Genomic DNA, 57,671 nt, shown 5'->3' on the forward strand with positions numbered 1-57,671 from the left:
GAGACCGGCCCAGACCGTGGCCCTGCCGCCCCGGACGTCGGCGATGGCGCAGTTGGGCTCGAGGGCCGCGCTGCTGCGGAACATGAACTCGAACCGCAAGTCCAGCGTCCTGGCGAGCAACGGCACCTTCGGCACGGCCATGGGCAGCTCGGCAGCCTTGAGCTTGCGCAGGATCGACTCGTCGGACTCGCCCTCGACCGTGCCGCCATTCCACGACACCTCGAGCGCGCGGACGGCGTCGATGCACTGGCCGAACGTCGCCGCGCGGACGGCGACCCCGGTCTCGACGACCACGACGTCGGTGACTCCCGGCATGGCCCGGACGGCGGCGAGGTTCTGCACGCTGCGAGGTGAGCCGTTGAGCGTCGGCGGGCGACAGACCATCGTCGGCAGGGCGTCCGGCACGTCGAGGTCCAGCGTGAACTTCTTGGCGCCGGTGACGGCGGCTCGGGCGTCCACGCGGTTCTGCGGGGTGCCGACGACGCGGAACGACGACCGCGACTTCAGGTTGACCTTCACCGGCACCGTCTCGGCGCTGGCCGCCAGGGTGGCGAGCTCGCCGTACGTGGCCCGACCACCCAGGGCGTCGGTGATGATGCCCTGCTTCGCGGTGAGCGAGGACACCTGCGCGCCGAGGAACGTCGCGGCCGCCGCCAGCAGCCGACCCTTGGCCACCGCGGCGGCGACGCGGATCGGGGTGTACATCGACTCCATCGTGTTCGACCCGCCGGTCAGCTGGTTGAAGACCAGCTCGGGACGGGCGGGTGCCAGCGTCACCTCGACCTTGTCGAGCGGGAGGTCGAGCTCCTCGGCGATGAGCATGGCTGCGGCCGTGGTGATGCCCTGGCCGACCTCCATGCGCGGGATCGCGAAGCGCGCGACGCCGTCCTCGTCGAGGGTGATGGTGATGAGCTGCGAGGTCGGCAGCGCCGACTTCGTCTGGAGGTCACCGAGGTCGAAGACCTCCGGGATCTGGGGCGCGCTCGGCACCGCGGCGGCGGCCGGCTGTGCCCCCGTGGTGAGGTCGGCGGCGACGACCAGCGTCGCCCCGGCCACGACGTACCCCATGAACCCGCGACGGGACAGTCCACGCCTCGCGTCGGGCGATGGGTCCGAGGGTGCTGCCGGTGGCTGCTGCTCCGGCTCCCACGGATCGGGCTGGTCGGGCTGGGCGGGCACGGTCGTCATCGACAGGGTCCTCTCACCGGGCTGTGCACATGACGTCGCGACGGTGCGACCTCCACGGGACCCGCGCAGCGGGCCCCCCGCGTGCTGGTTTCTCCCGATTCGGTCCCGGTCGGGCCCCGGATTGGTGGAGGTCCACATACCGGACATTCCACGTATGGCGCCCACGCGCCATACGGCGAAGGGCCCCCGACCGGCGTGGTCGGGGGCCCTTCGAACAGGGGTCGAGCGGGAGTCAGCGCGCTGTCATCAACCCCGTGCGGTCTTGACCGCGTCGGTGGCCTGCGGCAGGACCGAGAAGAGGTCGCCCACGACGCCGAAGTCGACGAGCTCGAAGATCGGCGCCTCCTCGTCCTTGTTGATGGCGACGATCGTCTTGGACGTCTGCATGCCGGCGCGGTGCTGGATGGCGCCGGAGATGCCGCACGCGACGTAGAGCTGCGGCGAGACCTGCTTGCCGGTCTGGCCGACCTGGGAGGTGTGCGGGTACCAGCCGGCGTCGACGGCGGCGCGCGAGGCACCGACGGCGGCACCGAGGCTGTCGGCGAAGTCCTCCACCTTGGAGAAGTCGCCGCCGGTGCCGCGACCACCGGAGACCACGATGGCGGCCTCGGTCAGCTCGGGGCGGCCGGTGGCCTCCTTGGGCTTGGACTCGGTGATCTTCGCGCCCTTCGCGGCCTCGGAGACCTCGATCGAGACGACCTCGTCGGCCGCCGCCCCGGCGTGCTCCTCGGGAGCAGCGGAGTTGGGCTTCACGGTGACGATCGGGGTGCCCTTGGTGACGGTCGAGGTGACCGAGTAGGAGCCGGCGAAGACGGACTGCGTCGTCGTCACGCCACCGCCCTCACCCGCCTGCACGTCGACGGCGTCGGTGATCAGACCGGACTCGGTCTTGATCGCGAGGCGGGCGGCGATCTCCTTGCCGGCGGAGTTGCTCGGGATGAGCACGGCGGCCGGCGAGGCCGAGGCGACGAGCTGCGCGAGCACCTCGGCCTGCGGGGCCACGAGGTGGTCGGTGACGTCGGCGGACTCCACGCGGTAGACCTTCTCCGCGCCGTACTTCGCGAGCGCCTCCTTGGCCGCGTCGAAGCCTTCGCCGACGAAGACGGCAGAGGGCTCGCCGAGGCGGCGGGCGATGGTCAGGAGCTCAGCGGTGGTCTTGCGGACGGTGCCGTTCGCGTGGTCGACCAGGACGAGTACTTCAGCCATGGGGTGTTCCTTTCCTTCTGCTTCTGGCCGGCTCAGACGAACTTCTGCGCGGACAGGAACTCGGCGAGCTTGGCGCCGCCGTCACCCTCGTCGGTGACGATCTGGCCCTGCTCGCGCGGGGGGCGCTTGGTGAACGACTCGACCTTGGTCCAGGCGGCCTCGAGGCCGACGAGCGAGGCGTCGACGCCGAGGTCGGCGAGCGACCACTGCTCCACGGGCTTCTTCTTCGCGGCCATGATCCCCTTGAACGAGGGGTAGCGCGGCTCGTTGATCTGGTCGGTCACGGAGACGAGGGCCGGCAGCGAGGCGACGATGGTCTCGGACGCGGCGTCGCCGTCGCGGCGGATCGTCACGGTGGACCCGTCGACGGTCAGCTCGGAGGCGAACGTCACCTGCGGCAGGCCGAGTCGCTCGGCCAGCATCGCCGGGACGACGCTCATCGTGCCGTCGGTCGAGGCCATGCCGGTGATGACGAGGTCGGGCGTCCCGATCTTCTTCACGGCCTCCGCGAGGACGAGCGAGGTGGCCACGGAGTCGGACCCGTGGATCGCGTCGTCATTGACGTGGACGGCCTTGTGGGCGCCCATCTGCAGGGCCTTCTTCAGGGCGTCGGCGGCCTGGTCGGGGCCGACCGTCAGGACGGTGACCTCTCCCTCGCCGGCCTCGACGATCTTGAGGGCCTCCTCGACGGCGTACTCGTCGAGCTCGGACAGCAGTCCGTCGACACCCACGCGGTCGGTGGTGTTGTCGGAGTCGTTGAAGGTGCGGTCGGACTGTGCGTCCGGAACGTATTTCACGCAGACGACGATGTTCATGCGCTGATCGTCCTCTTCCAGGTAGGGAATGAGATGAGGTCAGGTGCCATCCTTACAGTCCGCCCTCGTGGAGGGCACACCCGCGCCGCGTGACGCTCACCACGGGTGCGCCTCGCAGTCGTCAGGAGGTGACCGTGGACACACCAGCACCACTGGCCATCACCGGCGAACGCACCGTGCCCGGCGTGTGGCACGAGAACCACTGGTTCCGACGCCACGAGGCCGCGTATGCCGCCCTCCCGCGCTGGGTGCCCACCGCGCCCCGCGTCGTCCTCGACGCCGGTTGCGGCGAGGGGTACGGCGCGGCCCTGCTCCGCGGCGCGTGGCCGGACACGCGCGTGATCGGGGTCGACTACGACCCCGTGGCCACTGCCCACGCGGCGCGCACCTACGGGGGCGAGCAGGCTGCACACGTCCGGGCCGGCCTGACCGCGCTCCCCTTCGGCGACGCCGTCGCGGACCTGGTGGTGTCCCTGCAGGTCCTCGAGCACCTGTGGACCCCGTGGGAGTACGTCGCAGAGCTGGCGCGCGTCACCGGCGCGGGCGGGGTGGTCGTTCTGTCGACGCCGAACCGGCTGACCTTCTCCCCCGGGCTCGGTCGCCACGCGGCGCCGACGAACGCCTACCACTCCCGCGAGTACGACGCGGCGGAGCTCCAGGTCGAGCTGGAGGCCTGGCTGCCGGGCTGGCGCGTGCAGGTCGTCGGCCTGCACCTCGGGGAGCGGCTGCGCTCCTGGGAGGCGTCGCACGGGTCGCTGACGCACGCCCTGGCCTCCCCTCCCGGGGGCTGGGGCGAGGAGCTGCGCGAGGCGGTGGTCTCGACGACCGCCACGGACTTCGTGGTCGGCGAGCCGGACGACGACTGCCTCGACCTCGTCGCCGTGCTCACCGCGGCCTGAGACCGGTCCTCGCTGCGGTCCCCGTCAGGCACGGGCTGCAGTCAGGCGTCCCCGGTGGAGCGGCGGCCTGCCTTGAGCTGCCCGCGCCGCTTCTTGGAGTCGAGGCGTCGGCGCCTCGACCCCATCGTGGGTCGCGTGGCCCGGCGCGGCGGCGGGTCGGGCGCCGCCGCCTCGCGGATCAGCGTGACCAGTCGCTTGCGGGCGGCGACGCGGTTCTGGCGCTGCGCGCGGTGCTCCGAGGCGACCACCATCAGCCGACCGCCGACGAGGTGGGTCGAGAGCCGCTCCAGCAGCCGCTCGCGCACCCGCTCGGGCAGGGCGGCCACGGCCGTCGAGGTCGAGGGGTCGAACTCGAGCTCGACGCGGCTGTCGGTGGTGTTGACGCCCTGGCCCCCCGGCCCGGACGACCGGGAGAACCGTTCGACCAGCTCGCCGGCGTCGATGCGCAGGCCCTGCGGCAGGCCGGGGCCCGGCGGCACCGCCAGCGCGGCTCCGGGCTGGGGCCGGCTGGCGGAGGGCGTCGTCACGCACCCACTCCACCACAGCAGCGCGCAGGGGGTACGGCAGACTGCTCCCTCGTGACCTCACCGGTGCCGGGCACGTTCTGTCTCGTCCTGCACTCCCACCTGCCGTGGCTGCCGGGCCACGGGGTGTGGCCGCTGGGCGAGGAGTGGCTGTCGCAGGCGTGGGCCGAGTCCTACGTCCCGCTCGTGGCAGAGCTGGACTCCCTTGCCGCAGAGGGACATCGCGACGTCCTCACGCTCGGCGTCACCCCGGTGCTGGCGGCCCAGCTCGACCACCCGAGGATGCGGCGCGACGTCGGGACGTGGGTCGGGCTGTCCCAGCAGCGGGCCAGGGAGCTGGGCTTCGACGCCGACCCCGTGCGACGAGCCGCCGCGACGAGGGAGTATGCCGCCGCGGGCAGGGTCGAGCGCCTGCTCGCCATCCGGTGGAGCGGGGGCGGCTCACCGGTGCTGAGGTCGTTGCGCGACGCTGGTGTGGTCGAGCTGCTCGGTGGTCCCGCTGCGCACCCGTTCCTTCCCCTGCTGCTGCCCGAGGTGGCCGCCCTGGCCCTCGAGTCGGGGTTGTCCGACAGCACCTGGCGTCTCGGCGAGCGGCCCCGAGGCATCTGGTCCCCCGAGTGCGGTTGGGCACTGTCCCTGGCTCCCGCCTTCAGCGCTGCCGGGGTGGGCCACTTCGTGGTCGACGAGCAGCTCGTCCGCGACGCGGGGGGCCACCCCCATGCCGCCTGGCGGGTGAAGGGCACCGACGTGGTCGCGGTCCCCCGCGACCTCGACGTGACCAACCTCGTGTGGTCCTCCCGGACCGGGTACCCGGCGGCCGCGGCGTACCGCGACTTCCATGCCCGCGAGGAGTTCACCGGCATCCGCCTGTGGGCGGTGGGTCGCGGGCACGACGGCAGCCCCGCGCCGTACGACACGGACGCAGCCTCGGCCCAGGTGGACCGGGACGTCGCGCACTTCGTCGACGCGGTCCGTGCCAGGCTCGAGCAGGCCCACGCCGCGACGGGCGGACCAGCGCTGGTCGTGGCCGCCTACGACACCGAGCTCTTCGGTCACTGGTGGCACGAGGGCCCGACCTTTCTGGGTCGTGCGCTGCGGGCATTGCGGGCCAACGACATCCGCGTCGACACGCTCGAGAACGCCCTCGCTCGCGACGACGGCCGGCACGTCGCCGGCGAGCTGGAGCTCGGCGCCGGCTCGTGGGGCGCAGGAAAGGACTTCTCGGTCTGGGACGGACCAGCAGTCGCGCAGATCGCCGACGAGAACCTGTGGATGCAGCACCGCTGGCTCGCCCTCGTCGAGCGTGAGAGATCCGCGGGGCGCGTCGGGAACCGTCGCCCCGACCTCGACCAGCTGCTCATGACGTTGTGGAACGCGCTGTCCAGCGACTGGGCCTTCCTCGTCTCGCGCGGTCAGTCCGTCGACTACGCGCTGCGCCGCGCGCAGGAGCACCGCGCCGACTTCCACCGGCTCGCCCAGCTCGTCGAGGACCAGGACGCGGCCGGCGCGCTGGACGAGACGCGGCGGCAGGCCCGGCACGACTGGACCTTCCCCGCGCTCGACGCCCGGCTGCGTCCCCGCTGACCGATCCGGCGGCCCGGCCGGGTGGTCGAGCCGGACGGTTCAGGCCGGGTGGGTCCAGGCGGACTCGGGAGCGACTGCTCGCTCCTCGGGTTCGGCAGGCAGGCGCACCTCGAAGGTCGAACCTCGCTCGACGGCGAGGACGCGCACCGTGCCTGCGTGACGCTCGACGACCTCGCGGACCAGCGCGAGACCCAGACCGAAGCCGGGCGACGCCGCGTCCTTGGCGAAGCGGTCGAAGATCCGGCTCGCCGCCCCTGGGTCGATGCCGGGGCCGTCGTCAGCCACGGTGAGGACGACATCAGCACCCTCGTCGACCAACCGCACCGTCACCGCGGTCTCGGCGTGGTGCAGGGCGTTGTCGACGAGCGCGTCCACCACCCGACGCAGGGCTGCGTGCGCACCGCGCACCGGCGCGACCGCACGGAGATCGGCCGCCAGGCGCACCCCGCGCTGCGTGGACAGCTGGTGGTCGAGGTCGAGGACCTCCTCGACGAGCCCGAGGAGGTCGACCAGCTCTCCGGCCTCCGGTGAGGCGTCCACCTCGGCTGCGTGCAGCAGGTCCTCGACGATGTCGGCGAGCGCGGCCGCCTCCCTCCTCAGGAGATCGACCTCCGCAGCCAGCTCGGCGGAAGCCGGCTTCCCGCGCAGTGCGTCGTGGAGCAGGTCGGCGCGAAGGGCCAAGCGGGCCAACGGAGTTCGCAGCTCGTGGCTGGCGTCGGCGATGAACCGGCGCTGGCGCAGCAGCGCCTCGTCCCACACCGAGACGGCTCGGCGACCGAGCCGTCCGCCGGTGACGAGGGCGACGAGGGCGGCCACCGCGCCCGCTGCGGCCAGGGCGATCAGGAGACGGTGCCGCTCGGACTCGTACGGGGCGATGTCGACGCCGGCCTGCACCACCGAGCCGTCCACCGTCCGTGTGCGCGTCTGGTACTCGGCATCGCCGATGTACGCCTCGCGGTCGACCTCGGTGCCCCTCCTGGCCAGCTCGAGGTCGTCCGCGGTGGGCAGCGAGGACGGCGCCCCGGCGGACGCGGTGCGCACGCCGTCGGACCCGATGCGGACGACCCAGGTCCCCGACGGGACGGACCTGGCGTCCGGAACGGCCAGCAACGCGGTCAGCTGCGACTGCACCTCACGGTGCTGCCCCACCAGCACCAGGCCCACGGTCGCCGCTCCCGCGACGAGCACGCCGGCCACCACTCCGGCCAGGGCTTGCAGGGCGATGACGCGGCGGGCCCGTTCGAAGGCGTCGGTGCTCACGCCTCGCCCAGCTCACCTGCGCGGTAGCCCACGCCCCGGACCGTCCGGACGACCTCGCGCCCGAGCTTGCGCCGGATGCCGTAGACGTAGGTGTCGACCAGGGACAGGCTCCGCGTGCCCGGTGCCAGCGAGTCCCGCAGCTCGTCCCGCGAGAAGACGCGGGTGGGCCTGCGGGCCAGCTGGGCGAGGAACGCGGCCTCGGCCGGGGAGAGCTCGACCGGTGCCCGCCCGGGAACGGTCACGAGGTTCGTCGTCGTGTCCAGCCGGGCTGCACCGAGCGGCAGCACCACGGCACCGTCGTCGAGGTGGCGCCGCAGCAGCGACCGCACCCGGGCGAGCAGCTCGGCGGAGTCGAAGGGCTTCACGAGGTAGTCGTCCGCTCCCCCGTCGAGTCCCTCGACCCGGTCACGCACGGTGCCGTGGGCGGTGAGGACGAGCACGGGGGTGGTCACGCCCTGGCGACGGAGCCGGGAGACGAGGTCGACCCCGTCGCCGTCCGGCAGGCGCCGGTCGACGACCATGACCGCGTGCACGCCGGTCAGGGCCGCGTGCAGACCGGACTGGACGTCACGCACGGCCTGCACGGCATACCCCTGCCCCTCGAAGAGCCGCACGAGGAGGCCACTGAGCTCACGGTCGTCCTCGACGAGCAGCAGACCGGTGCCCGCGGCGTCTCCCATGTCGTCCAGCATGGCAGTGGCTCAGCGGGCCGGGGCGCCTTCGTCCGAACCGCCGCCGGAGGTCGCGGTCTGGCTCCACACCGACTTGGCTCCGCTGTGGCCGATCCGTCCGACCTGGACGAGGGTCCCGAGCGCGGCCACGACGGCGACGACCGCGACGATCCGCATCACCACGGGCGAGGCCCAGCGGGCGGCCTGGCCTCCGTCCCCACCGCGGGTGCCGCGCAGCTCGATCCACGCGAGCGCGAACGCGAGGACGGTCACCACGATCATGAACGGGAGCAGGGTGTCGCCGAGCTCGGTGTGCTCGCGCAGGAGGGCGGTCTCCTGCACGGTGTGCTCGAGGTTCTCACCGCTGCTCGTCGCCAGCGGCACCAGCACGAGTCCGACGAGCGCCGCGGCCGGGGTGGCGTACCGCGCCCAGCGGCGGAACCGTGGCGAGACCGCCGACGCCGCGAGCAGCAGCGCGGCCAGCGGGACGAGCACCACGACGGCGTGCACGATCAGGGGGTGGACGGGCAGGCCGAGGATGGTGCTGGGCATGGTTTCTCCTGGTCGTCAGGGCTGGAGGCCACAGCCTCCCCCGCGTTTCTCAACCGATTCTCAAGAGCGCGGGCGTGGGACGCGGGTCAGCTCCGAGACCTGACGACCCGGCCCGGCACGCCGGCGACGACGGAGAGCTCGGGGTACTCGCCGCGCGCGACGGCCGACGCCGCGACGACGCTGTGGGAGCCGATGCGGGTACCGCGCGTCACGACGACCTTGGTCCCGATCCAGACGTCGTCGCCGATGCGCACCGGGGACTTGACGATGCCCTGGTCCTTGATCGGGACGTCGAGCCGGTCGGTGACGTGGTCGAAGTCGCAGACGTAGACGTCGTCGCCGAGCAGGCAGGCGTCGCCGATGGAGATGTCGAGCCAGCAGTTGATGGTGTTGCGTATGCCGATCACGGACTTGGCGCCGATCCGCAGCGTCCCCTCGTGGGCACGGACCCGCGCATGGGCACCGAAGTGGGAGTAGGCGCCGACGACAAGGCGTCCGTACCCCTCGCGGACCTCGAAGCGCACGTCGGGGCCGATGAAGCACGGGCCCTCGAACCTCAGGGACGGGTAGCGCGCACTCGCTCGGGCCATCCGCACGTAGCTGAGCAGGTGGTGGCGCGTGAACGCCCGGTGGGACAGGGCCCAGCCCACCCACCGCACCCACAGCAGGGGCCGGGGCAGTCCCCACGGCCCGAGCGAGCCGCCCGCCCCGTGCTCGGCCGGCGTCATGTCGGCATCGGCCGCGGCGTCCACCTCAGCCGGGCTTCACGCCGGTGATCCCGACGTTGTAGAAGAACCTGGCCGGCACCGCCCGCGCCAGCACCCGGTCGACGACGGACAGTCGTCGCCACGAGCCGTAGGCGAACATCGCCCAGCCCCAGCCGAGGGCACCGGGCTTCACGGCAGCCTCGAAGGTGCGCACCGGCCACCCGAGGAAGGCCGCGGTCAGCTCCTCGGTCTGCGTCCGGACGTCCACGGCGCCGGCGCGCAGTGCCATCCGGGCGAGCTCGTCGGGGTCGAAGGTGTGCAGGTCCACGACGGCTTCCAGCGCCGCCGCCCGGGACGACTCGTCGAGCGCCTCCGCGTCCTTGGCCCACTGGGCTCGCAGGGGCGGCAGGGCCGTGATCGCCCTGGTCGCGTGCCACGTGATCCGGCCGAGGCGGCGGGCGTACCAGTCACCGATGCGGGTCGGCTCGCCGGCGACGACGAACCTGCCACCAGGCTTGAGCACCCGCAGCATCTCGGCGAACGCTGCCTCCACGTCGGGGATGTGGTGGATCACCGCGTGACCCACGACGATGTCAAAGGTGTTGTCGTCGTAGGGAATGCGCTCGGCATCCGCGACCCGCCCCTCGACGGCGAATCCGAGCTTCCCGGCGTTCGCCCGCGCCGCCTCGACCATCCCCGGAGACAGGTCGGTCACGTGGACCTCGTCGAGGATGCCCGCCTGCTTGAGGTTGAGCGAGAAGAAGCCGGTGCCGGCCCCGAGCTCGAGCGCAGTGGCGTAGGGCAGCGGATCGGGCGTGCCCGTGACCGCCTCGAAGCGGTCACGGGCGTACTCGATGCAGCGCTCGTCGAAGGAGATCGACCACTTGTCGTCGTAGGTCTGCGCCTCCCAGTCGTGGTAGAGCACCTGGGCGAGCTTGTTGTCCTCGAAGGCTCTCGAGACGTCCTCGCGGCTCGCGGGCGCGCCGCCCGCGGGACCGGAGGTGGAGCGGGAGGCCATCGGTCAGGCGCCCTCGAACTTCGCCTTGCCGGGTCCGTTCTCGACGAACGACGTCATGCCCGTCGCCCGGTCCTTGGTGGCGAACAGCGACGCGAAGAGCATCCGCTCGATCTCCAGGCCGGTGTCGAGGTCGACCTCGATCCCCCGGTCGATCGCCTCTTTGGCGGCACGGATGGCGTAGGCCGGGCCGCCGACGTAGGGCGCGAGCCGGGCCCGCGCGGCGGCATACACGTCCTGCGCCTCGACCACCTCGTCGACGAGGCCGATCGCGAGCGCCTCGTCGGCGGACACGAACCGGCCGGAGAAGATGATGTCCTTGGCCTTTGCCGGGCCGACGAGACGGGCGAGCCGCTGGGTGCCACCGGCTCCGGGGATGATCCCGAGCAGGATCTCCGGCTGGCCGAGCTTGGCGTTCGAGGCGGCGACGCGGAAGTCGCACGCGAGCGCGACCTCGCAGCCCCCACCGAGGGCGTAGCCGGTGATCGCGGCGACCGTCGGCTTCGGGATGCGGGACAGGGCCTTGGTGAAGTCCTGGAGGGCGCCGGAGTGGTCGGCCATGTCGGTGTACGACATGGTCTCCATCTCCTTGATGTCGGCACCGGCGGCGAAGACCTTCTCGCCGCCGTAGATGATCACGCCGGAGACGTCCTTGCGCTCCCCCACCTCGACGGCGGCGGCCGCGAGCGCCGCCTGGACCTCACGGTTGAGGGCGTTCATCGGCGGGCGGTTCAGCAGGATCGTCGCGATGCCGCCCTCGACCTCGACGGAGACGAGGTCGCTCACGCGGGAGCCCCGTCCGTCGGCGGCTCGCCCTCCGTCGGACCGGCTTCGCCGCCCATGATGCGCTCGTGCCACATCTGCACGCCCGCGAGGACCAGCTGGATGGTGACGTTCACGAGGCCGGGGACGTCGGTGCTGGGGGTGACGATGTGCTCACCGGTGACGACAAGGGTGTCGTTGGCGAGGCCGGCCTTGACGATGTTGAGCTGGAGGGTGATCTCGTTGCAGGTCGCCAGCCGCGTCAGCGGGTCGCTGGGCACCGAGTCGCTGATGGCCCACTGGCCGAAGAGGCGCATGATCTGGAAGTCGCCCTCGGTGCAGCGGACGAACAGCTGCTGGTCCTGCACGGTGAACGCGACGTCGCCGTCACCGTCGATGTCGGGCGCGAGCCCCATGTCGATCAGGGCGTCCAGGACGCGTCCGCGGAGGGGGTGCTCGTCCGCGGGCGGCGGGAAGTTGGGCAGCGACGTGGGATCAGTCATGCGCCAACCGTAACCACTACCTAGGCTGAGGACCATGTCGCCTGCCACGCGCCCGCGTGACCTTCCCCCCACCCTCGGCATGACCCTCGTCGAGGGTGGCGCGGAGTTCGCGGTGTACGCCGGGCACGCAGAGTCGGTCGAGGTCTGCCTCTTCGACGCCGGTGACAGCGACGGCTCGACGGAGCGGCGCGTCCCCCTGACCGAGCGCACCCACGGGACGTGGTTCGGCTTCCTCCCCGGCGTGACCGCGGGTCAGCGGTACGGCGTGCGCGCCGACGGTCCGTGGCGCCCTCAGGAGGGCCTGCGCTACAACCCCCACAAGCTCCTCCTGGACCCCTACGCCCGCGCCATCGAGGGCGACGTCGACTGGTCCCCTGAGGTCTACGCCCACGCCGTCGACGCGCGGCTCAAGGGTGACGACGTGCTCCGCGGGAGCCTCGACAGCGCCGGCTCGGTGCCCCGCTGCGTCGTGGTCGAGGACCGCTTCGACTGGGGCGACGACCGCCACCCCCACACCCCGCTCGCCGACTCCGTCGTCTACGAGGCGCACGTCCGGAACCTCACGATGCTCCACCCCGAGGTGCCCGACCACCTGCGTGGCACGTATGCCGGGTTGTGCCACCCGGCGGTCATCGCCCACCTCAAGGCGGTGGGCGCGACCGCGGTCGAGCTGCTGCCGGTGCACGCCTTCGCGTCCGAGCCCGAGGTGAGCCGTCGCGGGCTGACGAACCACTGGGGCTACAACACCCTGGGCTTCTTCGCCCCGCACTCCCCCTATGCCTCGACCACCGACCCGCAGGGCGCCCTCGACGAGTTCAAGGGCATGGTGAAGATCCTGCACGCCGAGGGCATCGAGGTCCTGCTGGACGTCGTCTACAACCACACGGCCGAGCAGTCCCGGCAGGGCGCCTCGCTGTCGTGGCGCGGGCTGGACAACCGCGCCTACTACCGCCTCGACGACCGCGGACAGGACATCGACGTCACCGGCTGCGGGAACACCCTGGACCTGCGGCACGCCATGGTCTGCAAGATGGTCCTGGACTCGCTGCGCTACTGGGTGGACGAGTGCCACGTCGACGGCTTCCGGTTCGACCTGGCGGTCGCCCTCGGGCGCGGGCAGAACGACGACTACGACCCCAACCACCCGTTCCTCGTGGCCCTGCGCACCGATCCGGTCCTGTCGCGGGTGAAGCTCATCGCCGAGCCCTGGGACGTCGGCATCCACGGCTGGCGCACGGGGCAGTTCCCCCCGCCCTTCGCCGAGTGGAACGACCGCTTCCGCGACGCCGTCCGGACCTTCTGGCTGCAGGACGTCGCGACTCAGGTGCACGGCAACGAGGGCCACGGCATCCGTGAGCTGGGCACCCGGATGGCAGGGTCCCAGGACCTCTTCGGCGCCCGCGACCGCGGGCCGGTCGCGTCGGTGAACTTCGTCGCCGCCCACGACGGGTTCACGGTCGCCGACCTCACGGCATACAACTCCAAGCACAACGGGCCCAACGGTGAGGGGAACCGCGACGGGACGGACGGCAACCGGTCCTGGAACCACGGGGTCGAGGGGCCGGTGGACGCCGGGGACGAACGCAAGGACGACATCGAGGCCGCGCGCCGGCGCTCGATGCGCAACCTGCTCGCCACCACGCTGCTGGCCACCGGGGTGCCGATGCTCAACGCGGGCGACGAGTTCGGGCGCTCGCAGGGCGGCAACAACAACCCCTACTGCCAGGACAACGAGGTGTCGTGGTTCGACTGGGGGTTCGAGGACTGGCAGCAGGACCTGCTCGCGACCACCGGCTTCCTCACCCGGCTGCGGGCCGACCACCCCGTGCTGCGCCAGCGGACCTTCTTCACCGGACGCGCCGTCCACGCCGACGGCTCGACCGACCTTTCGTGGTTCGGCGCCGACGGCGACCCGATGGTCAACGGCCGCTGGGAGGATCCGTCCACCCGGACCCTGCTGATGTACCTCAACGGCGCCTGGCTCGAGCACCACTCGCTGCTGCTGGTGCTGCGCGGTGACGCCGAGGACGGCAAGGTCACCCTGCCGACGGTGCCCGGCCTGACCGGCTACGAGCTGCTCTGGGACTCCGCCGACGAACGCCCCGCGGACGGCCCCGCGCCCGTGGTCGACCCGGGCGTGGTCGCCGTCAGGGGTGCCAGCCTGCAGGTCTACCGCGCCGTCGACCAGACCTGAGTCGGGACGCGGTCAGTCCTCGTCGGCTCGGTGGGGACGCGGGTGGGTGACCAGGGCGGCCACCGCCGGTGAGAGCACGAGGCCGAGCACCCACCACGGGACGACCGACTCGGCGCGGCCCACCACACCCCACCCCCACGCCACCAGGAGCGCGGCGGTGACCAGACCCACCGGCGCGATGCGCAGCCGCACGCACCAGACGATGATCGCGCTGGCCGCCACGACCGGCACCAGCACCGTCAGGAGGAGCAAGCCCCACAGGGCCACCTCCCCGGCCCCCTCGGTGGCGGGGACCAGCAGCAGCAGCGCGAGCACGACGGCTGCCACGAGGACACCGACGGCCTCGACCGCGTACGCCCGGGCGACCCGGCTCCAGCCACGAGCACTGTTGACTCCCCGAGGCACCCGTCGGTGCCGAGCCCTGCGTGCCCCCATCGGTCGATCGTCGCAGAACCCCGGCCCGGGCGCCCCTCAGCCAGCGAGGTCGGCGATGACCGTTGCGGCGACGCCGCGTCCGAACCCGGACGCAGCTGTGCCGCGCGCCCTCAGGACGCGCGGCACAGCCGGGTGTGGCAGGTGGTGGCGTCAGGCGTTGGCCACCAGGCCGAGCTCGCTCGTGCTGGCCAGGCCGGCGTGCCTGGGCAGCACCCGGACGGTGTAGCCGAAGGCGCCGGTGCGGGCGAGGGCGAGGTCGCCGGCGAACTGGTGGCGGCCACCTTCGTAGGACTCGACGAACTCCAGCGGCGCGTACTGCACGTCGCGCAGCTCGTCGGAGTCGCGCGCCGTGCCGTGCGCGACCTGGACCTCGACCTGGTCGGGGGTCAGCTCGCCGAGCGACACGTAGGCGCGCACGTGCAGGGTCTCGCCGATCTGCGGTGAGTCCGAGACGCCCGAGGACTCGACGTGGTCGACCTGCACCGACGGCCACGCGGAGCGGACCGTGGACTTGTAGGCCGCGAGGTCGCGAGCGCCCTCGAAGGAGTTGCCGGACGCGGCCCAGCCAGCGCGGGCGGCGGGCCCGTAGAGCTGGGTCGTGTAGTCGCGGACCATGCGGCTGGCGAGCACCTTCGGCCCGAGGGTGCGCAGGGTGTGGCTGATCATGGACAGCCAGTTCTGCGGCAGGCCGGCCTCGTCGGTGTCGTAGAACCGCGGGGCGACGGAGTTCTCGATGAGGTCGTAGAGCGCGGCCGCCTCGAGGTCGTCGCGGCGGTCCTCGTCCTCGACGCCGTCGGCGGTGGGGATGGCCCAGCCGTTCTCACCGTCGAACCACTCGTCCCACCAGCCGTCGAGGATCGACAGGTTGAGTCCACCGTTGAGGGCGGCCTTCATGCCGGACGTCCCACAGGCCTCCAGCGGGCGCAGCGGGTTGTTGAGCCACACGTCGCAGCCCGGGTAGAGGTACTGCGCCATGGCGATGTCGTAGTTCGGGAGGAACACGATGCGGTGGCGGATCTCGGGGTCGTCGGCGAAGCGGACCATCTGCTGGATGAGCTGCTTGCCGGTCTCGTCGGCAGGGTGCGACTTGCCGGCGATGACGAGCTGGATCGGCCGCTTCGGGTCGAGCAGCAGTCGCTTGAGGCGCGCGGGGTCGCGCAGCATCAGGGTGAGCCGCTTGTAGGTCGGGACGCGGCGGGCGAACCCGATGGTCAGCACGTCGGGGTCGAGGATGTCGTCGACCCAGCCGAGCTCGGCCGGGCTGGCGCCACGCTTCTTCCACGAGGAGCGGGTGCGGCGGCGGGCCTCGAGGACCAGCTGCTCGCGCATCTCGCGCTTGGTGGCCCAGATGGCCTCGCGCGGGACCTCCTCGATGCGGTTCCAGGCGTCGTCGCGCTCGAGGTCGTGGGTGCCGAGGTGCTTGTCGGCCAGCTCGTAGACGCGACGGTCCACCCAGGTGCCGGCGTGGACACCGTTGGTGACGCTGGTGATCGGGACCTCGTCGTCGTCGAAGCCCGGCCACAGGCCGTCGAACATGCCCCGGCTGACGACACCGTGCAGCTGGGAGACGCCGTTGGCGCGACCGCCGAGGCGCAGGCCCATCACGGCCATGTTGAACATGCCGGACTGGCCGCCCGGGTAGTCCTCGGCACCGAGGGCGAGGAGCTTGTCGACCGGCACGCCGGCGACTGCCTGCTCGCCACCGAAGTGCAGCTCGATGAGGTCGGCGCCGAACCGGTCGATGCCGGCGGGGACGGGCGTGTGGGTCGTGAAGACCGTGGCGGCACGGACGGCCTCGAGCGCCTCGTCGAAGGACAGCCCGGCCGACTGCGTCAGCTCGTGGATGCGCTCGACACCGAGGAAGCCGGCGTGGCCCTCGTTGGTGTGGTAGACGTCCGGGGTCGGGGCGCCGGTGAGGCGCGACCACAGGCGCAGCGCCCGGACGCCACCGATGCCGAGGAGCATCTCCTGCTGGAGGCGCTGCTCGCCGCCGCCGCCGTAGAGACGGTTGGTGATGTTGCGGGCAGCCTCGTCGTTGTCGGGCACGTCGGAGTCGAGCAGCAGCAGCGGCACCCTGCCGACCTGCGCGCGCCAGACGTGGGCGTGCAGCTCGCGGCCGCCCGGCAGCTCGAGGGTGATGACGCAGGGCGTGCCGTCGTCCTCGCGCAGCATGCTCAGCGGCAGGCCGTCGGGGTCGAGGACGGGGTAGGTCTCCTGCTGCCAGCCGTCGCGGTTGAGGCTCTGCTTGAAGTAACCGGTCTTGTAGAAGAGGCCGACGCCGACGATCGGGACACCGAGGTCGGAGGCCGTCTTGAGGTGGTCGCCGGCGAGGATGCCGAGACCGCCGGAGTACTGCGGCAGCACCTCGGTGATGCCGAACTCCGGGCTGAAGTAGCCGATCGCCTTCGGGGCTCCCGCGCCGTCCTCGTCCTGGGCCTGCGCCCACGCCTGGTACCAGCGCGGCTCGGTCAGGTAGGTGTCGAGGTCGGCCTTGGCCGCCGCGACGGCGGCCACGAAGCCGGCGTCGGCCGCGAGGTCGGCGAGCTCGTTCGGCGACAGGGCCGACAGCAGGCGGACCGGGTCCTTGCGGACCTTGGCCCAGCGCTGCGGGTCGATGCGCTCGAACAGGTCGCGCGTCGGGGGGTGCCAGGACCACCGGAGGTTGCTCGCCAGGTCGCCGAGGGCGGCGATGGGGGCGGGCAGGACAGTACGGACGCTGAAGCGTCGAATCGCCTTCACGAGAGGGGATCATAGGGCCAGCGGCTGGCTTCGCTGCTGCCTTCTTGCAGATCTTTCAGAAAGTTTCACGGGCCGGTCCGTCGCGGGGTCGCCCCGGCACTCCCGTGTGGTCCACCTGATGGGTGCCGCGTGGTCCGGGGAGGTGCACGGGGCCCCAGACCGAGTAGCGTCGGGCGCGTGACTGCGACGCCTCCGGCAACCACACCCACCTCCCCCGACGCCCCGTCCACGGGCAGCACCGGCACCCGCCCCAGCGCGGCGCCCGCCCCCACCACCAGACCACCCCAGACCCCCATCGGCCGGATCCCGGTCCAGGACGTCAGCCCCGTCGTCGACGGTGGCGCCCGCCCGGCGAAGTCGGTGGTCGGCGAGCAGTTCACCGTGACCGCCACGGTCTTCCGCGAGGGCCACGACGCCGTCAACGCCTCGGTCGTCCTCACCGCCCCCGACGGCTCCGAGCGCGTCCTGCCAATGGCCAGCACCAACCCGGGCCTGAACGCCTGGGAGGCCGTCGTCGAGGCGGACGAGCCCGGCTGGTGGTCCTACCGCGTCGAGGGTTGGTCGGACCCCTACGCGACGTGGGAGCACGACGCCTCGATCAAGGTGGCCGCCGACATCGACGCGGAGATGATGCTCGAGGAGGGTGCCCGCGTCCTGGAGCGGGCCGTTTCCGAGGTGGATCGCGACGCATCGCAGCAGACCGTCCTCCGGGACGCGATCACCGCGCTGCGCGACACCCGCCGGCCCCCGCTGGCACGCCTGCACGCCGGCACCGACCCGTCGGTCGAGCGCGAGCTCGCCGCCCGCCCGCTGCGCGACCACGTCAGCCCCTCGACCGACCTCCCGCTGCTCGTCGAGCGCGAGCGCGCGCTGTACGGCGCGTGGTACGAGATCTTCCCCCGCTCCGAGGGAGCCGTGCAGGATCCGACCACCGGGAAGTGGACGAGCGGCACCCTGCGCACGGCGGCCGATCGCCTTCCGGCCATCGCGGCCATGGGCTTCGACGTCGTCTACCTCACGCCGATCCACCCGATCGGCACCACTGCGCGCAAGGGGCCGAACAACACGCTCGAGGCCGGGCCCGACGACCCGGGCAGCCCCTACGCCATCGGCTCCCCCGACGGCGGCCACGACGCGATCCACCCGGACCTCGGCACCTTCGCCGACTTCGACGCGTTCGTCGCCCGCACCGAGGGGCTCGGCATGGAGGTCGCGATGGACATCGCGCTCCAGTGCTCCCCCGACCACCCCTACGTGCAGTCCAACCCCGAGTGGTTCACGACGCGGGCCGACGGCACGATCGCCTACGCCGAGAACCCGCCCAAGAAGTACCAGGACATCTACCCGCTCAACTTCGACAACGACCCCCAGGGGTCCTACGCCGAGATGCGCCGGATGATCCAGGTCTGGATCGACCACGGGGTCAAGATCTTCCGCGTCGACAACCCGCACACCAAGCCGGTCGAGTTCTGGCAGTGGCTCATCGACGACGTCGCCCGTGACCACCCCGAGGTGATCTGGCTGGCCGAGGCGTTCACCAAGCCGGCGATGATGCACTCGCTCGGCAAGGTCGGGTTCCAGCAGTCGTACACCTACTACGCCTGGCGCAACCAGAAGTGGGACCTCACGGAGTACGTCGAGGAGCTCGCCGGTGACGCGGCGGCATACATGCGTCCCTCGTTCTGGCCCACGACGCACGACATCCTCACGCCCTACATGCAGTTCGGCGGCCCGGCCGCGTGGAAGCTGCGTGCCGCCCTCGCCGCGACGCTGGTGCCGACCTACGGCATCTACGCGGGCTACGAGCTCGTCGAGCACGTCGCCCGCCCGGGCGCCGAGGAGCAGATCGACAACGAGAAGTACCAGTACAAGAACCGCCACTGGGAGGACTACGAGCCCGGCGGCGCCAAGGAGGGCCAGTCGCTGGCCGGCTACCTCACGCGCATCAACGAGATCCGCCGCGAGCACCCCGCCCTGCACTGGCTGCGCAACATCACGTTCCACCACGTCGACGACGAGAACATCATGGCGTTCTCCAAGCGGCGCACCCTCCCGGACGGCAGCGAGGACATCATCGTCGTCGTCGCCAACCTCGACCCGCACAGCACGCGCGAGTCGACCGTCCACCTCGACATGCCCGCCCTCGGCCTCGGCTACGAGGACGGCATCGCCGCCCAGGACCTCCTGACCGGCGCGTCCTGGCACTGGGGTGAGCACGTCTACGTCCGACTCGGTCCCGAAACCGAGCCCGTCCACATCGTCGCCATCCGGAGGTTCTGATGCAGGGTCTCAACCTCAACCAGCCTGGTCTCAAGCACGACCCCGAGTGGTTCAAGACCGCGGTCTTCTACGAGGTGCTCGTCCGCGGCTTCGGCGACTCCAACGGGTCGGGTGCCGGTGACTTCACCGGTCTCATCGGCCGCCTCGACTACCTCCAGTGGCTCGGCGTCGACTGCCTCTGGCTGCCGCCGTTCTACGCGTCACCGCTGCGAGACGGTGGCTACGACATCGCCGACTACACCGCGGTGCTGCCGGAGTTCGGCACGCTGCCGGACTTCCAGGAGCTCGTGTCGCAGGCGCACGCCCGCGGCATCCGCATCATCACCGACTTCGTCATGAACCACACCAGCGACCAGCACCCGTGGTTCCAGGCGTCGCGCTCGGACCCTGAGGGCCCCTTCGGCGACTTCTACGTGTGGTCCGACACCGACGAGCCGTACTCCGACGCGCGCATCATCTTCATCGACACGGAGGTCTCCAACTGGACCTTCGACCCGATCCGTCGGCAGTTCTTCTGGCACCGCTTCTTCTCCCACCAGCCCGACCTCAACTTCGAGAACCCCGCCGTGCACGAGGCGATGTTCGACGTCGTGCGGTTCTGGATGGACATGGGCATCGACGGCTTCCGCCTCGACGCGGTCCCCTACCTCTACGAGGAGGAGGGCCACAACGGCGAGAACCACCCGAAGACGCACCAGTTCCTCGCCAAGCTCCGCAAGATGGTCGACACCGAGTACCCGGGTCGGATCCTGCTGGCCGAGGCCAACCAGCCCCCGGCGGACGTCGTGGACTACTTCGGCACCGAGGAGGAGCCGGAGTGCCAGATGTGCTTCCACTTCCCCGTCATGCCGATGCTCTACTACTCGCTGCGCGAGGAGAAGGCCGCGCCGATCATCGACGTCCTGGCCGACACCCCGCCGATCCCTGCCGGGACGCAGTGGGGCACCTTCCTGCGCAACCACGACGAGCTCACCCTCGAGATGGTGACGCCGGAGCAGCGTGCGGCGATGTACGGCTGGTACTCCCCCGACCCGCGCATGCGGGCCAACGTCGGCATCCGGCGACGGCTGTCACCGCTGCTCGACAACAGCCGGGCGGAGATCGAGCTCATCAACGCCCTGCTCCTGTCGCTGCCCGGTTCGCCGTGCCTCTACTACGGCGACGAGATCGGCATGGGCGACAACATCTGGCTCAACGACCGTGACGCGGTCCGCACGCCGATGCAGTGGACGCCCGACCGCAACGCCGGCTTCTCCGCGGCCGACCCCGGCAAGCTCTACCTGCCGGTGGTCTCCTCGCTCGTCTACCACTACAACAACGTCAACGTCGAGGCGCAGATGGCCACGAGCTCGTCGCTGCTGCACTGGGTGCGGGCCATGCTCGAGATCCGCAAGCGCCACCCCGTCTTCGGTCGTGGGGCGTTCGAGGTCTGCCCGTCCGACAACGACGCGGTGCTCTCGTTCCTGCGCGTCGAGTGGGACCACCAGGACGGCGCCGACTCCGAGGCGGTGCTCTGCATCAACAACCTCTCGAGCCGCCCGCAGGCCACGACGATCCGCGTGCCCGACGAGTTCAAGGGCGCCCAGCTCGCCGACCTGTTCGGGGGCAACGGCTTCCCGAAGATCTCCGACGACGGCACGATCACCGTGACGTTGGGCTCGCGCGACTTCTTCTGGCTCCGGCTGGTGCCGGGTGCTGCCCGTGGCTGAGATCCACAGCACCGCGAGCATCTCCCCGACGAAGCTCGAGCTGGTCGGTCCGTGGATGGCGCGCCAGCGCTGGTATGCCGCCAAGGGGCGCGCGCCGGTCCTGCGCAAGCTCTGGTCGTGGCGCCTCGACGACCCCTCCGGTGACGTGGGGATCGAGACGCTCCTGGTCGTCGACGAGGGCGGTCCCGAGCAGGTCGTCTACCAGGTGCCCCTCACCTACCGGGGGGCTCCGCTCGAGGGCGGCCAGCACGCGCTCGTCGGGACCATGGAGCACAGCGTGCTCGGCTCCCGATGGGTCTACGACGGCACGCACGACCCCGTCTACGCCGCGCAGCTCCTCGCCCTCGTGCTCGGCCAGGTGACCCCGCAGGCCGGGAGCGCCTCCGACACCGCGGAGCCGGCGGTCGTGCCGACGCGTCACCCGTCCTGGACGACGCAGACCACCCTGACCGCTTCGCGGGTGCTGTCCGGCGAGCAGTCCAACACCTCGATCATCTTCGACTGCCTCGATGAGTCGGGCGCCGCGAAACCGTTGATCTGCAAGGTGTTCCGGACGCTCCAGGCCGGGGAGAACCCCGACGTCGTCGTGCAGGGCGCCCTCGCCGAGGCCGGGTCGCTGCGCGTCCCTGGCATGGTCGGCGCCGTGGCCGCCACGTGGCCATCGGTCGACGGCGAGGGGTCCGACCTCGGACACCTCGCCTTCGCGCAGGAGTTCTTCCCCGGCACCGAGGACGCGTGGCGCGTGGCGCTGCGCGCGATCGCCGCGGACGAGGACTTCTCCGACCGGGCCCGTGAGCTCGGTGCCGCCACGGCCGAGGTGCACTCGCGCCTCGCCGAGGTCATGCCCACCGAGCCGGTGACGGCCGAGGCCGTCGCCACCACGGTGGCCGGGATGCGTGGCCGCTACGCCGCAGCAGCGTCCGAGGTCCCGGGACTGGCCGAGCACGAGCAGCGGATCGCCGCCGTGTTCGACCGTGCTGCCGACGCGAGCTGGCCTGCGCTGCAACGGATCCACGGCGACTACCACCTGGGCCAGGTGCTTCAGGTGAACGGTCGGGGCTGGGTCCTGCTCGACTTCGAGGGCGAGCCCCTGCGGCCGCTGTCCGAGCGCACCCGTCCCGATCTCGCCGTGCGCGACGTCGCCGGCATGCTGCGCTCGTTCGACTACGCGGGCGGCTCCTGGGAGCAGGCCCACCCCGGGCAGGACGCCCGCGCGTGGGTCGACGCCGCGCAGCGCGCCTTCCTCGAGGGGTATGCCGCGCAGTCCGGGCGGGACCCGCGCGAGGACGCCGTGCTGCTCACCGCGTTCCAGCTCGACAAGGCGCTGTACGAGGTCGTGTACGAGGCCCGCAACCGGCCGACCTGGTTGACCATTCCCACCACAGCGGTGGTCCGACTGCTTGACGATGCGAGGAAGGACCTTCCGTGAGCCCTTTCGGCAAGAAGGACAAGAAGCCCAAGAAGGCCAAGGCGACCCCCACCGAGCCGACGCCTCCGGTGGCCCCCGCCCCGGCGCCGCAGCCGGCCGGCGCCGAGCCGCCCGCCGAGGAACCGCCCGCCGAGGAACCGGTCGCTGCGGCGGCCGAGTCCGCGGCGGTCGAGCCGACCGTCGAGCCGGCGACCACCGTCGAGGGGGAGTCGGTCCCGCCGCACACCTCTCCCGAGGAGTCGCTCATCGAGAAGCCTGCGGGCTCACCGTCTGCGCCCACGGCGCCGACCACCGAGCCCCCGGTCGACCGCTCCCCCGAGCCCCTGCCCCCGGTCTCCACGCCGGAGGAGGCCATCCGCGCCCTGGCCGACGGCCGCCACCAGCAGCCGCACGACCTGCTCGGCCATCACCTCGAGCCGGCGGGGCTGCGCGTGCGCGCCTACCGGCCGTTCGCGTCCACCGTCGCCGTGCGCTTCGCCGACGGCACCCGACTCGACCTCCAGCACGAGGCCGACGGAGTGTGGGGCGGCCTGCGCGAGGGCGCCGCCGAGACCCAGGACTACCGGCTCCTCGTCAGCTACGCCGACGGGGTCGAGCACGAGATGGACGACCCCTACCGCTTCGCCCCCACGCTCGGTCCGCTCGACCTGCACCTCATCGGTGAGGGTCGCCACGAGCAGCTGTGGACCGTGCTCGGTGCGCACGTCCGCGAGTACGACGGACCGCTCGGCAACGTCGTCGGCACGTCGTTCGCCGTGTGGGCCCCCCGTGCCCAGGCGGTGCACGTGACCGGCGACTTCAACGGCTGGGACGGCCGCAGCCACCCCATGCGCCTGCTCGGAGAGTCCGGGGTCTGGGAGCTGTTCGTCCCCGGTGCCGGTGACGGCACCCTCTACAAGTACCTCGTGCGCGGCGCCGACGGGAAGGTGCGCGAGAAGGCCGACCCGATGGCCCAGGCCACCGAGCTCCCGCCGGGCCGCGCCTCGGTCGTCGTCCGGCCGCAGTACGACTGGAACGACGGCGAGTGGCTCGCCAAGCGGACCGAGAGCAACCACCACGAGCAGCCGATGAGCATCTACGAGGTGCACCTCGGGTCGTGGCGCAGCGGCCACTCCTACCGCGACCTCGCCGAGCACCTCGTCAACTACGTGGCCGACCTCGGCTTCACGCACGTCGAGCTCATGCCCGTCATGGAGCACCCCTACCCGCCGTCCTGGGGCTACCACGTCACGAGCTACTACGCGCCGAGTGCGCGCTTCGGTCGGCCCGACGACTTCCGCTACTTCGTCGACCGCCTGCACCAGGCCGGCATCGGCGTCATCCTCGACTGGGTGCCCGGCCACTTCGCCACCGACCCGTGGGCGCTGGCCCGGTTCGACGGGCTCCCGCTCTACGAGCACCCGGACCCGCGCAAGGGCTGGCACCCCGAGTGGGGTTCGTACATCTTCGACTTCGGCCGCATGCAGGTGCGCAACTTCCTCGTGGCCAACGCGGTCTACTGGCTCGAGGAGTTCCACGTCGACGGCCTGCGCGTCGACGGCGTCGCCTCGATGCTCTACCTCGACTACGCCCGCAAGGACGGCGAGTGGGTGCCGAACATCCACGGCGGCCACGAGAACCTCGAGGCGGTGGGCCTGCTCCAGGAAGCCAACGCGACCGCATACAAGCGGGTCCCCGGCGTCGTGATCATCGCCGAGGAGTCCACGTCGTGGCCGGGCGTCACCAAGCCCACCAGCGGCGGCGGTCTCGGCTTCGGGCTGAAGTGGAACATGGGCTGGATGAACGACTCCTTGAAGTACCTCAAGGAGAACCCCATCCACCGGCAGTACCACCACCACCTGCTGACGTTCTCGCTCATGTACGCCTTCAGCGAGAACTACCTGCTGCCCATCAGCCACGACGAGGTCGTCCACGGCAAGGGCTCGTTGCTGCGCAAGGCCCCCGGCAGCCGCTACGACCAGCTCGCCACGGTGCGGGCGTTCCTCGCCTACCTGTGGAGCCACCCCGGCAAGCAGCTGCTCTTCATGGGCAGCGAGTTCGCCCAGGAGGCCGAGTGGGCCGACGGACGCGAGCTCGACTGGTGGCTGCTCGACCACGCGGCGCACTACCGCGTCCACAACCTCGTCAAGGAGCTCAACCGGGTCTACCGCGAGAACCCTGCACTGTGGGCGCTGGACGCCGACCCGGCCGGGTTCGAGTGGCTCGACGCCGACGACGCAGCAGGAAACACCTACTCCTACCTGCGTTTCGGCCAGCGTGACCGGCAGGGGCCGGTGGTCGCCGTGGCAGTCAACTTCGGTGGCCTCGCGCGCGACCCGCTGCGCCTCGGCGTCCCGCACGCCGGTGACTGGAAGGTCATCCTCGACACGAGCGGGTACGACGAGTTCGGCACGCCGAGCCAGGCGGACGTCGTCGTCACCGCCCAGGAGCACGGTGCCCAGGGCCAGCCGTACTCGGTCGAGGTGCGCGTCGCCGCACTGTCCGCGGTCTACCTCGCGCCGGTAGGCACCGCCGCCGAGCAGACCGTCGAGTCCACCACCACGTCGACCATCGCAGGGTCGCCGCGGGCGACCGCCGCGGAGGACACCACCGAGTGACCGGGCTGTGGGTCGGCGGGGTCCAGGTGCCTCCGCTGGTCCTCCCCGTCGCGATCACGTATGCCGTGCTGGCCGGCCTCGCCCTCCACCGGGGGCGGGGCCGGTGGCCGGTCGTGGTCCCGTGGGTCCTGCTGCTCGGTGCGCTGGCGGTCACCGCCACCGCCACGCTGACGCCGCCGCTCACGCTGGACAACCCCGAGCTCTACGGCGAGTTCGTCGGTCGGCAGTGCGCCGTGGTGGTCCCCGACATGTCGTGGACCGCCATCACCTCGGGCGACCAGCGCCTGCTCAACGTCGCGCTGTTCGTCCCGATCGGGCTGCTGGCCGTCCTCGTGTCGCGAACGCTGCGACGCGTGGTCGTCGGACTCGTCATCGCGGTGGTCGCAGCGCTCCCGGTCGTCATCGAGGCGATCCAGTGGGCCTTCCCCTCCCTGCTCCGGGCCTGCGACACGACCGATCTCGGCGACAACTACGTGGGCCTGTTGACCGGACTCGCCGTCGGTGGACTCGGCGTGGGACTGCGGTGGGCAGCAGGGCGGAACGCTGGCAGAGTGGGCCCATGAACGACCCGCGCGCAGGACAGCCCGCCGAGCCCTCCGACCTGGTCGACGTGGCCCACCTCGTCACCGCGTACTACACGCTGGTCCCCGACCCCGACGACCTCGACCAGCAGGTCGCGTTCGGCACCTCGGGGCACCGCGGGTCGAGCCTGCGCACGGCGTTCAACGAGGCGCACATCCTGGCGACGACCCAGGCCATCTGCGACTACCGGGCCTCCCAGGGGTACGACGGGCCGTTGTTCATCGGCCGCGACACCCACGCGCTGAGCGAGCCGGCCTGGGCCTCGGCGCTCGAGGTGCTCGCCGCGAACGACGTCATCGTCCTGGTCGACGACCGCGACGGCTACACCCCGACGCCGGCCGTCAGCCACGCGATCATCCGCGCCAACGAGGGAAGGACCACCGGCTCGGCACTCGCCGACGGGATCGTCGTGACCCCCTCGCACAACCCGCCGTACGACGGCGGGTTCAAGTACAACCCGCCGCACGGTGGTCCGGCCGACTCCGACGCCACCAAGGTCATCGCCGCCCGGGCCAACGAGCTCATCGCCGGGGGCCTCGCCGACGTGCGACGGATCCCCTACTCCCGTGCCCGGGCCCACTCGCAGGCCTACGACTTCCTCGGCACGTACGTCGACGACCTGCCCGACGTCGTCGACCTCGCCCGCATCAAGGAGGCCGGGATCCGGATCGGCGCCGACCCCCTCGGTGGCGCCGCTGTCGCGTACTGGGGCGAGATCGCCGACCGGCACGGCATCGACCTCACCGTCGTCAACCCGCTGGTCGACCCCACGTGGCGCTTCATGACGCTGGACTGGGACGGCAAGATCCGGATGGACTGCTCGTCGCCCTCGGCGATGGCCTCCCTCATCGCCCGCAAGGACGAGTACGACATCGCGACGGGCAACGACGCCGACTCCGACCGGCACGGCATCGTCACCCCCGACGCCGGCCTGATGAACCCCAACCACTTCCTCGCGGTCGCCATCCAGTACCTCTTCGGCGGGGCACGGCCCGACTGGCCGCAGGGCGCCGCGATCGGCAAGACGCTGGTCTCCTCGTCGATGATCGACCGGGTCGCCTCGGACCTCGGGGCGCGGCTGGTCGAGGTGCCGGTCGGGTTCAAGTGGTTCGTGCCCGGGCTCATCGACGGCAGCTTCGGGTTCGGCGGCGAGGAGTCGGCCGGTGCGTCCTTCCTGCGTCGTGGTGGCGCGGCCTGGACCACCGACAAGGACGGCATCATCCTCGCCCTGCTCGCCTCGGAGATCCTCGCGGCGACCGGCAAGTCCCCCAGCCAGCACTACGCCGACCTGACCGCGCGCCACGGGGACCCGGCCTACGCCCGTATCGACGCCGCCGCCGACCGGCAGCAGAAGGCGAAGCTCGCCGCCCTGTCCCCCGAGGACGTCGCGGCCGACTCCCTGGCGGGAGAGCCGATCACGGCCAAGCTGACCAAGGCTCCCGGCAACGACGCAGCCATCGGCGGCCTCAAGGTGACGACCGACAGCGCGTGGTTCGCGGCCCGCCCGTCCGGCACCGAGGACGTCTACAAGATCTACGCCGAGTCCTTCCAGGGCCCCGAGCACCTCGCGCAGGTGCAGGCCGAGGCCAAGGAGGTCGTGGACGCCGCCCTCCGCGGCTGAACCCGTGGCTCCGCTGTGAGCGGACAGCGGTGCGGAACAACTCGGACATCGACCGACGTTGACACCGACATGACGCCCTCGAACACCCCTCGCCAGATCCGCGAGACCGGGCCTCGCACCTTTCCCCGAGCGAGCAGCACCGGTCCCAACCTCGCCACCCTCGACCGCGTCCGTGGTCTGCGTCGTCCCCGGCTCATGCAGCCGGAGGCGCGCCGTCACCAGGTCGAGCAGGAGTGCCGCGCCTGCTGAAGGCCCCCACTCCTGTCGTCTGACGGGCTCCGCCACCTCGGCGTCAGTCGCGTCCGGGGTCGGTTCGCCCCGAGGTCGGTTCGCCCCGGGTCGGTTCGCCTCCCGGGGAGGCGGGCGTCAGTCGGTCAGCGCGGGCGCCGGTCCACCGACGACGGCCTCGTCAGCGGAGGAGCGCCCGGGGCTCAGCCGTGAGGTCTCGTCCGAGACCCACAGCCGGGTCAGCCCGCCGAAGTGGCCCTCGAACTTGTCCCACTCGTGCTGGGGGTACGTCGACCGGATCGTGTCGGTGAGCAGCCCGCGGAAGTCCGGGGAGTCCACCCACTCCAGCACCATCTCGTCGAGGTGCGGCAGCGCCGCGTCGCAGAACTCGCGGTAGCGGTCGGTCTCGAAGTGGTCGTCCGAAAGCCCTTGGTAGGCAGCGAGCTTCGCCTGGTAGTCCAGCGCCGGGTCGTCGGCGATCTCGAACCAAGGACCGGTGTCGACCTGGGTCTTCGCCTTGCGGCCCGTGGCCACACAGAACACCGACCACTTGAGCAGCGCCTTCATCGCCCACGGGAAGTAGTAGTGCAGCGAGGTCACCGCGACGTCGGGGCAGGCGTTGGCGTAGTCGATCGGGTAGACCACGCCGTCCTTGACGAGCATCTCGCAGGAGTTGAACTCCCACCGGAAGAACGCGTTGACCGTCTGGGCGATGGTGACCGCCTCGGTCCCCACGCCCTCGGAGAGGAAGCCGTGCTCGACGGCATACCGGTTGTGCATGGGCTCGTCGGGGCGGAACTTCATGACCATCGACTCGGGGCCGATGGTCAGCGCCCGGGCGAACACCTCGAACCCGTCGACCGACTTCTGCAGGTGCATGAGCATCTCGCCGGAGTCGTCGTACGCCTCGTGCAGGTCGGCCCGGTCCTTGATCTGGGAGACCCCGCGCCACGCCCCGCCGTCGAACGGCTTCATGAACATCGGGTACCCGAGCTCGTCGGCGATGCGGTCGAGGTCGAAGGACTTGTTGTACTTCTCGGAGGTGAAGGCCCAGCGCGCGTTGTCGAGGGGGTTCTTGTAGGGGACGAGCACGGTCTCGGGGACGTTCATCCCGAGGCGCAGCAGCGCGCAGTACGCCGAGTGCTTCTCCATGGACTGGAACGTGAACGGGCTGTTGAGCAGGTAGACGTCGTCCATGAGGGCGACCTTCTTGAGCCACTCGCGCGGGTGGTAGTACCAGTGCGCGAGGCGGTCGATGACCAGGTCGTGACGAGGCTTGTCGCGCAGGTTGAAGGGCTCGATCGTCACCCGCTCGGTCGACACGTCGTGCTGCGTGCCGTCCGGCCCGGTGATGACGCCCATGCGCTGGGCCAACGTCTCGAACGCGCGGGGCCAGTCGCCCTCGGCGCCGAGGAGCAGTCCGATGAGGTGTTCCTGCGATTTCGCCATGCGCCCCATCCTGTCGGCTGGGGCGCCTCCCCGAAAGTGGAGTCGACGTGTTCGGCTAGAACAACGCGCTCATCAGGGACGTGCGCGCCTTGCGCACCCGCTCGTCGTGCGCCCCGACGACCGCGAACAGCTGCACGAGGTGCACGCGGACCTGCTCGCGCTCGTCACCGCTCGTCGCGCGCACGAGGTCGATGAGGCGCAGGAACGCGTCCTCGACGTGACCGCCGAGGACGTCGAGGTCGGCGACCAGCGTCTGGGCGGCGACGTCGGTCGGGTGCTCCGCCGCGGCGGCGCGGGCAGCCTGGAGGTCGGCGCCCTCGGTGCGCTGCATCAGCCCGACCTGGGCCAGGCCCAGCTCGGCGTCCGCGTCGGCGGGGTTCGCCTTGAGCGCCTTCGTGTATGCCGCGTGGGCGGCGTCGAGGTCGCCGCTCTCGATCGCGTCGTAGGCCTCCTGGTGCAACGGCGGCAGCGGCGGCTCCACCGGCTCGTCGCCGTCCTGTGCCGGGGTCCCGGCGACCTCGACCCGTCCCGTGACGCCGTGCTGGACCGCCAGCCCGAGAAACTCCTCGAGGATGGGGCGCACCGCCTCTGCGGGCTGGACCCCGGCGAACATCGGGACCGGCTGGCCCTGGACCATTCCCATCGTGACCGGGACGCTCTGCACCTGGAAGGCACGCAGCAGCGTGGGATTCTGCTCGACGTCGACGCTGACCACCTGGAGGCGTCCGGCGTGCGCGCCCGCGAGCTCGACCACCGTGTCGAGGTAGGCGCGGGACTCCGGCACCTGGGAGGCCCACAGCACCAGGAGCAGCGGGACGCTGACCGAGGCGTTCGCCACCTCCTGGAAGTTCGCGTCGGTGCCCTCGACGACCAGGCCGGACCGACCGGGGACACCGGTCGGCGCCCCGCCACTGGCGCCGGCGCCACCCGCACCTGTTCCGGCGGGACCACCCGGTGCACCCGCGGGGCCACCTTGCGGCGCCCGAGATGCGTTGGACGGTGCGGTGGCCTTCAGGCCGGTGAGGTCGACGGCCCCACGCAGGCCTCCAGCGGTGAACGGCTGCTCAGTCATGGTGGCGATTCTTCCTCACTGCGGGCCCCGGTGCGCACGCGCCCCGAGCAGGTCAGGAACCCTTCGCGGAGAACAGCACCTCGTCGGCCCCGACGACACCGGCCTTGCCCTCGGCCGGGACGGTGAAGACCACGGTCTCGTAGGACTTGAGCTCGGCGCTCTTGGTCAGCGTCTTCTTCTTCACCAGACGCTGGAACTCCGCACTCGGGGTGAGCGACTTGCCGCCCGACTTGAGCGTGATGGTGTCGGTGCGCTCGAGCAGGGAGAACACCAGGGCTCCCCCACCGCGCAGCGCGATGGCCACGGTCTGCTTCGGCTGGGCCACGTGCTTCTGGGTCAGGGTGGCCAACGCGCCGAAGGCCTTGGCCTGGGCCGCGGCGTTGGCCCGCACCGAGGTCGAGAACGGGTCGGTGGTGTCGACCGCCTCCGCCTTGCCCGGCTTGGGGTACGCGAGGCTGTCGGCGTACTGCGTCACCAGCGCGGCAGGCTCGACGGCCAGCTCGGTGTCCTTGCTGACCAACGGCGACCCGCTGTCCAGCGAGTCGAGCGCGGCCACCTGGGTGCCGGGCGCCATGGTAACGGCGGCGCTCAGCCGGAAGGGCGTCGTCGCGTCGGGCGAGGTGAGGAGGTTGAGCTTCGCCGCCCCCTCGGCGGTCGCGGTCTGCACGAGGATGAGGCGGGGAAAGGCGGTGCCACGGGAGACCGCGAGCACCTTCGGGGGCTCGCTGCGGGTCAGGGGCGCCGGCGTCGCCGTGCCCGCCGGGTCGGCCTCGAGCTTGCTCGCGGCCTCGGCGACCGCGAGCGCACTGCCGGTCAGGGCCTCGTCGCGCAGGGCCTTGGCCGCCTCGGCCGCCTTGGCGTCCTTGACCGGCGCCGCAGCGGCGGCATCGGCTGCGGCGATGACGCGCTCGGCGATCTTCTCCGCACTCGCGGCGTCGATGGGAGCGGTGGTCGTCACCTGCGCCGGCGCCGCGTCGTTGACGCCGACGAGGGCGCTTCCGGCACCGCAGCCGGTCAGGGCGAGGGTGAGGGCGCCGGCGAGGAGCGCGGGGGTGGTCAGCTTCCTCATGCGGAGACCTCCTCGGTGGGACGGGCTTCGTCGGTGGGTGTCGTGGGGTGGACCTGCCGACGACGCTGCTGCCACAGGCCGGCGGCACCGGCGGCGGTGGCCAGCAGCCCGACGAGGGTGACGAGCAGGGCCTGGAAGAACCACGTGCGTCGCTCGATGGTCACGCTCAGCTCGGCGATGTCGGCAGGCTTGCCGTCGGCCGTGGCGATGACGACGGCCTCGGGGGCGTCCTCCTGGGAGACGGCCAGGCGGACCCGGCCCTCACCCTGGAGGCTCTCGCGCCATACGTCCGCACCTGCGAGGGCGGGAGCGGCGCCGGCACCGGCGCGGGAGGAGACCAGCGACCACGAGCGCACCTTCGCGCCCGTCACGGTCCTGGTGTCGGCGCCGCCGACCACGGCCTCGACGTCGGACGGGGTGGCCCGGGCGATGAACACCGGGCTGTCGCCACGGGTCACGACGGTGACCGTGGTGGGGCGCTCGATCCGGTTGAGCAACGAGGGCTCGACGACGACGACACTGCCCTTCGCGGGGGTGCTGGTGAAGGTCGCGCTACCGGAGGGGCCGAGGTTGAACGTGAACCAGGACCCGAGCCCCAGCAGCACGAGCCCGATCACGGTCAGCACGGCCAGGACGGCGCGTTTGGCCACAATCGACACAGTCAGATTCCTTACGTGAATGGGCCGGCACGGGAGTGTTCCCCGCACCGGCATCGTCATCCACCATGACCCAGACGCTCCCTGAGGACAAATCCTCAGCCACCCAAACCGGGACGTCAGTGGCATGATCGCCCGTAATGACCACTCGAGCCCGGCACAGTCACCACCGCCGTCCCGGACGCCCCCGTGAGGAGGCCACGGAGCAGGCGATCACGGCCGCAGCACGCCAGGTCCTCGCCGACAAGGGCGTCGCGCGGATGTCGATGGAGCACGTGGCGGCCAGGGCCGGTGTGGCCAAGAGCACGCTCTACCGGCGGTGGCCGAGCAAGGTCGAGCTGGCCGTGCACGCGGTCGCCGCGACGTTCGACGAGATCGAGGTCGGCGACCACGGCTCGCTGGCCGCCGACATGCGCTCGGGCATCGAGGAGGCCGCCCGCCTCCTTCGGGACCCCTCCACCGGAGGGGCGTATGCCGCGTTGCTGGCCGAGTCGGCCCGCGACCCGGAGGGCGTCGGCACGCAGGTCCGCGAGTCGCTCTCGACCCGGCTGCACGCGCTCGTCGCGACCTCCGTGGCGCGGGCGATCGAGCGCGGTGAGATCCAGCCCGACATGGTCGACGTGGACCTGCTCGCCGATGTCGTGGTGGGTTCGGTCATGCACCGCTCGCTGGCGACCGGCGTGCCGGACCAGGCATTCGTGGACGGGCTCATCGAGCTGCTCGCCGACGTCGCCTACGCCCGGCTGCACCGCGCGGCGGTGGCCGCGAGCGCCGCCCGCGCGACCGACTAGAAGCGGGCCGGCTCGCGGTAGATGCCCCACTCGTCGCGCAGGGCGTTGCAGATCTCGCCCAGCGTGGCCTCGGCACGGACCGCGTCGAGCATGGCGGGGAGCATGTTGTCGTCGGTGCGGGCGACCTCGACCATGTGCGCGACGGCGGCGCGGACGGCGTCCTCGTCGCGGGCGGCCTTGCGGGTCGCCAGCGCGGCGACCTGCTCGGTCTCGACCTCGTGGCTGACGCGCAGGATCTCGAGCTCGTGGGTGACCGAGGCGGTGTGGCAGTTGACGCCGACGACCTTCTTGTCACCCTTCTCCAGGGCCACCTGGTACTGGAAGGCGGCCTCGGCGATCTCGGACATGAACCAGCCCTCCTCGATGCCGCGCAGGATGCCTCGGGTCATCGGCCACTCGTTGCCGGTCTTCCCGGTGTTCTCCGCGACGAGCGACGCGAGGCCCTCCGTGTCCTGGGTCGTCAGGTCGCTGCCGCCCATGGCCAGGATGCGCTCGAAGATCGCCTCGGCCTCGGCCTCGATCTTGTCGGTGAGGGCCTCGACGTACCAGCTGCCGCCCAGCGGGTCGGCGACGTTGACGACGCCGGTCTCCTCCATGATCACCTGCTGGGTGCGCAGGGCGATCTCGGCCGCCTGCTCGCTGGGGAGGGCGAGGGTCTCGTCGAGGGCGTTGGTGTGCAACGAGTTCGTGCCACCCAACACCGCGGCGAGCGCCTCGACGGCGGTGCGGACGACGTTGTTGTAGGGCTGCTGCGCGGTGAGGCTGACGCCGGCGGTCTGCGTGTGGAACCGCAGCCACTGCGCCTTGTCGGTCTTCGCGCCATACACGTCGCGCAGCCAGCGGGCCCAGATGCGGCGGGCCGCGCGGAACTTGGCGATCTCCTCGAAGAAGTCGAGGTGGCTGTCGAAGAAGAAGGACAGGCCGGGGGCGAAGGTGTCGATGTCGAGGCCGCGGGACAGGCCGAGCTCGACGTACCCGAAGCCGTCGGCGAGGGTGAAGGCGAGCTCCTGCGCGGCCGTGGAGCCGGCCTCGCGGATGTGGTAGCCCGAGACGGACAGCGGCTTGTAGTCCGGGATCTTCTCGGCGCAGTACTCCATGAGGTCGCCGATCAGGCGCAGGTGCGGCTCGGGGGCGAACAGCCACTCCTTCTGCGCGATGTACTCCTTGAAGATGTCGGTCTGCAGGGTGCCGTTGAGGACACCGAGGTCGACGCCCTGGCGCTCGGCGGCGACGAGGTACATGCAGAAGACCGGGACGGCGGGGCCGCTGATCGTCATCGACGTGGTGATCTGCTCGAGCGGCAGCTCGTTGAACAGGACCTCCATGTCGGCGGCGGAGTCGATGGCCACGCCGCAGTGGCCGACCTCGCCGAGCGCCATCGGGTCGTCGGAGTCGCGCCCCATCAGGGTCGGCATGTCGAAGGCGACGGAGAGGCCGCCGCCACCGCGCTCGAGGATCATCTTGTAGCGCTCGTTGGTCTGCACCGCGTTGCCGAAGCCGGCAAACTGGCGGATCGTCCAGGTGCGGCCTCGGTAGCCCGTCGGGTAGAGGCCGCGGGTGAACGGGTACTCCCCCGGCCAGCCGATGCGCTCGGGTGCCTCGCCGTCGGTGGGGCCGTACGCCGGGTCGACCTCCATCCCGGACAGCGTGGTGAAGTCGGCGTCGCGCACCCGACCGGTGGACTGGGCCGCGTCGTAGCGCGCCTGCCAGCGAGCGGCGCCGGACTGGTCGGGAGTGGTCTGCGTCATACCCGGCAATTTACTAGGACGTCCTAGTAATCACCAACCCCGTGCTCCAAGCTCGCGCTCCACCCCTCCAATCCCACCCCCCACCCCCGGGAAACGGTGGTTGCTCGACGAAACGGGCCCCATGTGCGCCGTTTCCTCGAGCAACCACCGTTTCGTGGGGTCACCCCGGGAGGAGAGGTATGGCGCGGCGCCGGCCACGCGGCATACCGCAGGGTTTGCGGGGCGGGGCGGGGCGGCGGGGTCGGCGGGAGGACGGGGTCAGGCGTCGAAGTCGGCGGCGCCGATGCGGACCTTGCGCAGGAGCTCGAAGAGCTGCTCGTGCTCGGCCGCGCTGAGCATGCCGAGGCCGAACCGGGACTCCACGAGGTCCTTGGTCGCCGCCTCCATGGCGTCGCGTCCCGCCGGGGTGATCACGGCGAGCGTGCCGCGGCCGTCGTCGGGGTTGGGCACCCGCTCGACGAAGCCCTGGGCGTGCAGTCGCTGCACGATGTTCGTCGCGCTCGTCGGGTGGACCATGAGGCGCTGCCCGATCTTGCTCATCCCGAGTCGTCCGTCCCGGCTGAACGCGAGCAGCACGAGCGCCTCGTAGCGGGCGAAGCTCAGGCCGCGCCGCCCGACGAGGGCGTCGTAGTCGGTGATGAGCAGCTGCTGGACCCGCATGATCGAGGTCGCGCTGGCCATCGCGAGCGGCTGGGACGTCCGACCCCAGCGCCTGGTCCACAGCTGGGCCGCCCGGGTGATCGGGTCGAACGGCAGTCGGATGGGCTTGGGCACGCGCAGCAGGCTAGCTGCGGGGAACGCGCACCGTCTCGAGGTGTCCGTCATCGAGACGGATCTCCCCGTCGGCCTGCGCCGCGGCCTCGGGGTCGTGGGTCGCCATGACGACGATGGCCCCGCGCTGCGCCTCCGCCCGGAGCAGGGCGAGGACCTTCTCGCGGTTGTCGTGGTCGAGCTCGGAGGTGGGTTCGTCCGCCAGCAGGACCCGGCCGCGCAGCGCCAGCCCACGCGCCACGGCGACGCGCTGCTGCTGGCCACCGCTCAGCTCCTCCGCGAGGTGGCTGCCCGACTCCTCGAGCCCCACGGACGCCAGGGCCTCCTGCACCCTGTGCCGCGCCTCCTGGGCAGGGATGCCGCGGGCCAGCAGCGGGAGCTCGAGGTTCTCCTGGGCGGTGAGCAGCACCGCGAGCGCGCTGCCCTGGGGGATCACCTCGATGCCGAGACCGGCACCCTGCGACCGGTCGGTGACGAGGTCGTCCCCGAGCCGCACCGCACCCTCGGCCGTCACCGCACCGGCGATCGCCCACAGCAGCGAGGACTTGCCGGCCCCGCTGTGGCCCGTGACCGCGATGAACTCGCCCGCGTAGGCGTCGAACGACGCGGCGTCGACCGCCACGGTGTCGCCGTACCGGACGGTGACGGCGTCGATCACCAGCGGCGGCGTCTCGAGGTCGTCGTCAGCCATCGGTCGGGCCTCCGTCCTGGGGGATCAGGGTCCAGACCCCGTCGACGTGGTGGACCCGGACGAGCGCGCCGGGAGGGAACGCGTCGACCGCCGCGGCCGGCAGCGGCAGGGACCCGTCCGCCGACACCACGGCATACTCCTCACCCGCTCGGCCCTCGCTCCCGACCCGGCCGTCACGGATGGTGACGGTGCGCGGCAGGCGCGCAGCGACATCGGGGTCGTGGGTGACGACGACGATCGTGGTCCCCCACTCCTGGTTGACCCGGTGCAGGGCATCGAGCACGACGTCGCGCGAGGTGTGGTGCAGCTGGCTGGTCGGCTCGTCGCCGAGGAGCAGGCCGGGACGGCTGGCCAGCGACACCGCGAGGGCGGCGAGCTGGAGCTGGCCGGGCGGCAGCGAGTCGAGCGGAGCTGTCGCGGCGCCGTCGAGCCCGACGAGCTCGAGCACCTCGCCGGCTGACGGGACCGCGCGCCCCGCCTTCCTCGCGGAGCGTTGGGCGAACTCGACGTTCTGGCGGGCTGTGAGGTAGGGCAACAGGTTTCGCACGGCGCCCTGGAGGATGATGCCGACATCGGCCGCCCGGAAGCGGTCGAGCTCCGGCTCGGTCATCGTGGACAGCTCGTGCTCCCCCACCCGCACCCGCCCCGCACTCGGACGCATCAGCCCGCCGAAGAGGGTGAGCAGCGTGGACTTGCCGGCCCCGGACGGACCGAGCAGGCCGACGACCTCGCCGGGGTCGACGACGAGGTCGACGCCGGACAGCGCGGCGACGTCGTGGCCCTCGGCGCGGTAGATGTGCACGAGTCCGCGGGTGCTGACCCCGAGCCCGTTCACAGCGACTCCCTGATGCGTCGCAGGGCGATCCGCCGACCGCACCCGACTGCGGCAGCCGCCCCGACGGGCAGCAGGACCAGGAGGCAGGCGAGCGTGGCGAGCAGCACCGCCGGCACCGACGGCGTGATCTGGACCGCGGGGACGGGGGTGCCCGGGTCGTCGAACAGCGGCAGCAGCGGCATCGCCACGAGTGCGGAGACCGCACCGCAGACGGTGCCCACGGCGGTGCCGACCCCGACGAGCAGGGCCTGTTCGCGCACGAGGGCGCGGCGCAGCACGGGCAGTCGCACCCCGGCCATGTGCAGGGCCGCCAGGTCGCGAGCCACGACGCGCCAACCCGTCACGGTCATGACGATGACGACCAGCGCCGCGAGGACGAGCGCCATGAGACCGGTGAAGACGGCCAACCGCACGCCCCACCCGGACCCCGAGGTGTCGAGGCGCTTCTTGGCGGCGTCGTAGGTGTTGGTCCGCAGCACGCCGATCCCGTTGTCCCGCAGACCTGCTCGGACCTCGTCGACCTGCCCGGAGTCCCGGAGCCACACGGAGAGCGTGCCGCCGGAGGTCAGCGTGCCACCGAGGCGCGTCAGGGTGGAGTAGTCCACCATCACCCCTCGGGCGCCGACGACCGGAAGGGCCGCGGGGCGCTGCGCTGAGGCCACCGTCAACGGTGCACCCGTGAGGCTGGACGCGGTGAACGAGCCCGGGGTCCCCCCGGGAGGCACGACTCCGGCCAGGAGGCCGGGCACCGTGGCGGGGACGTCGCCATACGTGCGACCGACGGCGACCCCGCTGCTGCTGAGGCGGAACTGCATCGTGTCGGCCGCCGGGCTGGTGAGGTCGAGGGCGTCGGTGGTGCCGCTGGAGACGGGGACGAACGGGTTCCAGCTGCCTGGGTCGGAGATGCCCACGGACGTGCCGTCGACACCGAGCCCGCTCACGGTGACCGTGCCGGACACCGACTTCGACGCGCGGTCGGTGGGCCGGAAGTCGATGCCGGCCAGGCGACAGGTGTCCGGGCACAGCAACGGGGTCGACAGGACCCGGCTCCCGGAGCCGTTGGCGGGGAACGTCGTCACCTGCCGCACCAGGGCGGTGCCGTCCGGACCCGTCACCAGAAGCCGCATCTCGACCGGCGCGAGGTCGGCGGCCGGCGAGGGGCCGGCGAGGCTGTCGGACTGCGACGAGAGCTGCCAGGTCACCTTGCCGGTGATCTGCTGCCCCTCGAGGACGACGGTGCCGACCGGGGGTGGCTTCAGCGCGGACAGGCGCAGCTCCTGCCCTGCCGGGACGTAGGCCACGGAGGCGAAGTGCTCGGCGTCCACGGCGATGGTCGGGGTGGACCCGGCTGCCGTCTGCCGGATGACGGCCACCGGGGTGACGCGGTCACCGGTCGGGTCGATCGAGCGAGCGGCCTTCGCCAGGGTCGTGGGGTTGACGCTGTCCGTCTCGAGGACCACCGGGGCGCCGGTCTGGAGCTCGGCCCGGGAGGTCCAGTTGCGGTTGGCGACGACGACGGCGTTCGCCGCGAACACGGTGAGCGCGACGGCCACGCTCACCACCGTGACGACCTTGCGCATCGCCGGTCGGCGCTGGAGCCCGAACGCGGTGAGCGCAGGGCCGATCTGCCCCCGGGACAGGTTCGCCCGGCCCGTCGCCCGGGCGACCGGCACCGCGAGGCGGGAGACGACGAGCCCTCCCGCCAGGGCCACGAGCGTCGGGGTGAGCAGGGCGAGCGGACCGGTGAGGGTCCGTGTCGCCAGCCCGACGATCCCGAACACCGCGAGCGCCACCGCGAGGATGTCGACCACGGCGAACGCGCCGGCCCGACCGGGTGACACCCGCCGCAGGAGGGCCGAGATCGCCTGCCGTTGCAGGGGACGCACGGCCACGACGATGGCCACGGCGCAGACGAGTGCGGCGAGGCCGACGGCCACGAGTGCAAGCACCGGGACCTCGAAGGGCACACCGGGAGCCAGCAGCGTCCGCCGCACCGCCTCCGACAGCAGGACCGCGAGCCCGAACCCCAGGGGCAGCCCCATCGCCACGGTGAGTCCCAGCTCGGCCATGACCAGTCGCCCGGCGCCCTCCCGGCTGCGTCCTCGCAGTCGGGCGAGGGCGGCCTCGGGGCGGCGCTGCTCGACCGCGGCCTGCGCCACGAGGAGCAGGATCGCCCCGGCGAGCAGCGCCAGCTGGGCCATGAGGAGGGGGACGATGACCCGCAGCTGCTTCTGGCCACCCGACACCGCCTGGATGACGAGGGGCAGCTCGCTCTCGACGAGCAGGCCACCTTGGCTGGTCGTGCTGGCCTTCGCGCCGATCACGCCGATGACCTCGTCGAGGTTGTCGACGGACAGCAGCTCGCGGCGCAGCGGGAAGCTCAGCGTGGACGTCACCTGCCCCCAGGCCGCGTCGAAGGTGTCCTCGGTGGTGACGAAGTCGTCGATCGCCGGGACGGGCTCGGTGCCGACGACCACGAGGGTGCCGGACTTGCCGTCGAGCGTGGTGCGCAGCCAGTAGGACGCGTCGGGTTCCACCTCGTAGGCGCCGACGACCTCGAGCGTGGCCTGCACGTCCGGTGGCCGGGGGTAGACGTTGCTGTCCGGCCCCGGGACGGGCGTGGTGAACTCCTGCCCGAGCTGCCAGCTCCAGGCCTTCTGGTCCTTGGCCGAGACGAGGACCTCCCCGGCGGCCGTCGGGCAGCGGCCGGTGGTGAGGGTGAGGTGCGCGCACACGTCGCTGCGGGAGACCATCCGCCCCGGCGACGGCTTGAGGCCGGTCCGCGGCACGATGTCGACCAGGTCCGACATCTGGCCGATCGGCGCCGAGTAGAGCGCCTTGACCTGCGCGGGGACCGAGGAGGAGAGGTCTGCCGGACGCAGCTCGGGGTTCACCGGCGACCTTCCCCCGCGCGCGACGAGCGCGGTGTCGGCAACCGGGGCCCCGTCCACGGCGGACCTCAGGAGGGACTGCTCGAGGGAGCGTTCGTAGAGGGGCGCGAAGACCGCACAGGCCGTGACCAGGGTCGAGAGCAGGACGAGCACGATCGCCTGCGCGCGGCGGTAGCGGATGGCTGCCCACACGACCGATCGCCTCCCCTGCTGCGCTGCTGGTTCGTCCTGGTGGTCACCGGACGCCGGCTCATCCCCGACGCCCGGACCGACCCTAGGGCGAGAACGTGCGGCTGGAGAGCACGTTCCGGCAACGATTCACGGTGTCAGCACCGCAGGCAGGAACTACTCCTGTGCTTGTTCCTGCGCATCGATGGCCGCCTCGAGGCGGTCGAGCTTGCCGGTCAGCTCGCCGGTGAACCCCTCGCGGATGTCGGCCTTGAGGACGAGCGAGACGCGCGGCCCGTAGGCGGCGACGGCGTCGACCGCGCCCTTGACGACGGCCAGGCACTCGTCCCACTCCCCCTCGATGGTCGTGAACATCGAGTCGGTGCGGTGCGGCAGGCCGGAGGCGCGGACGACGGCGACCGCCGCAGCGACCGCCTCACTCACCGAACCTGTGGAGTCTGCGGCGACGGACGGGGCGACGGAGAAGGCAACGAGCATGCGTCCACCGTATGCCGCGTGGCTGCGTCCGCCGCGGCCCCACCCCACGAGGGGCCCGGGTCAGTCGACGTGGCGCTGGTAGGCCAGCAGGGCCTCGACCCTGACGAAGCCGAGCTCCTCGTTGACCCCGACCATGTGGGCGTTCTGCTCGGCGTTGCACGTCTGAACCCGCTTCGCCTCGGGCGCCACCCGCGCCAGCTCCTGCAGACCGCGCACCTTGACCGCCATGCCCAGCCGGTGGCCGCGGTGCTCACGGCGCACGAGGGTGCCCCACTGCATGACCTCGTCCGGGTCGTCGCGAGACAGGACGAGGTCGTTGTAGGCGACCACCTCGCCCGCCGGGCCGATCGCGACGGTGTGGATCATCGTCCGCCCCTGCTCCGCCATGCGGTCGAGCTCCTCCTGGTAGGTCTCCGGGCTGAGGGACTCGGGCTCGAACTCGACGTCACCGGTGGGGGCGTCGACGGCGAGCTGGTTCCAGCAGTCGCAGTACGACTGGCGCAGCTCCTGCGGCAGCCTCTTGACGTAGGACTCCACGCGGTAGTCCACGTGCCGGGAGGCGGCGCCTGCGGCCAGCTCCTCCAGCCGGCTCGCGGCGAGCGGCAGCTCGAGGATGCGACGGATCTCGGTGTTGGCGTGCGCGAACCCGTGCTTCGCGGCGAACCGGACGTGGGGATGGTCCTCACCCGCGTCGTCCGGCACGTGGCTCTCCACCAGGACCGTCGACCTGCCCTCCTCACGGGTGCGCTCGACGAGCTGCTCGACCAGCGCCCCACCGGCACCGCGGCGGCGCAGGCGCGGGTGGACGTCGACCTCGCCCCACGTGAAACGGGTGTTGTCGAGCAGCGGGAACCACTGGAGGGCGAGTCCGGCGACCTCGCCGTCGACGAGGGCGACCCACGGCTCGAGTCGCTCCATGGTGCTCGGCGCCCGCAGGTCCACGACGAGCTCGCGCAGCGACATCCGCTTGGCCCACGGACGCCCGTGGTTGCGCGACGCCGTCATGGCGACGTGCGCTGCAGCGACCTCGGCGTCGTCCTCCACGGCCAGGGCGCGCACGACGACCTCGCCCCGGCGTCCCGCCGGGTCGGCGGTCGTGCTCGTGGGGTGCGCGGTGCTCGGTGCGGTCATGGCACGAGTGTCTGCCCACGGCGGCCGACGCCACAACGGGTTTATGCGTCCAGCAGGGTCAGGTGGCCGACGGTCCCGGGGGTGCGGTCTCCGGGTGGCCTCGGTGCCTGCGCCACTCGTCCTCGAGGACGGCCATGAGCACGGAGTCGACCCACCGACCGTCGAACCGCAGCGCGTCCCGCCGGGTCCCTTCGACGACGAAGCCCACCTTCTCGTAGGCGCGTCGCGCGCGCGGGTTGAAGCTGAACACCTCGAGCGACACCCGGTGCAGGCCCAGCCGGTCGAACGCATGGGCCAGGACGAGCCGGGTGGCCTCGGTCCCGAGGCCCCGGTCACGACCGGGTGGTCCCAGGAGGATCCGGAAGTTGGCACTGGCGTCGTCCTGCTCCCACTCGTTGAGCACGACCTCCCCGACGCACCTCCCCGTGGCCCGGTCGACGACCGCGAGGTCGAGGCGGTCGGTCTGCTGGTTGCGCGTGGAGTACCAGTCACGCAGCACGTCGGGGTCCGGTGGCTCGGCGGCGTCGGCGCTCGAGTGGAAGGAGCCGGTGAGGCGGCCGACCTCCGGGTCGCCGACGGCCTCCGCCAGCGCTGCCAGGTCACCGTCCTCGAACGGGCGCAGCACGACCTTCTCGCCGGTCAGGATCGGCTTCTGCGCGAAGGTGGCTGCACGGTCTGCCACGGTTCAGCCCGGCTCGACGCCGAGGTCGAAGTCCCAGCGCCCGTCCTCGCGTCCGGCGGCGAGGAGGGCGAGGAGCGACGGCGCATCCACCTCGGGCGGCACGTCGGCGGCCACCAGCCCGAAGCTCGTCTCGTGCGCCCGACAGCCCAGTCGCGCCAAGGCCTCGACGACCACGTCGAACGACGTCTCACCGAGGGGGACGACCCGCACGACACCATGGCCGGACTCGAGCAGCACGTCGGTCACCCACCACTGGCCGTCCTCGACCTCGACGACCGAGACGATGTCCTCGACGGCCAGGCCGCTGGTGAAGACGGGGGTGCCGACGATCGTGCACGCCCCGTCAGGGCGCATCACGGCGTCGAGCTCCTCGGCCTCGTACGGCGGGTAGCCGTCCTCGTCCTCCTCCAGGGCGACGAAGACGTGGACGGGGCGGCCGCTGTGGTCCTCGGCCACGGGTCCGGTCACGCGGAGTCGTCCTCGGTGAGGTGGGCGTGGACCAGGGCGACGGTGGCGGCACCCTCCCCGCTGGCGGAGGCGACCCGCTTCATCGAGCCGGCCCGGACGTCGCCGGCCGCGAAGATGCCGGGCACGGTCGTCTCGAGGGCCGCCGGCGGCCGCCCGCCGGTCCACAGGTGCTTGGGCACCTCGCGCCCGGTGTAGACGAACCCCCGCTCGTCGCGGACCACGGAGTCGGGGAGCCAGTCCGCGCAGGGGTCGGCTCCGAGCAGGAGGAAGAGGCCGTCCGCGTCCACGCGGACCGGCCCGTCCTGACCGGTCAGCTCCAGCCACTCGAGGTGCCCGTCACCGCCTCCGTCGGTGACCCGGGTCGAGGTCCGCACCGAGATGCGGGACGTCGCGGCGATCTCACGCACGAGGTAGTCCGACATCGTCGAGGCGAGGTCGGCCCTGCGGACCAGCAGGGTCACCGATCGGGCGTACCGGGCGAGGTGGACGGCGGCCTGTCCGGCGGAGTTGCCTCCCCCGACGACGAACACCTCGCGGTCCTCCATCTCCCGCGACGCGCTCGTCGCGGCGCCGTAGTAGACGCCGAGCCCGACGAGCTCCTCGAGGGCTTCGATCCCCAGTCGGCGGTAGCGCACCCCGGTCGCGACGAGGACCGCTCGCGCCCGTAGCGGCCCGCCCTCGGTCACGACGGTGTGGGCTCCTCCCGGCTCGGAGGCGGGCACGAGGGACTCGGCCGACAGGCCGGTGTAGATCCGCGCCCCGAACCGGGTGGCCTGGAAGCGCGCCCGCTGCGCGAGCCGCATACCGGAGATCCCTCGGGGGAAGCCCAGGTAGTTGCGGATCATCGAGCTGGTGCCGGCCTGTCCGCCGACCGCGTCCTCCTCGAGGACCACGGTGTCGAGCCCCTCGGACGCGCCGTAGACGGCGGCCGCGAGCCCTGCCGGACCGGAGCCGACGACGACGAGGTCGGCGACGTCGTCGTCGTCGACGACCTGCGGCGAGCCGTAGACGAGGCGGGCGACCTGGCGGGCGGTGGCGCCCTCGAGGACGGTGCCGACACCGAGCCCGCCGGAGGCCACGACCGGGAAGGCCGGGGCCGCGCCGCTCTGGACCGAGGGCAGCCCACCCAGGACCGTGCGCCCGACCTCGCTGTCCGGGCGGTGGACGCGGTGCGGGATGCCCATCCGGTCGAGGAAGTCGCGGATCCGCGCCACCTCCGCCGAGCTCCCCAGGTCGACGATCTGGACCCCCTCGACCTCGGGGGTGGAGGCGGTCCAGCCCCAGTCCGAGAGGTACTCGGTGACCGCGGTGTGGAACTCCTCGTCGCGCGGGCCCTGCGGGATGAGCAGGTACGTGTCGATGCGCCCCTGCTGGAGCGCCTCGCGGAGCTTGGGGAGGGAGAGCGCGAAGTCACCCCGGGCCGTCAGGCAGATGCGTCGGGCCGTCGGGAGCAGGGCGTGCAGCTCGTCCATGAGGGCCAGGCCGCTGTGGTGCTGCCCGACCCCGAGCCCGTCCCCCTCACCGCCTTCACCGTCCTCGTCACCGCCGTTGTCACCGGGCAGGTGCCAGCCGATCCCGAGCAACGCCACCGGCTGACCCTGCTCGATGGCGTCGGCGACGACTTGCCGAGCACCGGAGACACTGTCGGCACAACAGATGTCGTAGTCCCGGGCGTAGCGCGCGAACTCGCTGTCGACGGTCGGCAGGTGCTCGGGGGCGACGACGAGCACGAGCGCCGGCCGGACGCGCGCAGGCGGCGTCGTGGTCCCGGAGACGGCCGCCGTGGTCACTTAGGCCTGGCCGTCGCCGCTGATCAACCACGAGTCACCCTTGGGCTCCACCGTGATCCGGTGGACCTCCTGGGACTCGCCACCGTCCTCCTTCTTGAAGGTCAGCTGGACGATCACGGTGCCGGCCGAGGCATCGGCCTGCGTCTCGCCGACGTCGACCGACTTGATGGTCGACCAGAACGCCTCGTACCCGTCCCGGCCGCCCGTCTGTCCCTGGTAGGCGGGCGTGAGCATCGCGAATGTGTCGTCACGCTTGTTCTTCTTCGTGACCTCGGAGTAGTAGCCCTGGATGAAGCTCTCGAGGCCGTCGTTGTCAGGCGCCGGGGCGGTCGTGGTGGTGGTCGTCGACGGGGGCTTGGTCGTCGTCGTCGTGGTCGTGGTGGTGGTGGTGGTGCTGCTCGTGCTGCTCGACGTGCTGCTCTCCGACGTCGAGCTCGACGACGGGGTCTCGGTGACCTGCGGTGCCGTCGTCGTGGCCGGCGGGGTCGCGGTCTCGTCGGTGCCAGAACCGCTGGGGCGCATGAGGATCCACGCCAGCGCGACGATGCCGAGCACCGCGAGCCCGACGAGGATCGGGACCAGGGGCGAGCGCCGCCTGCGGTCCTCCTCCGGGTCCCGGTCGACGGGTCCGCCTCCGACGCCCGCAGGCGGCCCGGCCGGCGGCGGGTCGTCCGCGTAGGGAGCGGGGGCGGCGGGAGCAGGAGCGGCCGGCTCCATCCGCTGCGTGGACTCGACCGGCTCGGGGATGAACTCGGTCGCGGCGGCGCCACCGAGGGCGGCCGCAGCGACCCCAGCGCCTGCGGCTGCGGCCGCTCCGCCACCCGGGGTGCTGCCCGCGGGCAGGGCCAGCGTGGTGTCACCGGCAGCGATGTCGCGCAGCCTGGCCGAGGCGGTGTCCATGTCCCAGCGCTGGAGCGGGTCGGCGGCCATCATGGCGGCGATGGCACCGCCCAGCGGGCCGGCCTTCTCCATGGGGCGGGCCTCGCCGGAGGCGATGGCCTGCAGGGTCGCGAGCGGGTTCGCCTGCGACTCGTAGGGTGGCTGACCCTCCACCGCGTAGAACAGGGTCGCGCCGAGCGCCCACACGTCGGAGGCCGACGTCGGGTCGCCGCCGCGGGCGAGCTCGGGCGAGAGGTAACCGGGCGTCCCGGTCATGAACCCGGTCTGCGTCAGCTGGTCGTCGGCCTGGGCCCGGGCGATGCCGAAGTCGCTGATCTTCGGGGTGCCGGCCTGGTCCATGAGGATGTTGCCGGGCTTGATGTCGCGGTGGACGATGCCGCGCTCGTGGGCGCGGGCCAGGGCGCCGGCGACCGCGCTGCCGATGGCGGCAGCCCGGGTCGGGGACAGGGCCCCGCTGTCACGGATCGTCTCGGCGAGGCTCTGCCCCTGGACGTACTCCATGACCAGCCAGTGCGCGTCGTCCTGGTCGACGATGTCGTAGACCCCGACGGTGTTGGCGTCGTTGAGGGAGGCCGCGATCCGGGCCTCGCGCATGGCTCGGGCCGCAGCGGCGGGCTCCCCCGGCAGGGCTCCGACGCGCTTGACCGCCACCTCACGGCCGAGGACGGTGTCGAGGCACAGCCAGACCGTGCCCATCCCGCCGCTGCCGATGGCGCGCACGACCTCGTAGCGTCCGGCGATGACCTCGGGCTGCACAGGGATCCTTTCGTCGGGTCGCGGACCACCCTATGACGTGACGCGGGGCCGGGACACTCCAGCGCCCCGTGGCCCGCCTGCCTGCGGGGAGGTGACGCGGCGATCAGCGGAGGGCGGCCACGACCTGGTCGGCGGCGGCATACGGGTCGGTGCTCCCGTCCACGACGCGGCCGGCGAGCTCGTCCACCCCGCTGCCGTGCCGCAGGTCGCCCATCCTGGCCCGCAGCTGCTGGAGGGCGATGGCCTCGATCTCGTCGCCGGCGCGGCGGACCCGGCGTTCGCGCAGGGTGCCGGTCTCCTCCATCCACGCGACGTGCTTGTCGAGCGCCTCCATGACCTCGTCGATCCCCTGTCCCTGCGCGGCGACCGTCTTGACCACGGGCGGGCGCCAGAGGTTCGGCTCGGTGCGGTCGCCGAGGGAGATCATGTGGCGGATGTCGCGGACGGTGGCGTCGGCGCCGTCGCGGTCGGCCTTGTTGACGACGAAGAGGTCGCCGATCTCGAGGATGCCGGCCTTGGCCGCCTGGATCCCGTCGCCCATGCCGGGCGCGAGCAGGACGATCGTCGTGTCGGCGAGGCCCGCGATCTCGACCTCGGACTGCCCCACGCCGACCGTCTCGACGATGATCACGTCGCACCCAGCGGCGTCGAGGACGCGCAGCGCCTGCGGGGTCGTCCACGACAGGCCGCCGAGGTGGCCGCGGCTGGCCATCGAGCGGATGTAGACCTCGGGGTCGAGGACGTGGTCCTGCATCCGGATCCGGTCACCGAGGAGCGCCCCTCCCGAGAACGGTGACGAGGGGTCGACCGCGAGGATGCCGATCCGCTTGGCCCGGGCGCGGAAGGCCGCCACCAGCGCGTTGGTCGAGGTCGACTTGCCGACGCCGGGGCTGCCCGTGACACCGATGATGTGCGCGTTGCCGCTGTGCGGGGCCAGCGCGGCCATGACCTCGCGCAGGGCGGGGTGGGCGTCCTCGACGAGGCTGATCAGGCGCGCGACGGCGCGGGGCGAACCTGCCCTGGCCGACTCGACCAGGGCAGGGACGTCGACGGTGCGGGGAGCCAAGCGGTCGTCTCCGGTCGTCGCCGGGGTCAGGCGCTCTTGGGGACGCGGACGATGAGGGCGTCGCCCTGGCCGCCGCCACCGCACAGCGCGGCCGCACCGACACCGCCACCGCGGCGCTGGAGCTCCAGCGCGAGGTGCAGGGCGATGCGCGCACCGGACATGCCGATCGGGTGGCCGAGGGCGATGGCGCCACCGTTGACGTTGACCTTGTCGACGTCGATGCCGAGCTCCTTGGCCGAGGCCAGGCCGACCGCGGCGAACGCCTCGTTGATCTCGACGAGGTCGAGGTCCGCGGGCGTGATGCCCTCGCGCTCGCAGGCCTTGGCGATGGCGCGAGCCGGCTGCTGCTGGAGCGTCGAGTCGGGGCCGGCGACCATGCCGTGCGCGCCGATCTCGGCGAGCCAGGTGAGCCCGAGCTCCTCCGCCCTGGCCTTGCTCATCACGACGACGGCAGCAGCGCCGTCGCTGATCTGACTGGCGGACCCGGCGGTGATGGTGCCGTCCTTGGAGAACGCCGGGCGCAGCTTGCCGAGCGAGTCGGTCGTCGTGTCGGCACGGATGCCCTCGTCGGACTTGAACTCGATCGGGTCGCCCTTGCGCTGCGGGATCGACACCGGCACGACCTCGTCGTCGAACAGGCCGTCCTTCCAGGCGCGGGCGGCGAGCTGGTGGCTGCGCGCGGAGAACTCGTCCTGCTGCTCGCGGGTGAACTCCTGCGAGCCGGTGTTGGCCTGCTCGGTGAGCAGCCCCATCGCCTGGTCGGTGAACGCGTCCCACAGGCCGTCGAAGGCCATGTGGTCGCGCATCGTCACGTCGCCGTACTTGTAGCCCTCGCGCGACTTCTCCAGCAGGTGCGGCGCGTTGGTCATCGACTCCTGGCCGCCCGCCACGACGACGTCGACCTCGCCGGCGCGGATCATCTGGTCGGCCATGGCGATGGCGTTGATGCCCGACAGGCAGACCTTGTTGATCGTCAGGGCCGGGACGTTCATCGGGATGCCGGCCTTGGCCGCAGCCTGGCGTGCGGGGATCTGCCCGGCGCCGGCCTGGAGCACCTGGCCCATGATCACGTAGTCGACCTGGTCGGGAGCGACGCCGGACTTGTCGAGCGCGCCCTTGATGGCGACGCCACCGAGGTCGGCCCCGCTGAAGCCCTTGAGCGAGCCGAGCAGGCGGCCCATGGGGGTGCGGGCCCCCGCGACGATGACGGAAACGGGACGGTCAGACATGGTTCAAGCCTCCAGCGCCATTGGTGTGGTTCACCGGGCACTCTAGTCGCGCGCCCGGGGCACGGGTCGGCCCGGGCGGGTGGCCCTGACCACACGCGGGTATGCCGCGTGGTGGGCTCTGCGCCCACCGCGCCGACCTCAGGTGGTGGCCGTCGCCGTGACCCGTTGTCCCTCGGGGCTGAGCACGCCCACCGAGATCCGCACCGCCCCCGTGAGCGGGATGAACGCCTCGTACGGAGCAGGGGCGCCGGGTCCCCGCCGGAGCCGGTTGCGCACCACGGCGATCTCACCGGTCCGGGGCAGTCCGTCGGAGGCCCACGGGATCTCGTCGAACGGGAACGTCCCCGTGAGCGTCCGGACGCGAGGCAGGAACGGCCCGACGGGTGGGAAGGGCAGTCCCCGTCGGAACCCTCCCCCGACGCCACCGGCACGCACGGGACCGCCGAGGCCACCGGGGAACCTCTCGCGGAACGGCGGTGGCCGGTCGGGCAGCACGACCGGTCCGAGGAGCTGGGAGGCGACCACCTCGAGCACGTAGGGCGGACGTCGTCTGGCGCTGGCGTTGGTCCGGATGCCGACGTGCACGCCGCGGCCGGCGATCGTGAAGACGTCGACGAGCTCGAGCGTCACGTCCGGGGGCGGCTCGACCCACCCCGGCACGGTGAGCTCTCGGGTCACCTCGCGGCCGAAGGGGTCGACCAGGCGCAGGAGCACGTCGACGGGGTCCGCGGCCACCGGGCGGGTGAACCACAGGGCGAGCGGCGACCGCCCCGCCACCCTGTCCCCCTGCTCGATGATCGGTGTCGTCGAGGCCGCAGCCGGCGGAGCGGTCAGTGGGGCCCTGGGGACCTCGGGCAGCGCGACGACCGCGACGCCCTCCGCCCCGGCCGTCCCGTCGAGGCGGTGGACGCCGGCGGGCAACCAGCGCGGCGGGGCGGTCGTCGCAGACCGGACGAGCACGCCCCGGTGGCCGCCGCCCCAGACCTCGGCGGTCAACGGCTCCAGCTCGGGCGCACCCGGCGGCACGACGAGCGGGACGACGTCGGACGCCACCGACGGGAGCCCCCGCTCCCCCTTCGCCGGCACGGTGTCCACCGGCACCGCCACGGCGCGCAGGAGCCAGGGGTCCCAGCGGCCGGGCAGCGTGCCGGTCCACGTGGCCGACCAGATCGGCTGTCCCAGCACGCGGTCGACGTCCGCCGGCGTCGGCACGGCCGTCACCGCCACCTCGGCGAACGCCGGACCCATCGTGGACACGTCGCGAGCAGCCTCCTCCGAGGTGGTCCGGTGCAACCGGAACCGTTGCACCGCAATGTCGCTCGCGGCATACAGGGTGATCGTGACGGTGCCGTCCGCGGCGACGGACGGACGTGCCAACGGTGGCGCGGGGCGGCGCAGCCGCGGCGCCATCACGGCCTGGAGGTGCTCGTGGGGGGTCCCGGAGTCGGGCCACGGGCTCTCCACCCCGGACCTCGTCATGGTGGTGACGAGGAAGAGGTGGATGTCGGTGGATCCCTTGGGCAGGGTGGCGTCGTACGTCCGGTCGGCGCCGTCGACCTCCTGGAACCTGCGGAAGGCGGCCCGGCGCTGGGTCGGGGTCATGGCGTCGTACGCCGTCCTGAGGTCCACCAGGCGCTGACCGGGCACCGTGGAGTCGGGCGCCCTGGGGGTGAGGCCCGCCCGCTGGCGCAGCGACGTCTCGTTGACCTCCCAGATGATGCAGGTCCGCACGTCGGCGCCGCCCGGCAGCGACCAGGCCACCCGCACGTGGCTGCAGCCCTGGGCGTCGAGGGTGCTGCCGAGCGGGACCCCGGGCAGCGGCGGCGGCGGGAGGGGGACGACCGGCACCGGGCTCGCCGCGCTGGTGCGCGCCGGGTGCGGCTCCCCCGGGGACCACGGGGTGGGGCTCGCCCCGACGAGCAGGTGCCGACGCGCCCACACCTGGACGCCCCAGCGCCCGGTGCTCCCGAAGTCGAGGGTGGGGACGTCGGCGACCACGGCGTAGCGACGCCCACCGTCGCCCTGGGCCGGGCCGGGGACGACGGTCTCCGTGCCGTCGGCGGACAGCGGTCGCACGGTGCAGCCGGACGGCACCGGGGTGTCGCCGACGAAGCCGAACCCGAGGTCGCGGCGGAAGCACCCGCCCGGGGTGACGGCGTCCGGCGACAGCCCTGCGGGCGGGGTCGCGGTGGGTGAGGACATCGGGAACCAGATGGCGACGAGGTCGACCTGGGTCGGGGTGCGCTCCTCCCACTCGACGGCGACCTCGGCCTTGAGGGTCGCAGGGCAGGACGGGGAGCCGGCGTACCGGGTGTCCAGGGCCACCGAGATGAGGCGGGTGGGTTGCGGCGCGGGTTCGTCGCCGTTCCAGGCGACGTCCTGCCACGGTGACCAGATGCCGTGCAGGTCGCTCACCGCGACGGCGTAGCCGAGGTGGCGTCCACCGCTGCCGATCGGGATCTCCTGCCCACCGTCGACGAGGGCGATGCGGTTGTTGCCCGTCCTGCCCTCGGGACCGTCCGGGGTGACGAGCAGGGGACGGTCGCCGCCGGCGTCGCGCCGCGGCAGCAGTGAGACCGCCGGGCCCGTGGTCAGGAGGTCGAACCGCGCGAGGGCGGACTCGGTCACCGGCGAGGTCGCGGCAGCCTTCGGCACGCGGTCCCAGGCGAGGCGGACCGACTCCCTCCACGGTGCGTCCGGTACGACCGGGCCGACGAGCCCGGCGCGTTCGGAGGTGAGCCCGGTGGGCGCCGGTACGACCAGGTGCGGCTCGGGGGCGGGTGCGTAGGCGGCGAACTCCGCTCCCCCGCGGTCGGGCGGAGCGAGGCGCGAGTACTTCGCGGTGACGAGGAAGTCGCAGCGACCGACCTGCACCTGGACGTCGTCCATCTGCTCCATCGTGTAGCTGGCCCCGAAACCGCAGGCGAGGTTGAGGAAGGGGTCGCTCAGCGCGGGGAGCATGAGCATCGGCCACGGCCCCGTGTCGGCGGTGGTGCCGAGCGAGGAGGTCCGGCCGTCCTGCTGCGGCGGGTCGACCGTGCGCGGACTCGTGACGGCGAACTGCTGGTACTCGCGGACGCTGGGGTCGTAGAGGGCGGGCAGCTCGGGGAACAGGTCGCGCCGGACCTCCTCGACGAGCAGCTTCGGGTCGGGGGCCTGCCACGGCGGCGCCGCCCGGCCCGCCTCGGTGACGGGTGCCCAGCCGATCGGCGGGCCGCCTCGCAGGAGGCGGTGGATCGCGGCGTCCACCGGCGGCATGAGCCGGTCCAGCGGCCCCTGGTCGGAGGTGTCGTACTCGAAGCCCGCGAGCGGCTGGTCCACCGGCAGCCCGACGAGCTCGAGCGGCACCCAGGCGTCGTCGTTGACGATCCGGTCGAGTGGGTCGACGGCGACGCGGATGTCGGTGCCGTTGACCACCTTCGCGTAGGTCGCCCCGGATGTGCGGACCTCGAGCGTGACCGGATCGGCATTGACCGGCCGCAGCGACGCCGCAGCGACCACGTGGTCGGGGTCGTCACCGGTGCGGAACAGCAGCACCGCGACCGGCTGGCCGGGGTCGAGGGGACGGCAGGTGACGACCACGCAGCCCGCCTCGACCGCGCCCCAGGTCACCAGCGGCACGGGGTCGGAGAAGACGAACGCCTTGGTGCGCTTCGGCGCGTCCTTGGGGCTGCGGGTCCAGACCGTGAAGGCGCCACGGGGCACACCGAGCCCGGGACCGCAGGCCCAGCTCAGGTGGATGTCCATGGAGCGCAGCTGGAGGAGGCGCTCGTCGAACGCGGGGCCCGCGCGGTCGACGTCGATGTGGCCGAGCCGGCGCAGGAGCGCTCGCTGACGTGCTGCCAGGGTCGCCCACGGCAGCCGGACGGCCTTGGCGCGGAACAACGACGAGTCGGACCGGCGTGCCATCAGAGCTCCTCCTCCCAGGGTGCGCGTTGCAGCGGGACGTCCACGGCCAGCGCCCGGCTCTCCGAGGCGTTCGCCAGGGCGTCGGCGGCGACGACGAGGTCGAGGGCGACCCGCTTGCCGCGCGCACCGGCGTCGAGCAGGACAACGGCTCGTCCGAGTCCGGGGCCGCGGATGATGCGGGTGATGCCGGCCGCGGGGAGCGAACCCGCCGGTGCCGCAGAGGTGCTCGCCCTGAGCGAGAGCCAGTCGGTCGGGCGTGCTGCCCACCAGTGGTGCGTGGGATCGACCGAGTCCACTGGTCCCTGGACCTTGGTCGGCATGAGCCTGTTCCGCCACAACGTCTCGCTGCACTCGACGAGGACGGCCAGTGGTGTCGGCACCGCGTCGGTCGACCACAGCACCTGGACCACGGGAGCCCCCGGGGTCTGCGGGACGGTGAGCCCGGCCGCCTGGAACGCCGTGTCGAGCTGGTCGCCGGTGGGGGCGTCCGGCAGGGCCGCCAGAGGGCCGATCGCAGGGACGACGGTATGGCGCCAACGCGCCTCCCGCAGCAACCCGGCCAGCTGCGCGACGGTGCCGAAGGCGCTGGTGGTGAAGCCGATCCGGTGCACGAGGGCCCGGGCACCGGCAGGGGCGCCTTTGGGCACGGCGTGGATGTCGATGAGGTAGTCGGTGAGCGGCTCGAGGTCGTAGGGCAGCTCCAGCACGTCGTGGTGGGTGCGTTCGCCGGAGAGGTCGATGCACTGCTGCCCCTGGCTCAGCACCTCGACGACAGCCTCCTCCCACGGGGTGGTCACGGCCAGCCCGCGTGCCTCCTTGAGGAACACCCCGTCGCGCTGGAGCGCCACGGCGAAGGCGCTCCCCGGCGCCCCTCCCCCGGGCGGCACCGGGTGCTTGCCGGAGGCGGCGAGGACGATGACGCGCAGCTCCTTGCCGTAGGCGTCGAACAGGGCGGTGACGTTCTGCGTCGCCAGGGCGATGCGGATCGGCTCGGCGCACAGGACGCCGACGTCGTCCATGCCCGGGGCCGTGGCGAGCAGCCACGGCGACAGGTCCTTGGGCGACTCGTCCTGGCCGTCGGCGGCGAACCGGTAGCTGTCGGTGTGGCCACCGTCCCACGTGGGCGCCACCGTCGGCTCGGCGTCCTGCTTGACCGAGGCAGCCTTCCAGTCGACGGTCACCGTGTAGGAGCGGCCGGGCACGAGCAGGGCGTGGTCGTCGGGGTCCTGGGCGAGCGCGGTGGAGATGGCCTCCTGCTCGCTGGTGACGACCGAGGTGTCCCACTCCCACCGTGTCGCCTCGCTCGTCACCACACCCGTCATGGCGACGAGGTGGAAGGCGGGCGGCTCCTGGTCCTTCGGGAACTGCGTTGCGTCCCAACCGATCTCGATCGTCGCGACGTCCCGCAGGTCGCGGGAGTGCACGAGGACTAGGGTCTGTCGCCACGTCGCCCGCGCGGCGGTGCGGGCCGCCACCTGCCCGGCCCGGCAGACCGGATCGGCCCACGGGCCGTCGCCGTCGACCCAGGTGGCGGGCAGCGGGTTGTCGGCGTCGACCCGGTCGTCGGAGGACAGCCCGCGCTCGTCGAGCACCTGGCCCTTGGCGTCGAGCCAGCGCACGACAAGGCGTTCGACGAAGATCTCCTCGGGGACGAGCAGCAGCAGGGTCACGTCGCCCGCGCCCCCGCCGGGGGCGATCCGCAGGGTGTCGCGCAGGTCGCCCGGGGTGAACCTGAGCCGGTCCCACGCCCGCTTCACGCGCTCCATGTCGGACTCCGTGCCGCGCGGGGCAGGCTGGTCCGAGTCGAGGACGGGCGAGCGGAGGATGCGCCCCTCGCAACCGAGCCCGGTCGACGCGGCCCGGCCGACCGCCATACCTGCTGCTCGTCCCCCGCCCACCCCGACGGCCAGCCCGAGCGCTGGGTCCCATCCCTGCATCAGCCGGGTGGCCTGCACGTCGCCGAGACTCGCTCCGTCGGCCAGGGCCGTGGCGACCTCGGTCCAGGCGCGCTCGTCCGTGGCCAGGGCACGGTGGGAGAACGTCGAGCCCGCGGTGGCGACCCAGCCCTTGAGGGGGTCGGGCTGCGGGCGGCCGGGTGCCTTCTCGCAGCAGCGCACCGAGTCGCCGACGACGACGGCCGGGCTCGTGCCCTGGAGCAGGTCGATCGCCGCGTCACCGGTCCGCCAGGCCTCCGTGACGTCGCAGTCGGCGTGCACCGGGCGCGTGCGCAGTGTGTCGGGCGGGTCGGGCCACGGGATGCCGGTGAGGTTCCAGCCGACGGTGCTGGCGCCGGGAGGCTTACCGTCGAACGTCCACAGCACCGAGGCCGGCGGCGCGGCAGGGTTGCAGGCGGTCCCCCACCGGTCGGTCACGCTCGTGGTCAGGGCCTCGCCGTAGGGCAGGGCCCGGCTGAACGGTGTCGGCAGCCAGTTGAGCAGGGCGAGGGCCGGGCCGGAGGACGGGTCCGCCGGTGAGGTCTGCTTCCACCACGAGCTCGGGGTCTTGCCGGCGGGCGCCGCCGGCTGGAGGTCGCCGGTGAGCGTGACCGAGGTGACCTGGTAGGTCCACCACCGGTCGCCCAGCCGCACCCACGGGCGGGCGCCGCTGTTGCCCAACGGCGTGCCGCCGAGGACGGGACCGGCGACGGAGGGGGCCGTGTTGAACAGCACCACCGGTATGGCGTCCAGCGGCACCGTGGGCGCGGCGCCGGCGACCCCGTCCCCCAGGGCGTCCGCCAGCTTGCCGTCGATCGAGCGTTGCCCGCCCGTCCCCTCGACGAGCGCAGGTGAGCGCGAGACGAGGCTGACACCCGCCACGAGCGGTGGCGGGGTGAGCGTCTCGCTCGGCTTGGAGCCGATGGTCAGCGACACGCAGCCCTTGACGCTGAAGAAGAAGAAGTCGACCTCGCCGCAGACCTCGCCGTGGACGTAGGTGATGTCGGGGCTGCTCGGGGTGGTGCGGCCGACGAGGACTTCGAGCTCGGCGCTGGCCCCGATGCTGATGATGAACAGGCGCAGCTCGCCCCTGACGTAGATCTTTCCGGCGAGGAAGAACGGGTCGAAGCCCAGGATCGCGTCGAAGCCGCCGGCGACCTCGAGGTAGAGCCCGATGCTCTTGCTGCCCATGAGGACGCAGCTGATGTGGAAACCCGTGGCGATGGCCATCCCGCCGGTGACCGGCGGCAGCACGGGGATGCTCGTGATGCCGTTGCCGTGGACCATGAGGTAGCCGCTGCCGGTGATGACGTCGAGCACCTGGACCGTCACGCGGTCCTCGTAGGACCCGAGGTCGACCAGCCAGTCCTGCGGGTTGCCGGTGTCGAAGAACGCCGTGACCGGCACCCGGATCTTCAGCAGGCTCTGGATCTCGTAGGCCGCGACGATGCCGAGGGTGATCGTCCCGCGTCCGAAGTCGATGTCCAGCACGGCGAGGAAGGTCGCGCTCTGGTTGGCGTCCTTGAGGACCGGAGGCATCTTGAGGACGTCGGCCTTCATCACGAGCAGCAGCCTCGGCCCCGGCACCTCGATGAGGACGATGCCCTTGAGGTTGACCACGAACCCGCCGTCCACGGTGCCGAGCAGCATGCCGGCGGCGAACGCGTAGGAGCCCGCGGTGTGGGTCCATCCGTCCGGGTGCATGACGTGGCCGCGCTGGAGCTGCGCCTGGAGCCAGTCGAGCGCTGGGACCGGCCGCGCTGCATACGGGGCCTCGTTGCGGGCGTAGTTGATGCCCACGCCGCCGAGGAAGCCGTAGATGCCCAGCCCCGAGTTCCCGAGCAGCAGCGGCACCGGCAGCTCGACCTCTGCACCGATGAGCACTCCGGTGACGCCGTCCCGGGTCTCGACGGCGAGGACGGCGCTGGCCCGCAGGTTGATCGGGGTGACGGTGAGGTCGAAGTAGCCCTTGAAGCCGAGCGGGGTGAACTCCAGGGATCCCCTGCCGTGCAACGTCCCCGGCACCTCGATGGAGGCCGCGAGCTTGGTGAGCGTCAGCTCGAACGGGCCGTCGATCCGTGCCCTGATCCGCACGGTCTCGACGGTGACGATGCCGAGGTCGAGCCCGAGGCCGACCTCCACCTCCATGTACGTGGGGTTGTCTCGGCTGACACGGAAGCCCAGGACGCGCAGCAGCTCGTCGAGCGGGGGGCTGGCGGTGAGGGCGCCGGCGGGGATGTCGAGGCTGTAGCCCCTGCTCGGGTCGAAGACGGGGACGGGCAGGTAGTCGACGTGGCTGGGGTTCGCAGGGTTGGGGGCGGTGTCCCACGAGGAGCGCACGCCGATCGCCTTGTACCGCGTGGTGACCGGGTGCTCGGGGTTGACCTTGACGATCGTCAGGTCGAACGTGAAGGTCACCTCGATGTCGAGCAGGATGCTCACGCTCGTGCCGCGCGGGTCGACCGTGGCAGACCCGTCCGGCGCGATGACCCCCTGGCTGACGACGAGCTCGCCGCCGCGCAGGATGAGCTTCTGGGTGTTGATGAGGCTGCTGGCGCCCAGGGCGATGCTGCCGAGGGAGACCAGCGCACCGGCGGCCGGGCTGAGCTCGGCGGCGGCCGAGCTCAGCGGAGCGAGGATGCTCAGTGCGCCGAGGACGTTGAGGGCGTTGGGGTTCGAGTGCGCGAAGTCCATCTGCGCGAGCCCGTCGAGGTCGGCCTCGGCAGCGCGGAACTCGGCGCTGACGAGCCACGAGTCGCGGTCCTCGGCGATCCGCAGCCGCACGAGGAACGTGCAGATCCCGTCGTTGGGGTTGCGGGTGCCCTGTCGGAGCGCGGGCTGGGAGTGCTGGCGCAGGGCCGTCTCTGCGGCGGTCTCGATGTCGAACTCGCCGTACACCTCCGCCCGGATGAAGGTGCTGCGCAACAGCTCGACGCGCACCCCGATCTTGCGGAAGCAGTCCGGGCGACCGCCGGTGGGTGGTGTCCGGTCGACCTCCCGGGCGGGTGGCCGCACGACGCGTTCGACCCTCGCGGTGATGGTCTCCTCGCCGTTGCCCGCGGTGGTGGCCCTCGCCCGCCACCAGACGCCACTGCCTGCCGCGGGTGGCGGTGTGGTCCCCTCGACCGAGGCCGTCTGGGCCTTGGCCTGGGTGAACCCCTCGGCGCTTCCCGCGGTGACGTTGGTGAATCCCTTGCTGCGCAACAGGTCCACCATCACGTCGCGGCGCCGCTCGCTGAGCTTGCGGTTGTACTCCGCGTCCGCGGGGGTGTCGTGCAGCGGACCCTCCCACGACGCATACCCCTTGACTGTCAGGGCCGTTCCCGCACCGATCTGGGCGATGACCGCCGGGGTGAGCGCCTGGGTCAGTGGCGTCGAGCTGCCGGCGTCGTCGCGGCTCGATGCCTGACCTGTGCGGACGTTGTCGGGGTTGGTCGCCCACGTGTGCAGCGCCCCGGTGATGGTCGGGTTGAACGGCTCCGGCTTGGCGAACCGGTAGTACGCGTCGATCACCTGTGGCTGCGTCGCGGGCAACGTGGCCGTGACGTCGACCCGCGCCCCGGCCGCGACCGGGACGTCGGCGGTCGTCGAGGGACCTGCCGAGCCGCCGGCCCACGACCAGTTCGCAGCGACGGGCGGGTCCGTGGTCAGGCGCACCATCGTCGCC

General features: G+C 72.2%; 43 protein-coding genes (2 of these 43 cut by a window edge). 11 read left to right on the forward strand and 32 right to left on the reverse strand.

Going from position 1 to position 57,671, the window contains the following annotated elements; translation table 11 throughout:
* From ABD286_RS16940 to ABD286_RS16950, 3 genes are all read right to left on the reverse strand, one after another.
* On the reverse strand, positions 1–1,188 hold the start of the coding sequence (locus tag ABD286_RS16940; protein WP_344195632.1) for a molybdopterin cofactor-binding domain-containing protein. It extends 1,194 nt beyond the left edge of the window; the window shows 1,188 of its 2,382 coding nt (coding positions 1–1,188); it begins with the start codon at positions 1,186–1,188; the stop codon falls past the left edge of the window.
* A 246-nt stretch (positions 1,189–1,434) separates the two neighbouring features.
* A complete protein-coding gene (locus ABD286_RS16945) occupies positions 1,435–2,394 on the reverse strand; it encodes an electron transfer flavoprotein subunit alpha/FixB family protein (protein ID WP_344195634.1) in 960 nt (319 codons plus the stop codon).
* 32 nt (positions 2,395–2,426) lie between these two features.
* Positions 2,427–3,209 (reverse strand): electron transfer flavoprotein subunit beta/FixA family protein, encoded by a 783-nt coding sequence (locus ABD286_RS16950; protein ID WP_344195636.1) that lies wholly within the window; start codon positions 3,207–3,209, stop codon positions 2,427–2,429.
* Positions 3,210–3,343: 134 nt separating this feature from the next.
* Between ABD286_RS16950 and ABD286_RS16955 the strand changes: the two genes are divergently transcribed.
* Positions 3,344–4,108 (forward strand): class I SAM-dependent methyltransferase, encoded by a 765-nt coding sequence (locus ABD286_RS16955; RefSeq protein WP_344195638.1) that lies wholly within the window; start codon positions 3,344–3,346, stop codon positions 4,106–4,108.
* Positions 4,109–4,149: 41 nt separating this feature from the next.
* Here ABD286_RS16955 and arfB read toward each other — a convergent pair whose 3' ends face one another.
* Complete coding sequence (arfB, locus tag ABD286_RS16960) at positions 4,150–4,635, reverse strand: alternative ribosome rescue aminoacyl-tRNA hydrolase ArfB (RefSeq protein WP_344195640.1); 486 nt, start codon at positions 4,633–4,635, stop codon at positions 4,150–4,152.
* A 51-nt stretch (positions 4,636–4,686) separates the two neighbouring features.
* On the opposite strand from arfB, the gene ABD286_RS16965 reads away from it, so the two are divergent.
* Complete coding sequence (locus tag ABD286_RS16965) at positions 4,687–6,216, forward strand: 1,4-alpha-glucan branching protein domain-containing protein (RefSeq protein WP_344195642.1); 1,530 nt, start codon at positions 4,687–4,689, stop codon at positions 6,214–6,216.
* A gap of 39 nt (positions 6,217–6,255) precedes the next feature.
* On the opposite strand, the gene ABD286_RS16970 is transcribed toward ABD286_RS16965, so the two are convergent.
* The 7 genes from ABD286_RS16970 to ABD286_RS17000 all read right to left on the reverse strand — a co-directional run bounded on the left by ABD286_RS16970 (position 6,256) and on the right by ABD286_RS17000 (position 11,686).
* Positions 6,256–7,476, reverse strand: coding sequence for a sensor histidine kinase (locus tag ABD286_RS16970; protein ID WP_344195644.1), 1,221 nt, complete (start codon positions 7,474–7,476; stop codon positions 6,256–6,258).
* Positions 7,473–8,156, reverse strand: a complete 684-nt coding sequence (locus ABD286_RS16975) for a response regulator (protein WP_344195646.1) — start codon at positions 8,154–8,156, stop codon at positions 7,473–7,475. Before ABD286_RS16975 ends, ABD286_RS16970 begins: the two co-directional genes overlap by 4 nt.
* Positions 8,157–8,177: 21 nt before the next feature.
* Positions 8,178–8,699 (reverse strand): DUF2231 domain-containing protein, encoded by a 522-nt coding sequence (locus ABD286_RS16980; protein WP_344195648.1) that lies wholly within the window; start codon positions 8,697–8,699, stop codon positions 8,178–8,180.
* Positions 8,700–8,785: 86 nt separating this feature from the next.
* On the reverse strand, positions 8,786–9,427 hold the full coding sequence (locus ABD286_RS16985) for an acyltransferase (RefSeq protein WP_344195650.1): 642 nt from the start codon (positions 9,425–9,427) through the stop codon (positions 8,786–8,788).
* 25 nt (positions 9,428–9,452) lie between these two features.
* A complete protein-coding gene (locus ABD286_RS16990; RefSeq protein WP_344195652.1) occupies positions 9,453–10,424 on the reverse strand; it encodes a class I SAM-dependent methyltransferase in 972 nt (323 codons plus the stop codon).
* 3 nt (positions 10,425–10,427) lie between these two features.
* Complete coding sequence (locus tag ABD286_RS16995; RefSeq protein ID WP_344195654.1) at positions 10,428–11,207, reverse strand: enoyl-CoA hydratase/isomerase family protein; 780 nt, start codon at positions 11,205–11,207, stop codon at positions 10,428–10,430.
* Positions 11,204–11,686 carry a hypothetical protein gene (locus tag ABD286_RS17000; protein WP_344195656.1) on the reverse strand — a complete coding sequence of 161 codons (483 nt, stop codon included), beginning with the start codon at positions 11,684–11,686 and terminating at the stop codon, positions 11,204–11,206. Before ABD286_RS17000 ends, ABD286_RS16995 begins: the two co-directional genes overlap by 4 nt.
* Positions 11,687–11,720: 34 nt before the next feature.
* Here ABD286_RS17000 and glgX point away from each other — a divergent pair, with 34 nt between their 5' ends.
* Complete coding sequence (glgX, locus tag ABD286_RS17005; RefSeq protein WP_344195658.1) at positions 11,721–13,880, forward strand: glycogen debranching protein GlgX; 2,160 nt, start codon at positions 11,721–11,723, stop codon at positions 13,878–13,880.
* Positions 13,881–13,892: 12 nt separating this feature from the next.
* Here glgX and ABD286_RS17010 read toward each other — a convergent pair whose 3' ends face one another.
* The gene (locus tag ABD286_RS17010; protein ID WP_344195660.1) at positions 13,893–14,315 is read right to left on the reverse strand and encodes a hypothetical protein; all 423 of its coding nucleotides are present in this window, start codon (positions 14,313–14,315) and stop codon (positions 13,893–13,895) included.
* Between the two features lie 150 nt (positions 14,316–14,465).
* On the reverse strand, positions 14,466–17,054 hold the full coding sequence (gene glgP / locus ABD286_RS17015; protein WP_344195662.1) for an alpha-glucan family phosphorylase: 2,589 nt from the start codon (positions 17,052–17,054) through the stop codon (positions 14,466–14,468).
* A gap of 177 nt (positions 17,055–17,231) precedes the next feature.
* Here glgP and ABD286_RS17020 point away from each other — a divergent pair, with 177 nt between their 5' ends.
* The 7 genes from ABD286_RS17020 to ABD286_RS17050 all read left to right on the forward strand — a co-directional run bounded on the left by ABD286_RS17020 (position 17,232) and on the right by ABD286_RS17050 (position 27,521).
* The gene (locus ABD286_RS17020; RefSeq protein ID WP_344195664.1) at positions 17,232–19,334 is read left to right on the forward strand and encodes an alpha-1,4-glucan--maltose-1-phosphate maltosyltransferase; all 2,103 of its coding nucleotides are present in this window, start codon (positions 17,232–17,234) and stop codon (positions 19,332–19,334) included.
* Positions 19,334–21,043 (forward strand): maltose alpha-D-glucosyltransferase, encoded by a 1,710-nt coding sequence (treS, locus tag ABD286_RS17025; RefSeq protein WP_344195666.1) that lies wholly within the window; start codon positions 19,334–19,336, stop codon positions 21,041–21,043. The genes ABD286_RS17020 and treS overlap by 1 nt, the downstream gene beginning before the upstream one ends.
* Positions 21,036–22,472: a maltokinase N-terminal cap-like domain-containing protein gene (locus ABD286_RS17030; RefSeq protein WP_344195667.1), complete on the forward strand. Its 1,437-nt coding sequence runs from the start codon at positions 21,036–21,038 to the stop codon at positions 22,470–22,472. The genes treS and ABD286_RS17030 overlap by 8 nt, the downstream gene beginning before the upstream one ends.
* Positions 22,469–25,069, forward strand: coding sequence for a 1,4-alpha-glucan branching protein GlgB (gene glgB / locus ABD286_RS17035; protein ID WP_344195669.1), 2,601 nt, complete (start codon positions 22,469–22,471; stop codon positions 25,067–25,069). The genes ABD286_RS17030 and glgB overlap by 4 nt, the downstream gene beginning before the upstream one ends.
* On the forward strand, positions 25,066–25,632 hold the full coding sequence (locus ABD286_RS17040; protein ID WP_344195671.1) for a VanZ family protein: 567 nt from the start codon (positions 25,066–25,068) through the stop codon (positions 25,630–25,632). The genes glgB and ABD286_RS17040 overlap by 4 nt, the downstream gene beginning before the upstream one ends.
* Positions 25,629–27,272, forward strand: coding sequence for a phosphoglucomutase (alpha-D-glucose-1,6-bisphosphate-dependent) (gene pgm / locus ABD286_RS17045; RefSeq protein ID WP_344195673.1), 1,644 nt, complete (start codon positions 25,629–25,631; stop codon positions 27,270–27,272). Before ABD286_RS17040 ends, pgm begins: the two co-directional genes overlap by 4 nt.
* Before the next feature lie 69 nt (positions 27,273–27,341).
* Entirely contained in the window at positions 27,342–27,521 is a 180-nt protein-coding gene (locus ABD286_RS17050; protein WP_344195675.1) for a hypothetical protein, read from the forward strand.
* A gap of 117 nt (positions 27,522–27,638) precedes the next feature.
* Here ABD286_RS17050 and ABD286_RS17055 read toward each other — a convergent pair whose 3' ends face one another.
* From ABD286_RS17055 to ABD286_RS17070, 4 genes are read right to left on the reverse strand one after another with little or no spacing between them, the layout of a single operon-like run.
* Positions 27,639–28,949: an ATP-grasp domain-containing protein gene (locus ABD286_RS17055; protein WP_344195677.1), complete on the reverse strand. Its 1,311-nt coding sequence runs from the start codon at positions 28,947–28,949 to the stop codon at positions 27,639–27,641.
* Positions 28,950–29,004: 55 nt separating this feature from the next.
* Entirely contained in the window at positions 29,005–30,021 is a 1,017-nt protein-coding gene (locus tag ABD286_RS17060; protein ID WP_344195679.1) for a tetratricopeptide repeat protein, read from the reverse strand.
* Positions 30,022–30,073: 52 nt separating this feature from the next.
* A complete protein-coding gene (locus ABD286_RS17065; protein ID WP_344195681.1) occupies positions 30,074–31,090 on the reverse strand; it encodes a DUF8094 domain-containing protein in 1,017 nt (338 codons plus the stop codon).
* The gene (locus ABD286_RS17070) at positions 31,087–31,749 is read right to left on the reverse strand and encodes a hypothetical protein (protein WP_344195683.1); all 663 of its coding nucleotides are present in this window, start codon (positions 31,747–31,749) and stop codon (positions 31,087–31,089) included. The genes ABD286_RS17065 and ABD286_RS17070 overlap by 4 nt, the downstream gene beginning before the upstream one ends.
* Positions 31,750–31,886: 137 nt before the next feature.
* Here ABD286_RS17070 and ABD286_RS17075 point away from each other — a divergent pair, with 137 nt between their 5' ends.
* On the forward strand, positions 31,887–32,537 hold the full coding sequence (locus ABD286_RS17075; RefSeq protein ID WP_344195685.1) for a TetR/AcrR family transcriptional regulator: 651 nt from the start codon (positions 31,887–31,889) through the stop codon (positions 32,535–32,537).
* Here ABD286_RS17075 and icmA read toward each other — a convergent pair.
* From icmA to ABD286_RS17150, 15 genes are all read right to left on the reverse strand, one after another.
* Entirely contained in the window at positions 32,534–34,285 is a 1,752-nt protein-coding gene (icmA, locus tag ABD286_RS17080; RefSeq protein WP_344195687.1) for a coenzyme B12-dependent isobutyryl-CoA mutase large subunit, read from the reverse strand. The genes ABD286_RS17075 and icmA overlap by 4 nt on opposite strands.
* A 258-nt stretch (positions 34,286–34,543) precedes the next feature.
* Positions 34,544–35,059 (reverse strand): MarR family winged helix-turn-helix transcriptional regulator, encoded by a 516-nt coding sequence (locus tag ABD286_RS17085; protein WP_344195689.1) that lies wholly within the window; start codon positions 35,057–35,059, stop codon positions 34,544–34,546.
* A 10-nt stretch (positions 35,060–35,069) separates the two neighbouring features.
* Complete coding sequence (locus ABD286_RS17090) at positions 35,070–35,747, reverse strand: ABC transporter ATP-binding protein (RefSeq protein WP_344195691.1); 678 nt, start codon at positions 35,745–35,747, stop codon at positions 35,070–35,072.
* The gene (locus ABD286_RS17095) at positions 35,740–36,582 is read right to left on the reverse strand and encodes an ABC transporter ATP-binding protein (protein WP_344195693.1); all 843 of its coding nucleotides are present in this window, start codon (positions 36,580–36,582) and stop codon (positions 35,740–35,742) included. The genes ABD286_RS17090 and ABD286_RS17095 overlap by 8 nt, the downstream gene beginning before the upstream one ends.
* Positions 36,579–39,665 carry an FtsX-like permease family protein gene (locus ABD286_RS17100; RefSeq protein ID WP_344195695.1) on the reverse strand — a complete coding sequence of 1,029 codons (3,087 nt, stop codon included), beginning with the start codon at positions 39,663–39,665 and terminating at the stop codon, positions 36,579–36,581. The genes ABD286_RS17095 and ABD286_RS17100 overlap by 4 nt, the downstream gene beginning before the upstream one ends.
* A 153-nt stretch (positions 39,666–39,818) precedes the next feature.
* Positions 39,819–40,139 carry a thiamine-binding protein gene (locus tag ABD286_RS17105; RefSeq protein WP_344195697.1) on the reverse strand — a complete coding sequence of 107 codons (321 nt, stop codon included), beginning with the start codon at positions 40,137–40,139 and terminating at the stop codon, positions 39,819–39,821.
* A gap of 60 nt (positions 40,140–40,199) precedes the next feature.
* The gene (locus tag ABD286_RS17110; RefSeq protein WP_344195699.1) at positions 40,200–41,270 is read right to left on the reverse strand and encodes a GNAT family N-acetyltransferase; all 1,071 of its coding nucleotides are present in this window, start codon (positions 41,268–41,270) and stop codon (positions 40,200–40,202) included.
* A gap of 58 nt (positions 41,271–41,328) precedes the next feature.
* Complete coding sequence (locus tag ABD286_RS17115; protein ID WP_344195701.1) at positions 41,329–41,952, reverse strand: GNAT family N-acetyltransferase; 624 nt, start codon at positions 41,950–41,952, stop codon at positions 41,329–41,331.
* 3 nt (positions 41,953–41,955) lie between these two features.
* Positions 41,956–42,420: a DUF4265 domain-containing protein gene (locus tag ABD286_RS17120; protein ID WP_344195703.1), complete on the reverse strand. Its 465-nt coding sequence runs from the start codon at positions 42,418–42,420 to the stop codon at positions 41,956–41,958.
* A complete protein-coding gene (locus tag ABD286_RS17125; RefSeq protein ID WP_344195705.1) occupies positions 42,417–44,210 on the reverse strand; it encodes an NAD(P)/FAD-dependent oxidoreductase in 1,794 nt (597 codons plus the stop codon). The genes ABD286_RS17120 and ABD286_RS17125 overlap by 4 nt, the downstream gene beginning before the upstream one ends.
* Positions 44,211–45,866, reverse strand: coding sequence for a protein kinase domain-containing protein (locus ABD286_RS17130; RefSeq protein WP_344195707.1), 1,656 nt, complete (start codon positions 45,864–45,866; stop codon positions 44,211–44,213). It abuts the gene before it with no gap.
* A gap of 103 nt (positions 45,867–45,969) precedes the next feature.
* Positions 45,970–46,932 (reverse strand): methylmalonyl Co-A mutase-associated GTPase MeaB, encoded by a 963-nt coding sequence (meaB, locus tag ABD286_RS17135; RefSeq protein ID WP_344195708.1) that lies wholly within the window; start codon positions 46,930–46,932, stop codon positions 45,970–45,972.
* A gap of 26 nt (positions 46,933–46,958) precedes the next feature.
* Positions 46,959–48,161, reverse strand: a complete 1,203-nt coding sequence (locus ABD286_RS17140; protein ID WP_344195710.1) for an acetyl-CoA C-acetyltransferase — start codon at positions 48,159–48,161, stop codon at positions 46,959–46,961.
* A gap of 138 nt (positions 48,162–48,299) precedes the next feature.
* Positions 48,300–52,070 carry a hypothetical protein gene (locus ABD286_RS17145; protein WP_344195712.1) on the reverse strand — a complete coding sequence of 1,257 codons (3,771 nt, stop codon included), beginning with the start codon at positions 52,068–52,070 and terminating at the stop codon, positions 48,300–48,302.
* Positions 52,070–57,671, reverse strand: partial view of a hypothetical protein gene (locus tag ABD286_RS17150; RefSeq protein ID WP_344195714.1) — the 3' portion only. It continues 1,181 nt past the right edge of the window; the window shows 5,602 of its 6,783 coding nt (coding positions 1,182–6,783); its start codon lies beyond the right edge, outside the window — the gene reads right to left on this strand; its stop codon occupies positions 52,070–52,072. The genes ABD286_RS17145 and ABD286_RS17150 overlap by 1 nt, the downstream gene beginning before the upstream one ends.

Origin of the sequence: Pedococcus aerophilus, from assembly GCF_039532215.1 — a bacterium.
Lineage (GTDB): Bacteria > Actinomycetota > Actinomycetes > Actinomycetales > Dermatophilaceae > Pedococcus > Pedococcus aerophilus.

Excerpts from the sequence above, each read along its gene's own strand:
- ABD286_RS16985 (WP_344195650.1), bottom strand. The coding sequence starts at position 9,427 with ATGACGCCGGCCGAGCACGGGGCGGGCGGCTCGCTCGGGCCGTGGGGA.
- ABD286_RS17090 (WP_344195691.1), bottom strand. The coding sequence starts at position 35,747 with ATGGCTGACGACGACCTCGAGACGCCGCCGCTGGTGATCGACGCCGTC.
- ABD286_RS17060 (WP_344195679.1), bottom strand. The coding sequence starts at position 30,021 with ATGACTGAGCAGCCGTTCACCGCTGGAGGCCTGCGTGGGGCCGTCGAC.
- ABD286_RS16945 (WP_344195634.1), bottom strand. The coding sequence starts at position 2,394 with ATGGCTGAAGTACTCGTCCTGGTCGACCACGCGAACGGCACCGTCCGC.
- ABD286_RS16950 (WP_344195636.1), bottom strand. The coding sequence starts at position 3,209 with ATGAACATCGTCGTCTGCGTGAAATACGTTCCGGACGCACAGTCCGAC.
- ABD286_RS17075 (WP_344195685.1), top strand. The coding sequence starts at position 31,887 with ATGACCACTCGAGCCCGGCACAGTCACCACCGCCGTCCCGGACGCCCC.
- glgX (WP_344195658.1), top strand. The coding sequence starts at position 11,721 with ATGTCGCCTGCCACGCGCCCGCGTGACCTTCCCCCCACCCTCGGCATG.
- ABD286_RS17145 (WP_344195712.1), bottom strand. The coding sequence starts at position 52,070 with ATGGCACGCCGGTCCGACTCGTCGTTGTTCCGCGCCAAGGCCGTCCGG.
- ABD286_RS17050 (WP_344195675.1), top strand. The coding sequence starts at position 27,342 with ATGACGCCCTCGAACACCCCTCGCCAGATCCGCGAGACCGGGCCTCGC.
- ABD286_RS16975 (WP_344195646.1), bottom strand. The coding sequence starts at position 8,156 with ATGGGAGACGCCGCGGGCACCGGTCTGCTGCTCGTCGAGGACGACCGT.
- pgm (WP_344195673.1), top strand. The coding sequence starts at position 25,629 with ATGAACGACCCGCGCGCAGGACAGCCCGCCGAGCCCTCCGACCTGGTC.
- ABD286_RS17105 (WP_344195697.1), bottom strand. The coding sequence starts at position 40,139 with ATGCTCGTTGCCTTCTCCGTCGCCCCGTCCGTCGCCGCAGACTCCACA.
- ABD286_RS17065 (WP_344195681.1), bottom strand. The coding sequence starts at position 31,090 with ATGAGGAAGCTGACCACCCCCGCGCTCCTCGCCGGCGCCCTCACCCTC.
- icmA (WP_344195687.1), bottom strand. The coding sequence starts at position 34,285 with ATGACGCAGACCACTCCCGACCAGTCCGGCGCCGCTCGCTGGCAGGCG.
- ABD286_RS17110 (WP_344195699.1), bottom strand. The coding sequence starts at position 41,270 with ATGACCGCACCGAGCACCGCGCACCCCACGAGCACGACCGCCGACCCG.
- ABD286_RS16980 (WP_344195648.1), bottom strand. The coding sequence starts at position 8,699 with ATGCCCAGCACCATCCTCGGCCTGCCCGTCCACCCCCTGATCGTGCAC.
- ABD286_RS17000 (WP_344195656.1), bottom strand. The coding sequence starts at position 11,686 with ATGACTGATCCCACGTCGCTGCCCAACTTCCCGCCGCCCGCGGACGAG.
- treS (WP_344195666.1), top strand. The coding sequence starts at position 19,334 with ATGCAGGGTCTCAACCTCAACCAGCCTGGTCTCAAGCACGACCCCGAG.
- ABD286_RS17140 (WP_344195710.1), bottom strand. The coding sequence starts at position 48,161 with ATGTCTGACCGTCCCGTTTCCGTCATCGTCGCGGGGGCCCGCACCCCC.
- ABD286_RS17055 (WP_344195677.1), bottom strand. The coding sequence starts at position 28,949 with ATGGCGAAATCGCAGGAACACCTCATCGGACTGCTCCTCGGCGCCGAG.
- ABD286_RS16990 (WP_344195652.1), bottom strand. The coding sequence starts at position 10,424 with ATGGCCTCCCGCTCCACCTCCGGTCCCGCGGGCGGCGCGCCCGCGAGC.
- ABD286_RS17010 (WP_344195660.1), bottom strand. The coding sequence starts at position 14,315 with ATGGGGGCACGCAGGGCTCGGCACCGACGGGTGCCTCGGGGAGTCAAC.